The 57,671-nt window shown below is 31.3% G+C and carries 53 protein-coding genes and 11 tRNA genes (1 of these 64 only partly in view); 12 read left to right on the top strand and 52 right to left on the bottom strand.

All coding sequences use genetic code 11. The features are described from left to right. Nucleotides 1–220: 220 nt before the first annotated feature. From ACWJJ2_RS14890 to purR, 36 genes are all read right to left on the bottom strand, one after another. The gene (locus tag ACWJJ2_RS14890; RefSeq protein WP_216304366.1) at nt 221–1,039 is read right to left on the bottom strand and encodes a Rossmann-fold NAD(P)-binding domain-containing protein; all 819 of its coding nucleotides are present in this window, start codon (nt 1,037–1,039) and stop codon (nt 221–223) included. Nucleotides 1,040–1,116: 77 nt separating this feature from the next. Continuing rightward, a complete protein-coding gene (gene dusB, locus ACWJJ2_RS14885; protein ID WP_216304365.1) occupies nt 1,117–2,094 on the bottom strand; it encodes a tRNA dihydrouridine synthase DusB in 978 nt (325 codons plus the stop codon). Nucleotides 2,095–2,102: 8 nt separating this feature from the next. Next, complete coding sequence (locus ACWJJ2_RS14880; RefSeq protein ID WP_216304364.1) at nt 2,103–2,882, bottom strand: type III pantothenate kinase; 780 nt, start codon at nt 2,880–2,882, stop codon at nt 2,103–2,105. Between the two features lie 415 nt (nt 2,883–3,297). Next, the gene (ftsH, locus tag ACWJJ2_RS14875) at nt 3,298–5,133 is read right to left on the bottom strand and encodes an ATP-dependent zinc metalloprotease FtsH (protein WP_165412323.1); all 1,836 of its coding nucleotides are present in this window, start codon (nt 5,131–5,133) and stop codon (nt 3,298–3,300) included. A gap of 88 nt (nt 5,134–5,221) precedes the next feature. Further along, complete coding sequence (gene hpt, locus ACWJJ2_RS14870) at nt 5,222–5,758, bottom strand: hypoxanthine phosphoribosyltransferase (RefSeq protein WP_165412324.1); 537 nt, start codon at nt 5,756–5,758, stop codon at nt 5,222–5,224. A 2-nt stretch (nt 5,759–5,760) separates the two neighbouring features. After that, a complete protein-coding gene (gene tilS, locus ACWJJ2_RS14865) occupies nt 5,761–7,155 on the bottom strand; it encodes a tRNA lysidine(34) synthetase TilS (protein ID WP_462953445.1) in 1,395 nt (464 codons plus the stop codon). A 399-nt stretch (nt 7,156–7,554) separates the two neighbouring features. Continuing rightward, nucleotides 7,555–9,945 (bottom strand): stage II sporulation protein E, encoded by a 2,391-nt coding sequence (gene spoIIE / locus ACWJJ2_RS14860; protein ID WP_216304373.1) that lies wholly within the window; start codon nt 9,943–9,945, stop codon nt 7,555–7,557. A 321-nt stretch (nt 9,946–10,266) separates the two neighbouring features. Beyond that, a tRNA-Met gene (locus ACWJJ2_RS14855) sits at nt 10,267–10,343 on the bottom strand. Nucleotides 10,344–10,348: 5 nt separating this feature from the next. Then, nucleotides 10,349–10,424 (bottom strand) — tRNA-Met (locus tag ACWJJ2_RS14850). A 5-nt stretch (nt 10,425–10,429) separates the two neighbouring features. Then, nucleotides 10,430–10,518 (bottom strand) — tRNA-Leu (locus ACWJJ2_RS14845). A 68-nt stretch (nt 10,519–10,586) separates the two neighbouring features. Continuing rightward, nucleotides 10,587–10,662: transfer RNA gene (locus ACWJJ2_RS14840), tRNA-Met, on the bottom strand. Between the two features lie 5 nt (nt 10,663–10,667). Beyond that, nucleotides 10,668–10,756, bottom strand: a tRNA-Leu gene (locus tag ACWJJ2_RS14835). A gap of 83 nt (nt 10,757–10,839) precedes the next feature. Continuing rightward, nucleotides 10,840–10,915: transfer RNA gene (locus ACWJJ2_RS14830), tRNA-Met, on the bottom strand. Nucleotides 10,916–11,020: 105 nt separating this feature from the next. Further along, nucleotides 11,021–11,096, bottom strand: a tRNA-Met gene (locus ACWJJ2_RS14825). Nucleotides 11,097–11,308: 212 nt separating this feature from the next. Beyond that, nucleotides 11,309–11,385: transfer RNA gene (locus ACWJJ2_RS14820), tRNA-Met, on the bottom strand. Between the two features lie 5 nt (nt 11,386–11,390). Continuing rightward, nucleotides 11,391–11,466 (bottom strand) — tRNA-Met (locus ACWJJ2_RS14815). Nucleotides 11,467–11,471: 5 nt separating this feature from the next. Continuing rightward, nucleotides 11,472–11,560: transfer RNA gene (locus tag ACWJJ2_RS14810), tRNA-Leu, on the bottom strand. Between the two features lie 172 nt (nt 11,561–11,732). Further along, entirely contained in the window at nt 11,733–12,146 is a 414-nt protein-coding gene (locus ACWJJ2_RS14805) for a S1 domain-containing RNA-binding protein (RefSeq protein WP_165412325.1), read from the bottom strand. Nucleotides 12,147–12,226: 80 nt separating this feature from the next. Continuing rightward, nucleotides 12,227–12,499, bottom strand: a complete 273-nt coding sequence (locus ACWJJ2_RS14800; protein WP_165412326.1) for an FtsB family cell division protein — start codon at nt 12,497–12,499, stop codon at nt 12,227–12,229. A gap of 93 nt (nt 12,500–12,592) precedes the next feature. Then, the gene (gene yabQ / locus ACWJJ2_RS14795; protein ID WP_216304592.1) at nt 12,593–12,997 is read right to left on the bottom strand and encodes a spore cortex biosynthesis protein YabQ; all 405 of its coding nucleotides are present in this window, start codon (nt 12,995–12,997) and stop codon (nt 12,593–12,595) included. Nucleotides 12,998–13,004: 7 nt separating this feature from the next. Beyond that, a complete protein-coding gene (yabP, locus tag ACWJJ2_RS14790; protein ID WP_216304591.1) occupies nt 13,005–13,298 on the bottom strand; it encodes a sporulation protein YabP in 294 nt (97 codons plus the stop codon). 145 nt (nt 13,299–13,443) lie between these two features. Next, nucleotides 13,444–13,704: an RNA-binding S4 domain-containing protein gene (locus ACWJJ2_RS14785; protein WP_216304590.1), complete on the bottom strand. Its 261-nt coding sequence runs from the start codon at nt 13,702–13,704 to the stop codon at nt 13,444–13,446. 105 nt (nt 13,705–13,809) lie between these two features. After that, nucleotides 13,810–14,085: an HU family DNA-binding protein gene (locus tag ACWJJ2_RS14780; protein ID WP_216304589.1), complete on the bottom strand. Its 276-nt coding sequence runs from the start codon at nt 14,083–14,085 to the stop codon at nt 13,810–13,812. Nucleotides 14,086–14,203: 118 nt separating this feature from the next. After that, nucleotides 14,204–15,649 (bottom strand): bifunctional methyltransferase/pyrophosphohydrolase YabN, encoded by a 1,446-nt coding sequence (gene yabN / locus ACWJJ2_RS14775; RefSeq protein ID WP_220286283.1) that lies wholly within the window; start codon nt 15,647–15,649, stop codon nt 14,204–14,206. 14 nt (nt 15,650–15,663) lie between these two features. Next, nucleotides 15,664–17,202, bottom strand: coding sequence for a putative polysaccharide biosynthesis protein (locus tag ACWJJ2_RS14770; RefSeq protein WP_216304587.1), 1,539 nt, complete (start codon nt 17,200–17,202; stop codon nt 15,664–15,666). A gap of 156 nt (nt 17,203–17,358) precedes the next feature. Beyond that, nucleotides 17,359–17,910 (bottom strand): stage V sporulation protein T, encoded by a 552-nt coding sequence (gene spoVT / locus ACWJJ2_RS14765; protein ID WP_165412333.1) that lies wholly within the window; start codon nt 17,908–17,910, stop codon nt 17,359–17,361. A gap of 246 nt (nt 17,911–18,156) precedes the next feature. Continuing rightward, on the bottom strand, nt 18,157–19,152 hold the full coding sequence (locus ACWJJ2_RS14760; protein WP_220286282.1) for a peptidylprolyl isomerase: 996 nt from the start codon (nt 19,150–19,152) through the stop codon (nt 18,157–18,159). Between the two features lie 74 nt (nt 19,153–19,226). Further along, complete coding sequence (gene mfd, locus ACWJJ2_RS14755) at nt 19,227–22,748, bottom strand: transcription-repair coupling factor (RefSeq protein ID WP_462953444.1); 3,522 nt, start codon at nt 22,746–22,748, stop codon at nt 19,227–19,229. Between the two features lie 56 nt (nt 22,749–22,804). Next, nucleotides 22,805–23,368: an aminoacyl-tRNA hydrolase gene (gene pth / locus ACWJJ2_RS14750; RefSeq protein ID WP_165412336.1), complete on the bottom strand. Its 564-nt coding sequence runs from the start codon at nt 23,366–23,368 to the stop codon at nt 22,805–22,807. A gap of 227 nt (nt 23,369–23,595) precedes the next feature. Continuing rightward, a complete protein-coding gene (locus tag ACWJJ2_RS14745; protein ID WP_165412337.1) occupies nt 23,596–24,528 on the bottom strand; it encodes a S1C family serine protease in 933 nt (310 codons plus the stop codon). A 52-nt stretch (nt 24,529–24,580) separates the two neighbouring features. Next, entirely contained in the window at nt 24,581–26,002 is a 1,422-nt protein-coding gene (locus ACWJJ2_RS14740; RefSeq protein WP_165412338.1) for a HAMP domain-containing sensor histidine kinase, read from the bottom strand. Next, nucleotides 26,003–26,689: a response regulator transcription factor gene (locus tag ACWJJ2_RS14735; protein ID WP_165412339.1), complete on the bottom strand. Its 687-nt coding sequence runs from the start codon at nt 26,687–26,689 to the stop codon at nt 26,003–26,005. It abuts the gene before it with no gap. A 307-nt stretch (nt 26,690–26,996) separates the two neighbouring features. Then, complete coding sequence (locus ACWJJ2_RS14730) at nt 26,997–27,968, bottom strand: ribose-phosphate diphosphokinase (RefSeq protein WP_165412340.1); 972 nt, start codon at nt 27,966–27,968, stop codon at nt 26,997–26,999. 243 nt (nt 27,969–28,211) lie between these two features. Continuing rightward, nucleotides 28,212–29,582 carry a bifunctional UDP-N-acetylglucosamine diphosphorylase/glucosamine-1-phosphate N-acetyltransferase GlmU gene (glmU, locus tag ACWJJ2_RS14725; RefSeq protein ID WP_462953443.1) on the bottom strand — a complete coding sequence of 457 codons (1,371 nt, stop codon included), beginning with the start codon at nt 29,580–29,582 and terminating at the stop codon, nt 28,212–28,214. A gap of 166 nt (nt 29,583–29,748) precedes the next feature. Continuing rightward, nucleotides 29,749–30,045 carry a septation regulator SpoVG gene (spoVG, locus tag ACWJJ2_RS14720; RefSeq protein WP_165412342.1) on the bottom strand — a complete coding sequence of 99 codons (297 nt, stop codon included), beginning with the start codon at nt 30,043–30,045 and terminating at the stop codon, nt 29,749–29,751. Nucleotides 30,046–30,141: 96 nt separating this feature from the next. After that, nucleotides 30,142–30,963: a pur operon repressor gene (purR, locus tag ACWJJ2_RS14715; RefSeq protein ID WP_216303791.1), complete on the bottom strand. Its 822-nt coding sequence runs from the start codon at nt 30,961–30,963 to the stop codon at nt 30,142–30,144. A 336-nt stretch (nt 30,964–31,299) separates the two neighbouring features. Here purR and murC point away from each other — a divergent pair, with 336 nt between their 5' ends. Further along, nucleotides 31,300–32,679, top strand: coding sequence for a UDP-N-acetylmuramate--L-alanine ligase (gene murC / locus ACWJJ2_RS14710; RefSeq protein WP_462953441.1), 1,380 nt, complete (start codon nt 31,300–31,302; stop codon nt 32,677–32,679). A 184-nt stretch (nt 32,680–32,863) separates the two neighbouring features. Next, entirely contained in the window at nt 32,864–33,769 is a 906-nt protein-coding gene (locus tag ACWJJ2_RS14705) for a PhzF family phenazine biosynthesis protein (RefSeq protein WP_462953440.1), read from the top strand. 62 nt (nt 33,770–33,831) lie between these two features. Here the strand turns inward: ACWJJ2_RS14705 and ACWJJ2_RS14700 are convergent, their stop codons facing one another. Together ACWJJ2_RS14700 and ACWJJ2_RS14695 are read right to left on the bottom strand one after the other, a co-directional pair. Next, entirely contained in the window at nt 33,832–34,263 is a 432-nt protein-coding gene (locus tag ACWJJ2_RS14700) for a hypothetical protein (RefSeq protein WP_220286279.1), read from the bottom strand. Nucleotides 34,264–34,282: 19 nt separating this feature from the next. Further along, on the bottom strand, nt 34,283–34,627 hold the full coding sequence (locus ACWJJ2_RS14695; RefSeq protein ID WP_462953439.1) for a hypothetical protein: 345 nt from the start codon (nt 34,625–34,627) through the stop codon (nt 34,283–34,285). 330 nt (nt 34,628–34,957) lie between these two features. Between ACWJJ2_RS14695 and ACWJJ2_RS14690 the strand changes: the two genes are divergently transcribed. Next, nucleotides 34,958–35,281 carry a hypothetical protein gene (locus ACWJJ2_RS14690; protein WP_216303786.1) on the top strand — a complete coding sequence of 108 codons (324 nt, stop codon included), beginning with the start codon at nt 34,958–34,960 and terminating at the stop codon, nt 35,279–35,281. An 80-nt stretch (nt 35,282–35,361) separates the two neighbouring features. Here ACWJJ2_RS14690 and ACWJJ2_RS14685 read toward each other — a convergent pair whose 3' ends face one another. Then, a complete protein-coding gene (locus ACWJJ2_RS14685) occupies nt 35,362–35,982 on the bottom strand; it encodes a LysE/ArgO family amino acid transporter (RefSeq protein WP_165412349.1) in 621 nt (206 codons plus the stop codon). Nucleotides 35,983–36,321: 339 nt separating this feature from the next. Here ACWJJ2_RS14685 and ACWJJ2_RS14680 point away from each other — a divergent pair. The 6 genes from ACWJJ2_RS14680 (at nt 36,322) to ACWJJ2_RS14655 (ending at nt 40,856) form a co-directional block, all read left to right on the top strand. Continuing rightward, nucleotides 36,322–36,397, top strand: a tRNA-Pro gene (locus ACWJJ2_RS14680). Between the two features lie 169 nt (nt 36,398–36,566). After that, the gene (locus tag ACWJJ2_RS14675) at nt 36,567–37,913 is read left to right on the top strand and encodes a [Fe-Fe] hydrogenase large subunit C-terminal domain-containing protein (protein ID WP_216303784.1); all 1,347 of its coding nucleotides are present in this window, start codon (nt 36,567–36,569) and stop codon (nt 37,911–37,913) included. A gap of 86 nt (nt 37,914–37,999) precedes the next feature. Then, nucleotides 38,000–38,524, top strand: coding sequence for a phosphatase PAP2 family protein (locus ACWJJ2_RS14670; RefSeq protein WP_165412351.1), 525 nt, complete (start codon nt 38,000–38,002; stop codon nt 38,522–38,524). Nucleotides 38,525–38,584: 60 nt separating this feature from the next. Beyond that, complete coding sequence (locus ACWJJ2_RS14665) at nt 38,585–39,238, top strand: HAD family hydrolase (protein WP_220286277.1); 654 nt, start codon at nt 38,585–38,587, stop codon at nt 39,236–39,238. Between the two features lie 167 nt (nt 39,239–39,405). After that, nucleotides 39,406–39,843 (top strand): hypothetical protein, encoded by a 438-nt coding sequence (locus tag ACWJJ2_RS14660; RefSeq protein WP_220286276.1) that lies wholly within the window; start codon nt 39,406–39,408, stop codon nt 39,841–39,843. Nucleotides 39,844–39,992: 149 nt separating this feature from the next. Next, entirely contained in the window at nt 39,993–40,856 is an 864-nt protein-coding gene (locus ACWJJ2_RS14655) for a hypothetical protein (protein WP_220286275.1), read from the top strand. Nucleotides 40,857–40,903: 47 nt separating this feature from the next. Here the strand turns inward: ACWJJ2_RS14655 and ACWJJ2_RS14650 are convergent, their stop codons facing one another. After that, nucleotides 40,904–42,460, bottom strand: a complete 1,557-nt coding sequence (locus ACWJJ2_RS14650; RefSeq protein ID WP_165412355.1) for an ABC-F family ATP-binding cassette domain-containing protein — start codon at nt 42,458–42,460, stop codon at nt 40,904–40,906. Nucleotides 42,461–42,834: 374 nt separating this feature from the next. Here ACWJJ2_RS14650 and ACWJJ2_RS14645 point away from each other — a divergent pair, with 374 nt between their 5' ends. Beyond that, complete coding sequence (locus ACWJJ2_RS14645) at nt 42,835–44,010, top strand: class I SAM-dependent rRNA methyltransferase (RefSeq protein ID WP_216303780.1); 1,176 nt, start codon at nt 42,835–42,837, stop codon at nt 44,008–44,010. Nucleotides 44,011–44,171: 161 nt separating this feature from the next. Here the strand turns inward: ACWJJ2_RS14645 and ACWJJ2_RS14640 are convergent, their stop codons facing one another. From ACWJJ2_RS14640 to ACWJJ2_RS14595, 10 genes are all read right to left on the bottom strand, one after another. Beyond that, nucleotides 44,172–45,221 (bottom strand): TolB-like translocation protein, encoded by a 1,050-nt coding sequence (locus ACWJJ2_RS14640; protein ID WP_462954346.1) that lies wholly within the window; start codon nt 45,219–45,221, stop codon nt 44,172–44,174. A 36-nt stretch (nt 45,222–45,257) separates the two neighbouring features. Next, nucleotides 45,258–45,962: a 2-phosphosulfolactate phosphatase family protein gene (locus tag ACWJJ2_RS14635; RefSeq protein WP_220286273.1), complete on the bottom strand. Its 705-nt coding sequence runs from the start codon at nt 45,960–45,962 to the stop codon at nt 45,258–45,260. 221 nt (nt 45,963–46,183) lie between these two features. Next, entirely contained in the window at nt 46,184–46,711 is a 528-nt protein-coding gene (locus ACWJJ2_RS14630; RefSeq protein ID WP_462953438.1) for a VanZ family protein, read from the bottom strand. A 27-nt stretch (nt 46,712–46,738) separates the two neighbouring features. Next, entirely contained in the window at nt 46,739–47,023 is a 285-nt protein-coding gene (locus tag ACWJJ2_RS14625; RefSeq protein ID WP_442781443.1) for a ClbS/DfsB family four-helix bundle protein, read from the bottom strand. Between the two features lie 119 nt (nt 47,024–47,142). Next, nucleotides 47,143–48,048: a PhzF family phenazine biosynthesis protein gene (locus tag ACWJJ2_RS14620; protein ID WP_216303776.1), complete on the bottom strand. Its 906-nt coding sequence runs from the start codon at nt 48,046–48,048 to the stop codon at nt 47,143–47,145. A gap of 60 nt (nt 48,049–48,108) precedes the next feature. Next, a complete protein-coding gene (locus ACWJJ2_RS14615) occupies nt 48,109–49,104 on the bottom strand; it encodes a CPBP family intramembrane glutamic endopeptidase (RefSeq protein WP_216303775.1) in 996 nt (331 codons plus the stop codon). A 400-nt stretch (nt 49,105–49,504) separates the two neighbouring features. Further along, nucleotides 49,505–50,452 carry a PucR family transcriptional regulator gene (locus ACWJJ2_RS14610; RefSeq protein ID WP_216303774.1) on the bottom strand — a complete coding sequence of 316 codons (948 nt, stop codon included), beginning with the start codon at nt 50,450–50,452 and terminating at the stop codon, nt 49,505–49,507. Nucleotides 50,453–50,465: 13 nt separating this feature from the next. After that, nucleotides 50,466–51,575: an ABC transporter ATP-binding protein gene (locus ACWJJ2_RS14605; protein ID WP_216303773.1), complete on the bottom strand. Its 1,110-nt coding sequence runs from the start codon at nt 51,573–51,575 to the stop codon at nt 50,466–50,468. A gap of 277 nt (nt 51,576–51,852) precedes the next feature. Further along, nucleotides 51,853–52,791: a tRNA modification radical SAM protein MnmL/YtqA gene (mnmL, locus tag ACWJJ2_RS14600; protein WP_462953437.1), complete on the bottom strand. Its 939-nt coding sequence runs from the start codon at nt 52,789–52,791 to the stop codon at nt 51,853–51,855. Nucleotides 52,792–52,906: 115 nt separating this feature from the next. After that, nucleotides 52,907–53,983 (bottom strand): hypothetical protein, encoded by a 1,077-nt coding sequence (locus tag ACWJJ2_RS14595; RefSeq protein ID WP_216303771.1) that lies wholly within the window; start codon nt 53,981–53,983, stop codon nt 52,907–52,909. 267 nt (nt 53,984–54,250) lie between these two features. On the opposite strand from ACWJJ2_RS14595, the gene ACWJJ2_RS14590 reads away from it, so the two are divergent. Together ACWJJ2_RS14590 and ACWJJ2_RS14585 are read left to right on the top strand one after the other, a co-directional pair. Then, nucleotides 54,251–55,303 carry a YkvI family membrane protein gene (locus ACWJJ2_RS14590; protein WP_216303797.1) on the top strand — a complete coding sequence of 351 codons (1,053 nt, stop codon included), beginning with the start codon at nt 54,251–54,253 and terminating at the stop codon, nt 55,301–55,303. Nucleotides 55,304–55,373: 70 nt separating this feature from the next. Then, nucleotides 55,374–56,312 (top strand): radical SAM protein, encoded by a 939-nt coding sequence (locus tag ACWJJ2_RS14585; protein WP_462953436.1) that lies wholly within the window; start codon nt 55,374–55,376, stop codon nt 56,310–56,312. 153 nt (nt 56,313–56,465) lie between these two features. On the opposite strand, the gene ACWJJ2_RS14580 is transcribed toward ACWJJ2_RS14585, so the two are convergent. Together ACWJJ2_RS14580 and ACWJJ2_RS14575 are read right to left on the bottom strand one after the other, a co-directional pair. Further along, the gene (locus ACWJJ2_RS14580) at nt 56,466–57,155 is read right to left on the bottom strand and encodes a phosphatase PAP2 family protein (protein ID WP_216303770.1); all 690 of its coding nucleotides are present in this window, start codon (nt 57,153–57,155) and stop codon (nt 56,466–56,468) included. A gap of 37 nt (nt 57,156–57,192) precedes the next feature. Next, a protein-coding gene (locus ACWJJ2_RS14575; RefSeq protein ID WP_216303769.1) for a S24 family peptidase crosses the window boundary here: on the bottom strand, nt 57,193–57,671 show its 3' portion. It continues 187 nt past the right edge of the window; the window shows 479 of its 666 coding nt (coding positions 188–666); its start codon lies beyond the right edge, outside the window; the stop codon is at nt 57,193–57,195.

The following is a 57,671-nucleotide window of genomic DNA, read 5'->3' as shown; positions in this document are numbered from 1 at the left end:
TCACTATCAACTAACAATACCCTAGCATATTACACCCCAACTACAATACTGTTTTCCTCGAAATATAGCAATTTCATATAATTTATATAATATAAGACTATTAGTTCAAATTGATAAATTATCGATTCTAAGATTTATTCTTAGAATAACAATACATGTAACCATTTAGCCATTATAAATCAGAGCGTTACTATTGTCAATATGTTACGAGCAAAATAGTCTAATATATTACATTATTGTTGAATTTTATTTTTTTAAGATATATACCATTATACTTAAGAGCTTTTTCAATGTCACTTTCTTGCATTTGACATAATATCGATCCTAAAAGTTCGATAGAAAAATCTCCTTTAAAAGTTTTCCAAGGCACATTATAACTTACATCATTTACAGCTATAATATTTTTTGGCGTGCTTATACTATTATCTAAGAACCAGACTAATTTCCCATCACCGAATTCATAGTCTTTAGATGAAACAATAAAATCGGCTATTTTAACAGCATATAGTTCATCATCTGTAACAATAGGAGATACACCAAAATTAGCGATAATATAATCTGCAAGCTTTCTAGCTTTTACCAAATCAGGCGATAAAAATACAATATACTTGCAATGCTTTGCTAATTCCACAATAATATTATAGTTTATTATTTCTACAGCATCATATATAACAATGCAGCAATTTTTCAAACTTTTGTTTCTCATTCTAATCATAAGTTGTATACTTTTTATAACACTAAAAGCTAAGAATCGCTTTTGAAATTCATTAAAATAATTATAATCCATAGGCCTCAGTGTTTTTGGCGATAATTGCACTTCATTACATTTACATATTTTTTTAGCATAAGTTAAATTGTTTAAATATGCTTTTCTATTAAAATTAGGTGGCATCCTTACACTCGTAACTTTAATATCTAATTCTTTAATGTATTCATTACTTATTACTTTCATCTTTAGTTTATCTTTAATTTTACTTAAAAATCCAAATTCATTATATAAATTATCTATATTTGAAGTTATACATAAAATTGGCTTCATACATCTGCACCTTATACATTAATGTACTATTATCTTATTCAGTGTTAATTATATAAATTCCCGTTTTAATTTTTAAATTATGCTTCTATGGTCTTCAAATAATTTTTATAAACCAAAAGTACCTGCTTTACCTCATCATAAGTATTTTTAGTATTAATTTCATTCTTAATCTCAGCACAGTTGTTAAGCCCTTTGATATACCAGGCTGTATGTTTCCTCATTTCTCTAACAGCCTTAATTTCTTCATAATATTTTACAGCTAAATTTAAATGCCTTATACACATATCTATTTTTTCTTCAGGAGTAGGGTATATAACTTTTTCTCCGTTTATTGCCTGCTTAATCTCTCTAAAAATCCATGGGTTACCCCTAGACCCTCTTGCAATCATTATAGCATCACAATTAGTGATTTCCTTTATTTTGACAGCATCCTCTACGGAAAATATGTCCCCATTACCTATTACCGGCACTTTAACATTTTCTTTTACAGCCCTTATAATATCCCAATCAGCCTTGCCTTCATACATTTGTTCGCGAGTCCTGCCATGCACTGCAATAGCATCTATCCCCGCATCCTCCATATATTTAGCAAATTCTACAGCATTAACATTATTTGAATCAAATCCCTTTCTAAACTTCACTGTCACAGGCTTTGTTGAAACCTTTTTCATTTCTTTTATTATTTGCGCTGCTAGTTTAGGATTCTTCATCAAAGCTGATCCCTCTCCATTTTTCACTATTTTATGAACAGGGCACCCCATATTTACATCAACCATACATATATCGCTTCTTGCATTGAAAATTTCACAGGAACTAGCCATAATCTTAGGATCATTACCAAATATCTGAACGGCTACAGGTTTCTCTTGACCCGAAATTCGCATAAGAGATTCTGTATTGTCACTTCCATAATATAACCCTTTAGCACTTACCATTTCAGTATATAGTAGACCACACCCTAATTCTTTGCACAACCCTCTAAAAGCAATATCTGTAATTCCTGCCATAGGGGCCAAAAAAACATCGTTTTCAAAGTTAATATTTGATATTTTCATTAAATCACCTATTCCCTATTCTTCTCATAAATCATTCTAAGGCCTTCTAAGGTTAAATTCGGATGAAACTCATCAATAGCAGAAGACTCTTTGGTTATTAGTTTTGAAAGTCCACCTGTGGCTACTACAAAAGGCTCTTCTTCTCCCATACTAATCATTTCACTTTTCATTTTATTAACAATATAATCTACTTGACCAATATATCCATATATTATTCCAGACTGCATGCTTTCAACAGTATTTTTACATATAACTGTTTCTGGTTTTACAAGCTCTACCCGAGGTAGCTTTGCCGCTCTCTCAAATAGTGCTTCAGAAGCTATTTTAATACCAGGACATATAGTTCCACCTAAGTAATTAGCCTCTTTGCTTATAGCACAGAAGGTTGTAGCTGTACCAAAATCTATTAGTATTAATGATCTTTTATAAATTTCATGAGCTGAAACAGCATTAACAATTCTATCCGCACCTACTTCTTTAGGATTATCATATTTTACATTTATTCCAGTCTTAATCCCCGGGCCTACTACCATTGGTTTCAAATCGAAATATTTTCTTATCATATGTTCTAGTGAATACATACTATTGGGAACAACCGAGGAAATTATTACGCCTTTAATATGTTCTGTTCTTATGTTTCGCTGATTAAATAATTGCATTGCTTGAATTCCGTACTCGTCAGCGGTTTTTTTTGCATCAGTTGATATTCTCCACTCTACAATTAACTCCTTTTCCTTAAAAACTCCTAAAACAGTATTAGTATTTCCAACATCTAAAACTAAAATCACTTTATACACCACCTATATAATTTAAAACAACTTGCAAGTCGTTTTATATTTTTGCCATTATAAAAACACAAAATAATGTATCCAATATTATAAATATTAATTTCAACCGTTCCTAATTTAACAATTTAATTTTAACAATTTGAACAAATTTGTCAAGTTAAATCTTTATAAGAAGTTTTGTTTAATTAAATCATCTCCTAGGTCACTGCAATATTAACGGTTACAGTGAAAGTTACACCTATAACGCTAATTCTATATATTATACCACAATCCTCAACAAATGTTGGTATATAATTACAGTAAGTTTCTTAGTAAATCGCACTAATATAAAGTTTCTGTTAGAATGGACTCTCTTTACTGGTTAAATGATATAAAAAAAGACATACAGCTAACTCACTGTATGTCTTTTACCAAGTTAAATCTTTGTTAAATCAATCTCACCTGAATCTGTTTTAGCCATTATAGCCTCAAAATCCACGCCTTCGAGTTTTTCTTTTAACAACAGTTCTTGAGCTACTGCATGAAGTTTACTTGCATTTTCAGCAAGAATTTTTTCAGCTTTTCCATAGGCTTCATCAATAAGCATCTTAACTTCTGAATCTATTTTATTAGCTATTTCTTCACTAAAGTTTCTACTTTTGCCTAAATCTCTTCCAAGGAATACTTCATTATGATCATTACCAAAAGATATTGGTCCGAGTTCATCACTCATACCATATTCCATAACCATCTTTCTTGCAATAGCCGATGCTCTATCAATATCATTCTTAGCACCTGTGCTAATATCTTTTAATACTAATTTTTCAGCAACTCTACCGCCTAATAACCCGACCATTTCATCTTTAAGTTTTAGTTTTGAAGTATAAGCAGTATCCTCTTCAGGTAGATGCATTGTGTACCCACCTGCCATTCCTCTTGGTATAATACTTATTTGATGAATCGGATCAGATAATGGAGAATATTTCATTACTACAGCATGCCCTGCTTCATGATATGCTGTTAATTTTCTATCTTTTTCACTGATAACTTTACTCTTCTTTTCCGGTCCAGCAATAACTCTAGTTACTGCTTCATCAAGCTCTTTCATTTCTATAACTGTTTTTTTATTTCTAACTGTAAGCAGTGCAGCTTCGTTCATTAAATTCTCAAGGTCTGCACCAGTGAACCCAGGTGTCCTTTTAGCTAATACATCAAGTTTTACTTCTTCTGCTAAATGTTTACCTTTGGAATGTACCTTTAGAATTTCTTCTCTTCCTTTAACATCAGGCGCACCCACTAATATATGTCTATCAAATCTGCCTGGTCTCAAAAGAGCAGGATCAAGTATGTCTGGTCTATTTGTTGCGGCTATCATAATTATGCCTTCATTTACACCAAATCCATCCATCTCAACTAATAGCTGATTTAGAGTTTGCTCTCTTTCATCATGACCACCGCCAACGCCAGCTCCTCTTTGTCTACCTACTGCATCAATTTCATCAATAAATATTATACAAGGAGCACTTTTTTTCGCTTGTTCAAATAAATCTCTTACTCTTGAAGCCCCAACACCTACAAACATCTCTACAAATTCCGAACCTGATATACTATAGAATGGAACTCCTGCTTCTCCTGATACTGCTCTCGCAAGTAACGTCTTACCTGTACCCGGTGGTCCTATAAGAAGAATACCTTTAGGAATTCTTGCACCTGCTTCTAGGTATCTTTTAGGTTGTTTTAAGAAATCTACAACTTCTGCAAGTTCTTCCTTTTCTTCATCTTCACCAGCTACATCATCAAATGTAACTTTCTTCTTATCTGGCGTTGCTATTTTGGCTCTACTTTTACCAAAATTCATTACACCTCTATTACCGCCACCGCCGCCACCTTGCGATTGCTGCATATACATAAACCAAAAGGCCACTAACATTAAAATTATAAGGAGTGTTGGCAAGACATTTAACCACATTGGCATACTAGCTGGCTTTAAGTATGTTTCTGTAACGCTTGCATTTGGGTTTTGGTCCATAACTTGAAGCAATCTCGTCAATGGGACTATAGTTTCATATCGTGTTCCGTTCTTTAGTTCTCCTGATACTGTTTTATCTTCTTTTACCTGAACAGTTTTAATATCCTTTTTAATCCAATATTCTTGGAATTTATTAACGCTGATTTGACTAACATCTTTGCTACTATCAAGTACGGTTAGTGCTGCATAAATCACAAGTACAAACACTACGATCCAGATTGATGCACTAGAAATTTTCTTCATTAGAAACCCCCCTCTCTTTTTATTCACTTTAAAATTTTATCACATTAAAAAGCAGTTGACAATAATATATATATTATTTTATACACATTTACTTATAAATTTCTTCCTTAAGTATTCCTATAAATGGTAAATTTCTATATTTCTCTGCATAGTCCAGGCCAAATCCTACAAGGAAGTAATCTGGTACATCGTAACCTAAATATTTAACATCTATATTGGCCGTTCTTCTTTCTGGTTTATTCAGTAAGCATATAATTTCTAAACTATTAGGTTTCCTTGCAGATAGTAACTTCATTAGATATTTAAGTGTAACTCCAGAATCTATAATATCCTCTACTATCAATACATCCTTTCCCTCAATTTCAAAGTCTAAATCCTTTAAGATCTTTACAACTCCTGAAGTTTTAGTGGAATTCCCATAGCTTGTAACTGCCATAAAATCCATTTTACATGGAATTGTAATTTGCTTTACTAAATCTGACATAAATATGACTGATCCTTTTAAAATACCAATGAGTATAAGCTCTTTGCCTAAATAATCCTTACTTATTCTTGCGCCCATTTGCCTAATTTTATCTCTTAATTGATCTTCGCTGTATACTACCTCTTTAATATCATTGTTCATTCTTATTCCTCTCTTCCAATTCTAATCTGCAATATATTTTTAGTATCCTTTGTAACCTTGAATTTTTCGCTAACCCTATATCCAACTACCCAACCTATATCATCGCCAAAACATATTAACGGTATTGCATTTCTTTGAGCTTTAGGTATTTTTAAATCTATAAATAAATCCTTTATCTTTTTACTACCCTTCATACCTAGTGGAATGAATCTATCCCCATCTTTTCTATACCTAAATATTATTGGTTTCTTAATTTTATCATAGTCAAAATACTTAATACAATCATTTTCTTTAAATTCTGTAAATTGTAGCTTAGGATTAACATCAATTTTTACTACTTTATTTAAAGAATGAATAAAGTTTTCCTGATTTATATTTAGAGAGTACTGATTGTTATTAGCTTCAGTAGCTTTTACACAAATATATATATGTATATTCCCATAACAGTTTTCAACTATTATATTCTGAGGTAGCATTATACTTTTACCTGTTTCATGTCTTTGAAGTTCTATAATACTATATATATGAACTTTTTCAAAATTATATAAATTATGATTCACCGCAAGCAAAGCACTCCTAATAATCCTACTTAAAATTGCTTCATGCTCCGCAAAAGCCGCCTTATTTATTATAACCCTTTGCTGACCTATCTCACAATGTTTTTTATACTCTTTTTCAGAAATATTTTCCAAATAATGATTGTCTTTTTTTACAATATCTGATAATCGGTTTAATGTTTTAATTATATCTTTATTAAAATTTTGTTCCATATATGGAATCAATTCTAATCTTACCTTATTTCTCGCATAAATATTTTCTAAATTCGATTTATCTATTCTTGGATTGATATTATTATTTAAACAATATTTCTCTATTTTTTTTCTACTAAGACGAAGTATGGGTCTTACATATATTTTGTCGCGAACAGGTCTTATTCCTACTATTCCCTCGATACCCGTTCCTCTCATTATCCTCATTAAAATAGTTTCAGCTTGATCATTAGCATTATGTGCCAAAGCGACTTTATTAGCATTTAATTTAACCATAAGTTGCTCAAAAAATTCATATCTAGCTTCTCGTCCTGCCATTTCACAAGATAAATTCTTTTCCTTTGAAATTCTATGTACATCCACTTTTTCACTATAAAAATCTATATTCAAACTCTCACAAATTTCTTTTGCATATTCCTGATCTTTATCAGACTCATCTCCTCTAAGACAATGGTTTAGATGTGCACCAATAAGTGTAATCCCAAGTTCTTCCTTAAAGTTGTTTAAAATATAGAGCAAACACGTGGAGTCAGGTCCACCAGAAAATGCAACTATAACCTTATCTCCCTTATCAAACATTGAATTCTCTTTTATAAAGTCCATAACTGTTTCTGACAAAATTTTCACTTCCCAAATTTATTTTTAAAATGTTTTCTGTTTTTTGCAGGTTTATATTTTTTTAATACCATATCACTATATCATATTACTATATCATTTAGTAATATATATTTTCCATTTTTTTAGACACACCTTTAAATCATCTCTTGGGTCGCTGCAATATTAACGACTTAGAAGGAGATTTAAACTCCCACCGAAGTTTTCAATTTGTTAGGGCATGTAACTCCCACTTATAGAAATGAGAGACTTTCCTTCTGAAATGCCGTTAAAAATGGGAAAAATGAAGAATGTAAAAGAGGTTCTTACCCCCATAAATACTTTCTCCATTTTTTAATCTCTTTTATTATATATTCCCTGATTTTTCTCTCAATTTACAGGGCATTAAAATATTTCTTTTATAAAATACATTTAGTATAGACTATATATCTTTGAAACAAGAACTGTCATATCATCTTTTACTCTATTGCCACTTAATTTTTTTGCTTCTGAGAGCAACCCTTCAGCTAAATCCTTGGGATTGTTGCAATTATTTTTACCTAAATAATCAACTACCCAATCCACCCTCCCTACATTTTCATCATTGTAATCTAATACCCCATCACTAAGCATAACCATAATATCTCCATTTTTTAATTCCATTTGCTGTATATCTATATCTGCTTTATCTAAAACACCGATAGGAAGAGATTTTGATTTTATAATTTCTAAACTTTCACCTGATTTTAGAAAAGTTGCAACTGCCCCCACTTTTAAGAAATCAATTTCCCCAGTGTATAAGTCTATGCTGCTTAAATCTATAGTTGAAAATTTTTCTTCTTCGGAAAATCTCAATGTCATTATTGAATTCACAGTGTTTATAGCCGTAATTTTACTAAAACCTGCTGATGTAAACTTTTCTATTAATTCAACCGCAGCCTCGCTCTCTCTACCCGCTTGGGGTCCTGATCCCATGCCATCACTAATAACTGACATATAACTTCCATCAGGAAGCTTACCAAAGCTATAGCTATCTCCATTGGACTTTTCACCATCTTTACACTGCCTAGCCACATTAGATACCACATGAAACTTAGGTGTTTCTTCAATAGTTACCTTACATATATTGGTCTTCGGATTTATATTACACCCTTCCTCACTAACACACATGCACTTGCCTGTGACCCCATTTATAATCGGCAATAAATCCTTTACACACATTTGCCTTCCACTGCAAGCGTTAAGTGACAATTTAATACTCAATCGTCCGAGCTTATCATTCAAACACATAAGATCATTGTGCTTAACTCTATTTTTATCTAAGGCTCTACATATAAGTTTTTCCATAGAAGTATCTATTTGAATTTCAGAATTAAAATCTTCAACAATTTCTCCTACAGAACCCGCCATATTACTAATCTGATTTGCTAAAAGCTCTCTGCCTTCACTAAGCCTCGTTCTCCACATTTCATTTATAATGTGCTTATTAACAATATCTTCTGTATTTTTAAGTATGGCGGTTCTCTTTATACATTTTCTTTCAATTTCTTCCGGTACGCTATTATTCTTCCTCTCAAAATTTTGAATTAATTCTTCAAATGCTGCATATGTATAATGTAATTCCCTTTTCCAACACATAGACTTCATATTACAATTACTACACACCCTGTCCGCAAGATTTTCAACCAACGCGCTGCTTTTACCTTTCATCGCCAATTTTTCATTATCCACTAAGTTATTTAATATATCTGACATATTAGAAAGTACATCTGAAAAATTATTTAGCCTTCCTACAAATGTATCTTTAATTTTATTTATATACCCCTGTTCTACATTTTGCTTTTTTTTATCGGAATTAAATTCTGTGGATAATTCGCTATAAACTTTTTGTGGTATTAGCAAAAATATTACAGCAGCTACAAAAGCTTCAAATATCATAAAATCAGATCCCGTAATACAATATATTTTTATTATTGAAAAAGCCACTAAATAAGATGTTGCACTTAATATCTTTCCAGTTTCTTTAAAAACACCCGTTATTAAGCCACAAACACCATACATTCCTATAAACACAATCATATTTTCAGAAGACATTCCTACAATAATACCCATGGCAATTCCTGATGCAGCACCAGCTCCACTTCCGTTAATGTAAGCTATTATTATAACAAATGCCAGGCCTAAAATATTCGTAATTGATATGGCAAATATACTTAGTCCCCAAGTACCTGCTATAATTAAAGAGCTTATAATTGACATACTTATTATTTCTTCATTCGAAAATATATGTTTTGTTTTAATCTCCTTAAAGCATAAAAGACTATAGTCCAGAATAAAATATAATGGGAAGATACATAAAACTAGAAAAAATGAATTTAAAAAAGCCATTAACCCACTTACCCGGGTTATGAAGAAATTATAGGTAAACAACTCAAATATAATAATAGCAAACATGCTAGCTAAAACTTTAGTTTTTGATTTTATTTTGTTGAAAACATGACTCAAAAAAGCAATTGTAACTATTACTAGTAAATATGATGGTATATTCTTTGCACTACCATTTAAAGTAATATAACCTAAAAATGTACCACTGGCTGTAATTATTGAAATTCTATGATTATTTACAAATATTGTAGCTATTAAGAAAGCTATACCAAATGGGGCAGTATTATTAAGAAGCAAGACCCTACTTATTAATAAGCTTATAACAAAATAAACAATTCCTGTAATAATTAAATTAGTATTTAATGCATTTTTCTTTTTTACTTCATCTTTTATCTTTCTAAGTCTTTCATATGGAAATATATCAATCCCGTATTGCATATTAAAAATCACCCACCCTTTAATCATTAGGACTCCATTATAGCAACGTCTCTTGGAAATAAATGTCATAAGATGGGGCGCTCATATATTTTTTATGAGACAATAATTTGTATATTTTTTACATTAGATTTTTACAATTCCCTATAATATAAAAAAACCTACCATATTAATATAGTAGGTTTTAAAATATTAAATGAAGCATGTCACTTCATGGCATTGTATATTCGAGAAATTTATACTTATATGTTTTTGCACATTATAGTTTAAGTTTTATAGTTTTCCAGCAAATAAAAAATAACTCACAATATAAATTGTGAGTTATGGTAGCGGAAATAGGACTTGAACCTACGACCCTTCGGGTATGAACCGAATGCTCTAGCCAGCTGAGCTATTCCGCCATAGTTGGTTGCGGGAGTAGGACTTGAACCTACGACCTTCGGGTTATGAGCCCGACGAGCTACCAACTGCTCCATCCCGCGATATTTGGTGCTGAAGACCGGAATCGAACCGGTACGGTGTTTAACCACCGCAGGATTTTAAGTCCTGTGCGTCTGCCAGTTCCGCCACTCCAGCTTACTTACTTGTAGTATACTTGTTATGAAGTTTTATTTTACTTACGTTCTAAATAATCTAAAACTTATTGGTTGCGGGAGTAGGACTTGAACCTACGACCTTTGGGTTATGAGCCCAACGAGCTACCAACTGCTCCATCCCGCGATATTTGGTGCTGAAGACCGGAATCGAACCGGTACGGTGTTTAACCACCGCAGGATTTTAAGTCCTGTGCGTCTGCCAGTTCCGCCACTCCAGCTTACTTACTTGCAGTATACTTGCTTTTAACTTACCTATTATGAAATCTTATTTAACTTACGTATTAAGTAATTTAAAACTTATTGGTTGCGGGAGTAGGACTTGAACCTACGACCTTTGGGTTATGAGCCCAACGAGCTACCAACTGCTCCATCCCGCGATATTGTATTTAAGAATAAATTTGAATTAATACGGCACTTGTTTGCTTTTAGCTAATTATATTTAGAATCTTATTTAACTGAAATAATGAGTGATTTAAACTCATTGGTTGCGGGAGTAGGACTTGAACCTACGACCTTCGGGTTATGAGCCCGACGAGCTACCAACTGCTCCATCCCGCGATATTAATGCTAAAGCCTAAACTTTAATTGATACAATATTTAACTATCATATTATTTTAAGCTCTATGTGTCTATTTATTTTTTCATACCAGCTTACTATTACTGTTAAATAAGTTTCTTAAAATCATTTTAATGTTATACTAATTTGCTACATATGTCAATAGTTTTTTATAAAAAACATATTATGTTTTTAAACTCATCATATGCCAAAGTGGTAGCGGAAATAGGACTTGAACCTACGACCCTTCGGGTATGAACCGAATGCTCTAGCCAGCTGAGCTATTCCGCCATAGTTGGTTGCGGGAGTAGGACTTGAACCTACGACCTTCGGGTTATGAGCCCGACGAGCTACCAACTGCTCCATCCCGCGATATTTGGTGCTGAAGACCGGAATCGAACCGGTACGGTGTTTAACCACCGCAGGATTTTAAGTCCTGTGCGTCTGCCAGTTCCGCCACTCCAGCTTACTTACTTGCAGTATACTTACTTGCAGTATACTTACTTGCAGTATACTTACTTGTAGCTTAGAAAATGCTACCTCTTGGCAACATGTTTTATTATATATGATGTATAAACCGTTGTCAATAACTTTTTTTTGTTAAAATAGGAACTAAATACTTAGTTCCTACAGATTTACTAATAGCTTGAAGTTTTTTTACTATAACCTCTTCCTTTTCCTTCTTGATGTTTTTTAACATCTTGAAATCTTTCTTCACTATCTTTTAGAAATTTAGTCATTATATCTTCAAATCCACTTGCATTTGCTTTGCTTTTTTCCTTTTCCCAATCTATTTCCATAGGTTTAATAGATTTTTTAGGCGCTCCAGCTTGTTTTATTGATAAACTGATTTTCCCATTATCATCTACAGAGATTACTTTAACTTTTACTATATCATTTTCTTTTAGATGATCATTAACATTTTTAACGAATGTATCTGAAACCTCAGATATATGCACTAATCCTGTCTTACCCTCCACTTCTACAAACGCACCAAAATTGGTGATATTTACTACTTTACCTTCTACAATACTTCCAGCCATTAAGGTCATATTAAAAATACTCCTCCTTAAAAATTATGTTTTTATTTTATATATTAATTTAATAATAAGCGTAACAATAATTATAGCATTTAGTTTTTATTATCCATAACAGGAGTTTCACCTTCTTTAACAAGACCTAATATTTCTCTTGCTAATTTTTCTATATATTTGTCAGTTTTAGATAACTCTACTTCATCCTGTAATACTTTTTTTTGTTCTTTTTTCTTTTGTAATTCAACATTATACTTTTGCAGCTCTTTCTTTTGTCTGCTCATAATTGATTGTTGCTGAATTAAAAGATAACATACATACATCATAGCAAAAACTAATACGGCACTTTTAATACTAAATTTTTTTTTCATATCCCATACCCTTTTCCTTTCAATGGAATGAGTATTGTTTACGCTTCATAAACCTATTCTAATTTGTATTCCACATTTCTTCAAGCTATTTCTTTATAATTTATCTTTTTTTTTTATTTTGAGCTTATAAACTAACAAATTTGCTGGGTATAAAATAGCATTCCATACAACCCTAAATACTTTCCCATTGAATATTATTAATTTATATTGTACCCTTATAAATACTCCACTTAATAGTTTCAAATATAAGTATACTCCTAATATTAAACATACATACACATAAAAGTTTATGTACCCTTTATTAGTATACATCAAAAATATAAAAACCACTATAGAAGTTAATGTCCAAAATAACAAATCCTGTATTATAGTCAGCACCTTGTTAGGATTTTCAAATCCCCTTATCAATCTATATATATCAAAAAATACTCCAGTTATTATTCCTGCTAGCAAACTGAAAATTATAAGATTAACTTGGCCTATCAAAGAAATTATCATAATTCTTCTACCTAAACAATCTTGATATTATGCTATCTTTTTTTTCTTTACTTTTGTCGCTAGTATACACAAAAGAATCCACTTGCCCAGTTATTATAACATCCCCATTTTGAACATCTAACTTGTTCATCTTTAATTCTCGTCCTTTTACTATCATTGTTCCAACATCTGTATTCAATAATATTTGGCTTTCATTAAAATTTATAACCTCTACAACTCCGTTAACAGTTAATTTTTTTCTGTTTTCAAGCATTAAACTGCTTTTCTTATCTTCTATTTTTATTTCTTTCTTCACTTCCATAATATCCCCCTTATTAGTTTTGCTCTAAAAAATTGGGAATTAAGAAGCTAATCTTATTCTCAATTCTTAATTAATGACATACAATTGTATTCCTATAAAATATATATGCTTATTAAACTTAATTAAGAATTGTATTTAGCAACATTTATTCTTTGTCTTCTCTTCCTGAAATTATTTCATACATTTCTTTTGCACTCTCTTTTGTCACATGCTCTGCAATATTTATAATTTTAGCTTTTAAAATTTGATTTGCAAATTTAATTTCTATAATATCACTCTCGCCTACTACAGTTCCTGCTTTTGCCACTTTATCATTTATAGAAACTCTGCCACTCTCGCAAGCTTCTTTTGCAATGGTTCTTCTCTTTATAATTCTTGACACTTTTAAATATTTATCTAATCTCATTTATACTTCCCCTTTTTAATGTTCTTTACCCATTCAATAATTCAACCAAAGTTTTTAAAATAAAAAACCTAGATATACATCCAGGTTTTTCACATCATAATAATATTATTTGTTAACTATATCTTTAAATTCTTTACCAGCTTTAAATACTGGAACCGTTGATGCTGCAATTTGAATTTCTTCCTTTGTTCTTGGGTTTCTACCCATTCTAGCTGCTCTTGCTCTTGTTTCAAAAGTTCCGAATCCAACCAATTGGACTTTTTCACCTTTTTCTAATGTTTCTTCAATACTTTCTATAATACCTTTTAGAGCTGCTTCTGCATCTTTTTTTGTTAAATTAGATTTTTCTGATATGCTTGTTATTAATTCTGATTTATTCACTTTTGTTGCCTCCTTGTTATTGAGTACATTACTTAGTAGTGATTATACTATTAAATAGCATATTCTTCACTGATTTTGAAATTCCTTCTTTTAGTCTAATTTTTATTTACAAATAAATTTATCGTCTTTTAGATTCGTTCCATAATTCGTCCATCGCAGTAAGTGTCATGTTCTTTAAATCTAAATCCTTATTCCTTGCACTTTCTTCTATGTACGCAAAGCGATTGATAAATTTATCTATAGTATAATTTACTGCAAATTCAGGGTCTATGTCAAGTAGTCTAGCAACATTTACAGTAGAAAACACCAAATCTCCCACTTCTTCTACTATTTTTACCCTATTATTACCTTTATATACATCTCTCACTTCCTGTAATTCTTCTAGAATCTTTCCCATAGCAAGTTCAACGCAGTCAAAGTCAAAACCTACTTTTGCTGCTTTTTGTTGAACCTTCTCTGCTCTCATTAACCCTGGCAGGTTTTTCGGAACATGCTTTAGCGTATCCGTATAACTCTTAAACCCTTTTTCTTCACTCTTAATATTTTCCCAACTTTCTAAAACTTCGTTACTATTTTTACCTTCTGAAACTTTAAAAATATGAGGATGCCTGTTTATCATCTTATTTGTGATGCCGCAAATAACATCATTTATATTAAAATATCCCTCTTCTTTTCCTATTTGTGCATGAAGTACAACCTGTAGTAATACATCACCTAGTTCCTCAATAATATTATCTTCATCATTGTCTTCTATGGCTTCTATAACCTCATAACATTCCTCAATAAGATATTTTTTCAAAGATTCATGCGTTTGCTGTCTATCCCATGCACATCCATTTTCAGCTCTCAATGTGTCCATAACTTGAATTAAATCGTGAAAATCTTTTGTAGCCTCTAATTCTTTTGGTATATAAATTGAGGTTAGATAGTCTATATCCTTTTGTCTATCTAATTCATATAAGTTAATTTTCCTTATACTTTCTAACCCTTTTATACCTGCAGCTCTAACAAAACAAATCTCCATATCATCTTTGTAATACTCAAGCAAAGCAAGTTTTACGTCCGAAGCTATAGAAACGTTATAAACTTGAGTTATTAAAAGTCCTACCCTTTTATCTAAAACTTGATTTTTTATATCAAAGGCATCTATTATTTTTAGTCCTTCAATAGGATCTAGTTTTAAGCTTTGAATCACTGCATCTATAAAGCTAACCGCGGGAAGAATTTCTATATCTATTTTGTTTTTTTCACAAAGCTTTATTAAAAGTTTAACAGAAGTTTCTGCCACAAGCGGGTGACCTGGAACTCCATATACGATGTCCCCATATATTTCGTGTTTCTTAATAAGATCTTCTGCAATAGCCCTATACACATCATCAAAACTATTATATTTTTCATATCTATCATCATAGGTTTCAAATTTTATACATATCGATTTTAGGTAATCCACAGTAGGGTGCTTTTCTGTTCTTAAATAAATCTTTTTACCACCTTTAAGAATTTCAAGTGTTCCTACAGTTAGTGATTCTACTGACCCAGGACCCAATCCCACTATTTTAATCATTAGCTTCCACTCCTTTATTTTTGCTTTAAAACTTTCTTTTTAATTTCCTCATATTCAAATATTCTAAGCAAAAAAATAAATATTAAATAAACAATAACGCCTATTAATATGGATATTAAACAAGATAATCCACTGCTCCTTGTATAATTATAGACATTAGCGTTACTAAATACAACTGCAACTATCATTATAATAGCAGCAATAGCTGGTTTTACAAAAGAGTCTACACTGTTGATTTTTATATTTAAATTTCTCTTTAGATCGTGCATATTTAATAAACAACTTGTAACATATCCTAAAATGGTTCCTATAACTGCCCCATAGATATTTACAAATGGAAGCGAGACTAATACGTACGTTATAATAACCTTTACGATGCACCCTAATGCCAAATTGTATACAGGCTTCATATAATTGCCTACGCCTTGAAGTATCGCAGTGCTGGTTTGCGTTAAAATTACAAAAGGTATGCATATTGATATATATTGTAGTATTTCATATCCGGCCGCATCTTTCATAAAAACCAAATTCATTATAGGATAAGCCATAAAAAACATCCCTAAAGAAGACGGCAGCGAGATAACATTAGACAATTTCACAGCCATATCTACTCTTTTAATAAGTTCCCCACTTCTTCCTAAATAAAACGCTTCAGCAATTATAGGCACTAGAGATGTGCACAGAGCCATTGAAAGAGCCAAAGGTACATTCATCAATGTAAATACCTTCCCAGTCAGCTGACCATACATTACGGCGGATTGTGTTTGCGAAAATCCAGCTTTTAGAAGTTGCTGCGGTACTAACATAGAATCTATCAGTGCCATAACCGTACCCACTGCAGCACCCAAAGATATTGGTAATGCAGCCTTACTTAAATCAGCTAAAATATGCTTGTGCTTTGTTTTTTTCCTTACTGACTGCCCTTTTTTCATTTTAGTATAAGTTAAAAATAAGTATATACTTCCCATAATTGCACCAACAAGGGTTCCAAGGGCCGCTCCTGCAGCCGCATATTCAATCCCCTTTGGAAACAATAAATATGCAAATAAAACTCCAGCGACAACTCTTCCAAACTGTTCTACTATTTGCGAAACAGCAGTAGGTCTAACATTTTGTAGCCCTTGAAAGAAGCCTTTAAAAGTACACATAACGGAAACAAAAATTGGAGCTATAGCAATTACCAAAAAAGAGTAATATGATTTAGGATCCCATTTAAGCATTGATATAATAGGCCTTGCAAACATTAACATAAGTGTAGTAGCTGCTCCGCCTAATATAATCATTAAAACAAGTGTTTGTCTTAAGACTTGGTGCGCTCCCTCCTGATCATTTTTAGCGGTCATCTCCGCAATAATCTTAGACATAGCAATGGGCACACCTGAAGCTACTGCTACAAACATCATATACAATGGATAAGACATCTGGTAGTATCCCATCCCCTCATCTTTTATAAGTGCTTGTATTGGAATTCTAAAAAACAACCCTAAAAATCTAGCAAATATTCCTGCCATCCCAAGTATAATAGTCCCCTTTATCAATGAATGTTTCTTCATAATAACCTCCTTATATTCCCGTGGTGTATGTAAGAATTACATTCTCTAATTATGAATATTTGATTTAAGGGCTTATTATTACTAATACTTCAAAAAACAAAAGTATATATTACCGCAAATATGTTTCACTTCGCTGAGTAATATATACTTTTAGGTTTATTGTTCCATTTGTTTTCCTAGAAAAGAGGCTGCAGTTTCAGCTAGCTTTAATTCTAAATTTCCAAATTTAGCTTCTAGCTCTGTAGATATTATTATTACTGCTCCAATTGCGTCCCCTTCTGCTATTATAGGCGCAATTACTTGAGCATGGTATTTATTTTCCATTTCATCATCATACAGTGATATAACTTTTTCTGAACCTTCACCTAATACAGCAGCCTTTCTATTTTCCATTACTTTTTCTAATTCATTACTAATTTTTTTATCTACATACTCTTTTTTAGGACAACCACTTACAGATATTATGTTGTCTTTATCGCATATAATTATTATGTTTCCTATATTTTGTTGTAATGAATCAGCATATTCTCTAGAAAATTCACTTAATTCACCTATAGGTGAATATTTCTTTAAAATAACTCCACCTTCTCTATCAGTAAATATTTCTAGTGGGTCTCCTTCTCGTATTCTCAGTGTTCTTCTTATTTCTTTAGGTATAACAACCCTTCCCAAATCATCTATACGTCTTACTATTCCGGTTGCTTTCATTTAAATAATTCCCTCCTTATATAAAGTTTTATATAATATACTAGCTTTATTATTATCTTTCTAAACTTGAATTTTTATGCACATTTGCAAATGTTTAAATAAAAATAAAGAATACCTCCATATTAAAGGTATTCTTTATACATTAAATCGTCTCCTGCGGAGCTGCAATTTTAACGACTCCAGAAGTAGATTTATACTCCCACTTATAGAAGTGGGGGACTTTCCTTCTGAAATGTCATTAAAATGCTATAGATTTTTCGGATATTGCTTTATATTCGCTTCTTTTTTCCATTTTGTCATAGCCTCTGTCCATGCACTTTCTTTTCCCTGTGTTATAAGCGTTTTTTCTACTTCTGCCTTAACAGCTGTAAATTTCTTTACAGGGTATTCTTTTTTTTCTATAGTCTTTATTATATGCCATCCATATTGAGTTTTAACAGGTGCTGAGATTTTACCTTTTGGCAAAGCAATAGCTGCTGCCATAAAGGTTTTATCCATTTGAGCATCATTATACTCTACATCTCCTAAATCTCCACCATTGTCCTTAGTTCCATCTGTACCTTTTTCTTTTGCGACTTTCGCAAAATCTTCACCAGCGTCTAAACGTTTCTTAATGGCTATAGCTTCCGGTTCTGTTGCTACTAAAATATGAGCTGCATGAATTGTATTCGGTTTTTCTGTAAACTGGTTTGGATTAGCATCGTAATATGCTTTTTCCTGTGCCTCAGTAACTTTAACATTTTTTGTAACTTCAGTGAATAGTGCATCTTGAATAATACTTGGCTTTATTCTTGCTTTTAGAGATTCTTCTGTAAGGCTTGTTTGTGCTAAAGCCTCTTTATATTTCGCATCTGTTCCCAAACTTTTCTTAATTTCTGCTAATTGCTTATTTGTTTCTTCATTTAATTTAGCTTCGGTAGGCATTAATTTTAACTCTTCCGCCTTATAATCCACAATTTTTTCAGTAATCATACCTTCTACTACTTGCTGTTTTTGCTTTGTTAATTCTGCCATAGCCTCAGCATTAGTTTTATAATTTGCTCCATACTGCGTTTCAAATTGTTTAATAACACCTACTAATTGTTCGTCAACCTGTCCTTTAGTTATTTTAGCATCGAAAGCCTTCGCAACTACACTTTTAGCAATGCCCTTAGGTGTTTTTTCAATCATATTACAACCATTTAATGATGTAGCTAATATAGTTATTAAAGCCGCGCCAATTATTTTTTTTACGTTTTTCATTATATTTCCCCCATTCTATATGTAATATCGCCGTGTAAAGCTCTGTTACGATACCCATTAATTTTAACACAATTTTACTTTATTTCAACTATACTTTTTATATGATTCACAATCTCTATGAGATTTGCAATCACCTCTTCTTTGTTTAAATTTTTAATCTTGTATGCAAAGGCAGGCTTATTCCCTAATTTAAATACAATACTTCTATTATATTTACTAATCAAGGCTTTAACTAATTTTTGATTTATTCTTTCGCTACTATCAAATTGTAATATTATCTCCTCCTTTACCTCTTTGATTTCTATTATCCCCACCTTGCTTGATATACACCTAAGATAAGCGATATTCATAAGACTTACAACACTTGATGGTATGTCTGAAAACCTATCTTCTATTTCCTCTTGTATATCTACCATATCCTCGTTACAATCAATAGCCGCAATTTTCTTGTAAATTTCAATTTTCTGCGACTCATCTTCAATATAAGTACTAGGAATATACGCATCTATTTTAATTTCAACAGAAGTTTCAATAGGCTCCATTTCTATATCGCCTCTTATTTTTTTCACTGTGTCTTCGAGCATCCTACAGTATAAATCATAGCCTACCGCAGCCATATGACCATGTTGGGCACCGCCCATCATATTTCCAGCACCCCGAATTTCGAGATCTCTCATTGCGATTTTAAAACCTGACCCTAGCTCCGTAAAATCCTTAATTGCTTTAAGTCTTTTTTCAGCAACCTCTGTTAACACCTTATCTTTTTTATAAGCAAGATATGCATAAGCTATTCTATTTGATCGACCAACCCTACCTCTTAATTGGTAAAGCTGAGAAAGTCCCATCTTATCTGCGTCGTAAATTATAATTGTATTTGTATTTTGAATATCTATTCCCGTCTCAATAATAGTTGTACACATCAATATATCATACTTGTTCTCCATAAAATCTATCATAATAGATTCTAATTCTCTTTCTGTCATTTGCCCATGCGCAATACACACTCTAGCTTCAGGAACTAGCTTTCCTATAAATGCTGCCATTTCTTTGATAGTTTCTACTCTATTGTACACAAAGAAAACTTGCCCCTTTCTATTTAGTTCTCGCAGCATCGCATCCCTTATTAATTGATCGTTAAATTCTACCACATAGGTTTGTATTGGATACCGCTCCTCTGGTGGCGTTTCAATTACACTTATGTCGCGCACTCCAGTAAGCGACATATGCAATGTTCTTGGAATTGGAGTAGCTGTTAGCGTAATCACGTCTATATTTTTTCTTAGACTTTTTATTTTTTCCTTATGAGTAACCCCAAATCGTTGTTCCTCATCTATAATCAATACCCCTAGGTCTTTAAATTTTACATCTTGCTGAATTATTCTGTGCGTTCCTATTAATATATCTACGTTTCCTTCTTTTGTCGCCTTAATGACAACTTTTTGCTCAGCAGGTGTCCTAAATCTACTTACCATTTCAACCTTTACTGGAAAGTCTGAAAATCTTTTGGTAAGATTTTTATAATGTTGCTCAGCGAGTATTGTAGTTGGTACTAAGAACGCTACTTGCTTTCCATCCATAACCGCTTTAAATGCCGCTCTAACGGCTACTTCTGTTTTTCCATACCCAACGTCACCACATATCAATCTATCCATTGGTTTATCCGACTCCATATCTTTTTTGATTTCTTCAATTGCTATTATTTGATCTGGAGTTTCTTCAAATGGGAATTCTTCTTCAAACTGTTTTTGCCATACAGTATCCTTGCTATATCTGTGGCCCTTAAGTGTAGCCCTTGCTGCATAAAGTTTTACCAAATCCTCTGCAATATCTGCAATAGAGTTTTTAACTTTATTCTTAGCCTTAACCCATTCTAGCCCACCTAATTTGCTAATCTTTGGAGCTTTGCCTTCACTTCCAATATATTTTTGTACTAAATCTAATTGTTCTACCGGAACATAGAGGTTATCACAACCATTATAACTCAGTTGCAAGTAATCTCTTTTATGTCCATGAACTTCCAATTGCTTAATTCCTTTGTATACGCCTATTCCATGATTTACGTGAACAACGTAGTCTCCCAATTTAAGTTCTGTAAAGCTTTTAAGTTTACTTACTCCCTTTTTACTAGAACGACTAGTAGCTTTTCTTTTTGATCCACCAAAAACCTCTTTATCGGAAATAACACATAATTTCAGCTGCGGATACTCAAAGCCCTTTAATTGATTACCAAAGGTTACAACCACTTCTCCAAACTCAATTTGAGAAATGCTGTCTTTATAGACACTTTCAATGCCTCTATCCCTAAGTATATCTATTAATTTCTCCCCTCTAGTTCTTGTACCAGAAAGAATTACGATCTTGTATCCTTTACTTTTTTTGTCCTTTATATCCTCAATAAGCATGTCTAATTGGCCATGGTAATCATAATTGGTAATTTGAGAAAAAGATACTATGTCCCTTGGCTTAAGCACTGTTGTGCTTTTAGCAATAGCGTTTATTGTAATAACTTCTACGTTCTCTAACTCTTCATATATATATTGCTTATCAATTAAAATTTCTGCTTGTTTAGGCAGTATACTTCCTCGTCTTAAAAAATTCTCGTAATTTTCTTCAAATTCGAAATACACGCTATCTAGTTTACCTAGGCACCTTTGTGAATCATCAACCACTATAAATGATCCCTTCATATAATCTAAAAAAGAAGATACATTATCATAAAAGTAAGGCATATAGCTATCAACATCTTTAAAACTCCACGTTTCTTTAAGTGATTCCAAATTAATATCAACTAATGAAGTTATTTTTTTTATAATTTCTTTATCTTTTTTCTTGTTAAAGCTACCTACCACATTGATTAGGTCTTCCTTTATTTTGTTATATCCTTTTCCCCTAATTTCCTGGGTTAATATCATTTCCTTTGCTGGAAATATATCTATTTCGGATACCTTATCAATACTCCTCTGAGTTTCACTATTGAATGTCCTTATAGAATCTATTTCGTCGTCATAGAGTTCTATCCTAAAAGGTAACGCAGAAATAGGGGGATATAAATCTATAATTCCTCCCCTTATTGAAAATTGACCTTTTGTGTCTACTCTTTCTACCCTTTCATACCCACATTCAATTAATTCTTCTGAAAATGCATTTAAATTTAAATTGCCCCCTACAGCTAATTTGAAAATATATTTTCGGAGCAAATCTATAGGCATATAAGTCGCTGCCAAAGCCTCAATACAAGTAATTATTATTTTTTTACCGCTTTCAGTAATTTTTTTCATTACTTTAAGTCTTTCCCATCTCAAGTCGCCAGATACAGCATCCGCATTATAAAATCCCATTTCTCTAGTTGGAAAATAGTACACATCATTTACATAAAAAGATAAGTCTTCGTAAATATTTTTAGCCTCTACATCACTATGCGTTAAAATCAATATAGATTTATCTAATTGCTCGTACACACCATTCACTAAATAGTTCTTAGCTGATTCCGAAAGTCCATATACGCCAATTGGATATATTTTCTCTTCTATATTGCTTAGTATACTTTTAAATTGATTACTCTCTTTCAAAGGCTTCATAAGCCCACTCAGTCTCATGTTAACACCTCTCACTCACTCCATAAATATAGATAATCTTCCAATAATATTTTTATTTAAGCATTAAATCCATTAAACTGATTCATAGCCTCCGTATATCCTTTTGCTATTATCGTTTGAACAGCTTTTATACTAGCCTCAAAAGTCTTTTCTACAAGCACCCGGTCTTCTTTAGAAAATCGCCCTAAAACATGAGGTATTAGCGCCTTTTCCGGTTGTCCTACCCCTATTTTTATTCTTAGAAATATGTCGGACGACATGTTAGCTATAATACTTTTTATCCCGTTATGTCCACCAGCACTACCCTTACTTCGTATTCTTAATTTACCTGCATCCAAACTAATATCATCATACATTATGATGATATTTTCATTTGGAATCTTATAAAAAGAAGCTGCTTCGCGCACACTTTCTCCACTTAAATTCATATATGTACTAGGTTTTAAAAGAATAACTTTTTCCCCTGATATGATAATTTCTCCACATACTCCTTTAAATTTTATCCTATTAATTGAAGTATTATACTTCTCTGCCATTAAATTTATTACATCAAATCCTACATTATGTCTTGTATACCTATATTCATTTCCTGGGTTTCCTAGTCCAACTACCAAATACATTATTACCCCCAAATATTATTATGTTTAAACCTTATGTCTACCACATAATTATTTTTTCATATGCCTTATTTATAATATTATACTAAAAAAGTATTTTAATCCACAACTTTACATAAAAATTACCATATAATTTATTCTTTTGTTATGATTTATCTTTAAAAATAACTAGTAGTCTGCTATGCCTAACCTATATAACTGCTAAGATTATATTATTAACCTTAATTAAGCTATTTTAGTGGTCTAATAACTTTACCATGAGTCATCAAATCATTAATAACTTCTTTAGCTTCATTTATATTAATAGCAAACCCCATTCCGTAAGTTTCACTGGATGAATCAATTTTCAAACTATTTATACCAATAACTTCTCCATAGATATTGCATAACGCTCCACCACTATTCCCTGGATTTATATCTGCATCAGTTTGTATTACTTTATAGATAGTTTGTTCACCTGTTTTTTTATCAACAATATTAATTCTTTTATCCAATGCGCTTATAATACCCGCAGTAACCGTTCCTAAAAACTGTTTTCCTAGTGGATTACCAATCGCAATAGCTATATCACCAATTTTAACCTTTGATGAATCGCCAAATTTTGCAATAGGCAAGTTACTAGCTTCAACTTTTATAACCGCCAAATCAGATATAACATCCGTGCCTACAACTGTTGCTTTCAAAATATTATCATTGCTCAGTTTCACTTTTATTTTTGTCGCACCTTTAATTACATGATAATTAGTAATAATATATCCATCACTTTTAAATATAATCCCTGAACCATTGCCTTCTGGTGTATCCCACAATTCTTCTGCTTTACTACTAATGCCAACTACTGATGGTGCTACCTTTTGTGCAACTTGTGAAATAGGATTATCATCTGCCTCTTGAATATTATCGTTTTCTCTTACACCTGAATTTAAATTGCTACTAGTCACTTTTGGTACTTTCCCCTTATTAATTATATACTGGGCTGTAATCCCCCCAGATAGGGCTGCTATCAGCATAAAACTAATTACTTTTAAAAATGTCTTGAAATAATTTTTCTTGTTGTTTTTTCTAAATTTAATTTCGCTAAAGATGTCCTTGCCAAAATCTGCATTCTTCCACAAAGCATCTCTTACTTCATTACAAGATTCATAGTTATCCTTATTATCCATAGCATCATCCCCTCCCTACTGGTCATATCTATATTATATAAATTTTATTTCATTATAAATTATTCACTTTCGTTAATGTAAAAGTAAAATAAACACCATTGTCCTTATTTTCAACCCATATATCACCCTGTAATTGAGTTATTATATTTCTAACTATAGATAATCCAAGTCCAGTACTATCTTTTGCTGTTCTTGATTTATCCGCTTTATAAAATCTATCCCAAATATGCAATAAATCTTCCTCAGCTATTTGCGGACCAGCATTGAACACAGATATTAATGCATTTCTTCCTTTAGATTTTGAACTAATCTTTATTTTCCCACCATCACTTACATATTTTATTGCATTGTCCAATAGATTTGTAATCACTTGTACTAATCTATCTTTGTCTCCTGCTACAAATAAATTATCTTCATCAAAGCATACATCTACAGAGACCTTTTTCTCTTTAATTTTTGTTTCATTTTTTATAACTGTAAGTCTAATGATTTCATTAATATCCACTTCCATAATCTTCAAACTAAACTCCCCAGCTTCAATTGCAGACATATCTAATAAGTCATTTACAAGCCTTGTTAGTCTTTGAATTTCCTCATAGGCAATAGATAAGTAGTATTTTTCCTTTTCCTCTGGAATTACCCCATCTAGTATCCCACCAATAAACCCCTTAATTGATGTTATAGGAGATCTAATCTCGTGCGATACATTGGATATGAATTCGCGTCTATTTTTCTCGTTTTTTTCTACAGAATCAGCCATAAAATTAAATGATTGAGCGAGTTCTCCTATTTCATCATTAGATTTTAAATAAACCCTCTTATAAACATCCCCATTAGATATCTTCTTAGCTACTGAATTAATCTCTGCTAAAGGCTTTATAATTATTTTTTGAGAAAAATAATATATAACTATACAAGAGAATATTATTGCAAAAATTGCAGATATCCAAATTATTTCATAAACACGTTTTAAAGATTGGCTTAATTCTTCAATTGAGTTGCATAATATTATAGCTCCCTTAAAAGTGCCCGCCTCAGTTCTTATTGGCGTACCGTAAACTCTTACCGTGTTATCAAATATTCCAGCATAAGGGCCTGTAATCTCAAACGTATGCCCAAGCCTAAGCTGATCTAGTTGCTCAGCAAAAACCTGTTTTCCCATAAACTCCTTATGCTCTTTATTAGATACCAAATAAACACAACCGTAGCTATCTGTAAGCCAAATATCGGATTTTATATACTCAGCAATGATTGTCATTACGTCATTTAATTTTTCCGAAGTAGCATCCCCAGCCATATATTTCATAGCAAGCCCTTGTATCATATATGACTTATCCAAAAATTGTTCTTTTCTTTGCTCGAAAAAATAATTTTGGAACCAATAAGACAAAAAAGAGGCAATAATTATTAAACTCATTGAAATTATAATAGTATAGGTGGCTAACATCTTAAAAAACAGCCCTCTTTTAAACATCTATTTCACCTCAAATTTGTATCCCACTCCCCAAACAGTCTCAATTTGCCAATTTGGACCTCCTTGAAGCTTTTCTCTTACCCTTTTAACATGCACATCCACTGTTCTAGAGTCTCCTGGATAATCGTATCCCCAAACCTCACATAAGAGTTGTTGCCTTGTGAAAACTCTATTCTTATTAAGAGCTAAATAATGTACTAGTTCAAATTCTTTAGGTGGCATTTTTACCTCTGAGCCTTTATATGTAACATTATAAGAATTAATATCAATTTCTAGATCCTCAAAATTTAAAACCTCTTTACCACCTTTATCTAAGTTATAACGCCTAAGCACAGCTTTCACTCTTGCAATTATTTCTTTTGGCTCAAAAGGCTTAACTACATAGTCATCCGCTCCAAGTTCTAGCCCCAATACCTTATCAAATGTTTCCCCTTTGGCAGTAAGCATAATAACCGGTGTTTCGTTCTCTTTTCTTATCCATTTCAAAACATCGATTCCATCAATATACGGTAACATTATGTCTAAAAGCACCAAATCTGGTTTATAACTTAGAAATGCTTCCTGTGCAGCCCTGCCATCATATGCTACTTTTGTTGCATATCCTGAATTCTCAAGATACATTTTAATTACCTCAGCAATATTTTTATCATCATCAACTATTAGTATTTTCCCTATAGTTCCTTCCATATCAGTACCTCCAAATTATTTCCTCTATTTTTTCCCTCTATTTTTTTCTATCATTCATCTTTGAAAAATAACTAGTCAACATGCTAATTTATCTTATTAATAATTTATCATACTTTAATGATAAGTTATTAGTTTTTATTAAATGTTACAAATTATTCACCACTTCCGATAATAATTTAAACATTCTACATAAGTACTGAGTCTATATAGTATACTTACTATCCCATTATTATGTAAATCCAGATTATAAAAAAATAGCGATGCCCAATTATAAAAATAATAGAGCATCACTATTTTAAAATATGTATTATAAACTGGAATCTTCCTCGAATAATTTACTTACCGAAACATCCTCATATATTCGCTTTATAGCCTCCGCCAAAATTGGCGCTACAGATAATGTAGTGAATTTTTCGCATTGTTTACCTTCTGGCATATCAATTGTATTTAATATTATCAATTCTTTTATTACCGAATCATTTATTCTTTGAATAGCAGGCCCTGATAATACGCCATGACTGCAACAAGCATAAACATCTTTTGCTCCGAGTTTAACTAAAGCATTCGCTCCATTAGTTATTGTTCCCGCAGTGTCTATCATGTCATCCATCATGATACAAGTTTTCCCCTTAATATCACCTATAACATTCATAATTTCTGCAACATTAGCTTTTGGTCTTCTCTTATCAATTATCGCTATTGATGCATGTAGCTTATCTGCAAATTTTCTTGACCTAGCAACGCTTCCAAGATCTGGTGCAACTACAACTACATCGTCCCTATCTTTAAATCCGTTCTTGATGTAGTATTTTGCAAGTATAGGTGTCCCAGTCATATTATCAACAGGAATATTAAAATATCCTTGTATTTGAGCTGCGTGTAAATCCATAGTCAGTACTCTATCTGCTCCTGCGGTTGTTATAATATCTGCCACAAGTTTTGCTGTAATTGGATCTCTAGCTTTTGCTTTTCTATCCTGCCTTGCATACCCATAATATGGTATAACCGCAGTTATTCTTCCTGCTGAAGCTCTCTTAAATGCATCAATCATAATAAGTAATTCCATTAAATTATCGTTTACTGGTGCATTAGTCGATTGAACAACAAATACATCTGCGCCCCTGACAGTTTCATGTATATTAACAGATATTTCTCCATCACTAAAAGTTCCTACTTCTGAAGCTCCAATTGGTAATCCTAGTATGTCAGCTATATCTGCGGCTAATTTAGGATTTGAGTTGCCCGTAAAAATTTTAATATTCTTTCCGTGGTTTATCATATGTAGTTCTGATTCCTAAAATCATAACAAATCATATTTTAATACAATTCATATAAATTTTCATTCTATACACTAAATAGAACGTCAGCATCACGAGACTCAACTACTAGGGTTAATACTCTCACATTAAAATCTTACATACCATTCAATGCGCGTTTAGTAGTTTTTATATACACATTCTGCTGAAAAAATCAGTTTTACACCTCCCTTTATAATTTACTTATTGATTGTATGCTTGTTATTTTATTTGCTGTGTCCTGATTTCACTACCCAATTTTCAATATTTTTTTGCCTTGCTCTAGCTATTGCCAAAGCATTTTTAGGCACCTCATTTGTAATTGTAGAACCAGCCGCAATGTACGCGTTATCATTAACCTTTACAGGTGCTACTAGGTTAGTGTTGCATCCTATAAACGTATTATTGCCTATTATAGTTTTGTATTTTGCTTTTCCATCATAATTTACAACTACAGTTCCGCAGCCAAAATTACATCCACTTCCTACCTCTGCATCACCAATATAAGTAAGATGAGATACCTTTGTATTATCTCCAATAGTTGATTTTTTAATTTCAACAAAATCTCCTATTCTAGCATGTTTACCTATATTGCTTTCTGGTCTAATGTACGCAAAAGGTCCAACAGTAGTTTGATCGCCTATCTGGCTTTCAATTACAACAGAACTTTGAACTGAAACTCCGTTTCCTATAATGCTATCCGCAATTCTATTATTAGGGTAAAGAACACACTCTTCTTTAAGAATAGTCTTACCCTGCAAAATATTCCCTGGATATATAGTAGTATCTTTTCCTATTATAACTTCTGAATCTATGTATGTATTATTAGGGTCAATTATTGTAACTCCATTTTCCATATGTTTTCTATTTATTCTTTTTCTCATAATGGCCTCTGCATCTGCAAGCTCTACCTTTGAATTAACTGCAGTAATTTCTTCAACTGGCACATCAAAAGCTCCAACCTTAAACCCTTGCTCCTTTAATATACTAATAACATCTGTTAAATAGTATTCCTCTTGAGCATTATTATTATTTAATCTATCTAAACTATTAAGTAATTCTTTTATGCTAAAGCAATACATTCCAGAATTTACTTCTTTAACTAATACTTCTTCTTTTGTACAATCTTTAAACTCAACAATTTTTTTAACCTCACCATTTTCATCCCTAATTATTCTACCATACTTTGCAGGCTCAGCCATACTTGAAGTTAATATAGTCGCTTTAAAATCACCTTTTTCATGATAATCTAATAGTCTCCTAACTGTACATTCAGTAATTAGTGGACCATCTCCAACAAATATTGCTACCGTACCTTCATTCCCACTTAGGAACTCTTTAGCACACATTACTGCATGTCCTGTGCCTAACTGATCTTCTTGGACGGAGTAATTAATATTTCTATCTTCTGATACTTTTTTAACCTGCGCGGCTCCTTTTCCAATTACCACATCAACCATTTCAATATCTGCCTTTCTCATAATGTCAATAACATGGTTTATCATTTCTTTACCACAAACCTTATGTACAACCTTAGGCATATTAGAATTCATTCTTTTTCCTTGACCTGCAGCTAATATTATAGCGCATTTATACAAATTAAACACCTCTTTATATATTAATTCGACATATTCACACATTTTATTTTATCTTTTCTTCAATTAAAACACTTCTTATATTATATTTTATATAACATTTAATTGCAACCAACCTTGGCCGTTTTTAATATTTTCTTTATAAAATAAAAAGGGGTAACCCCCTTTTTTATACTTCTAAATTTTCTTCTACCTCTTCTACTGGTTTTTCATTTTTTACTTTTTCATACTCATCCAATATAGCTGATTGAATCTTCTCTCTTGTTTGAGTATTTATTGGGTGTGCTATGTCCTTGAATTCCCCATCTGGAGTTTTCCTACTTGGCATAGCAATAAAAAGTCCACTTTGCCCTTCTATCACTTTAATATCATGAACAACAAATTCATTGTCAAAAGTTATTGATATAATCGCCTTCATTTTCCCCTCTGTAGCTATTTTCCTAATTCTAACGTCTGTGATTTCCATACACTCCACCTCCAAGTTGCGTTATAGTTATACTATTTCTCTATAACTTGGGTTTTTCCTTCTTAAATTGTAAATAAAAATTAAATCTTTTGAATATTACACTTTTTCAAAGTTTTTTGATGGAGTTAACTCAGAGTTACCTTCCTCGTTTATTCCTTTAAACTGAATAATCGATATGTATTCTGCTATTAATTTATGACCGCTTTGAATATTATCAACAAGAACTCCAATACCTAAAAGTTTACTTTCGAATTCTTTAAGCAAATTAATTATACCTGTTGCAGTTCCTCCAGCTTTCATAAAGTCATCTATAAAAATACATTTGCTCTGTTTTTTTATAGACTTTCTTGAAAGAGACATAGTTTGAATTCTGTTACTAGATCCAGATACATAGTTGATACTAACAGTACTGCCCTCAGTAACCTTCGGATCATGCCTTACAATAACTAATTGAACGCCAAGCATTTTTGCCACTTCATACGCAAGTGGTATCCCTTTAGTCTCGACTGTTACAACATAGTCTATGTCTAACTCACTAAAAGCAGATGCAAGGATTACTCCTGCTTTGTGCACTATTTCTGGATTATACATAATATCAGTCATATATATAAAATTTCCTGGTATCACCCTGTCCTTCTGTGTTAAAATTTCACATAATTTTTCTGCAAATGTTATACCTTCTTGCCTTGAGACCCCGCAAATATATTTCACTCCACCAGCTGCGCCTGCCACCGATTCCACTCTTCCCATAGATAACTCACTTAAAGTTTCACGGACAATAACAATATCTTCGCTAATTGTGGATTTAGCTGCATTAAATAATTCCGTAAACATCTTTAGATTAATTGTCTTATTAGGATTTTCTGTTAATATTTTAGTAATACCTGTAACTCTTTGATTTCTACTATATTTATTCATAATATCTCACCCATATCTTTATTTTACGAATTTTACTTTGTAAAATTCTTACTATCATTCGTATTTTAATTGTAAATCTTTTTTATCTTTATTACAATGCCTAATAGCTAATTTCAAGAGATTTAGTTACTTTACGTGCAAAAACTTGTTGACAGCTTTTAAGCTTTATAATTTGATGCAAGGCATTTTGAAAAAATATTATTCTATAATGTGTTTAGTTTTTTTGTATTTTTGTATATAATTAAGACGTACATATATACATTTATTTGTTATAATCAATACTAATGCAATTTGCATATACTAAATAGTCATAATCATTTTTAAGGAGTTGATATAATGTCTTTTGATTTTATAAGAGATAAAAACAAAAAAGTTCATTTCATAGGAATCGGTGGTATAAGTATGAGTGGTCTTGCTGAAATACTCATAAAAAATAACTATACAGTCTCTGGGTCTGATATGAATTCATCACATATCACAAACAAACTTAAAGAAAAAGGTGTTCAAATTTATATAGGCCATAATGGTGATAACATAAATACTGCAGACTTAGTAGTTTACACTGCTGCTATTTCTCCTGAAAATCCAGAATACATTAAGGCTAAAGAGTTAAACATTCCTTTAATAGATAGGGCTGAATTTTTAGGTCAAATTATGAAAGGTCACAAATATAATGTTGCAGTAGCGGGTACACATGGTAAGACTACTACCACTTCAATGCTTGCCCACATCATTTTAAAAGAGGATGTAGACCCTACAATACTCGTGGGTGGAGAATTAGATGCTATCGGAGGTAATGTTTTAGCTGGAAATAGCGACTATTTTATTACAGAAGCCTGTGAGTATAAAGCATCATTCTTAAAGTTTTTTCCCTATATAGGAACAATATTAAACATAGATGCGGATCACCTAGATTACTATAAAGACATAAATCACATTAAAGATACCTTCATAAAATTCATTAATATTATACCAAAAGAAGGCTATTTAGTTGCGAATGTGGAAGATGAAAATGTTAAAACTATCCTCCATAATCATAATTACAACTGCAGCATACTTACTTACGGAATAAATAACGGAATGCTTAAGGCAAAAGATATTAGTTATAATGAATTAGGTTGTGCCACCTTTGATGTATACAAAGAGGGTCACAGACTATTTCAAATAAATCTTAATGTACCCGGGCAGCATAATGTTCTAAATGCTCTTGCAAGTATAGGCACCGCACTAATCCTTAATTTTTCTGAAAACTCAATTACGCGCGGCCTTTCTAGTTTCAAGGGTACACATAGGAGATTTGAGTTAAAGGGGATTAAAAATGGCGTAACTGTTATTGACGATTATGCCCACCATCCTACAGAAATTAAAGCAACTTTAAGTGCTACAAAAAATTATCCTCATAATAAAATTTATTGTGTTTTCCAACCCCATACTTATTCAAGAACATTAAGCTTATTTGAAGATTTTTCAGATTCTTTTTATGATATGGATAATTTAATACTAGCAGATATTTATGCTGCCAGGGAAAAAGATACTGGAGTAATAAGTTCAAATATGCTTGGAGATAGAATAAGAGAGAAAAGTGTAAATTGCATAAATCTTCATAGCTTTGATGAAATTGTTGATCATCTTAACAATAATTTAAAAGAAGGAGATATTCTTCTTACAATGGGTGCAGGAGACATCGTTAAAATAGGAGAAATGTACTTAAAATAATTGTTTATATTTATCTAAAGTATTTTTATGAAATTATAAAATAATCCATAATACTTAAGGCTTAAGTCTACGTCTTTCAGATGTAGGCTTATTTTTTATTTATGTGTTTGTCTACAACCACTATATTAGGAGTGTAATCCTGAAAATTTATTTAAAATTAACCTTAGAAAGGAATGTGTTCTTTATGAAAAAAGTTATTTACCAAGTAAATGCCTTCTCAGATCTGCCCTTCGGTGGTAATCCAGCCGGTGTAGTACCTAACGCTATTGGATTAAATTATACCGATATGTTAAATATCGCCCGAGAAATGAATTTATCGGAAACTGCCTTTGTTTTTCCTATGAAAGATGAGGAAGCAGATTATGAGGTAAGATTTTTTACACCTACCCAAGAAGTAGACTTATGTGGTCATGCTACAATTGGTTCTTTTTTTTCTTTAGCTTCAAAAGGTATTATTACTGGAACTGATAATGTTAAAATTGTAAAACAAAAAACAAAGGCCGGTATTTTACCAGTTGAACTTTATTTTAAAGATAATAAAATCGATAGTGTAATGATGACTCAAGCTAAACCCAAATTTGTTTTTGATGTTGCAAATACATATGAACTTGCACAAATCATGGGTATCAATGCACGTGATATAGGAATATCCGGGTATAGCCTCATTCCTCAAGCTGTATCTACCGGCCTTACAGACATTATGCTTCCGGTCAAAAGTTTGTCTGCATTAAAATCCCTAAATCCAAACTATACTAGATTAACTGAATATAGTAATAATCTAAATATTATTGGGGTACATGCCTTTACGCTTGAAACTGAAGAAGACTCCTCCACTCTATCTTGTAGAAACTTTGGTCCCGCTGCTGGCATAAATGAAGAATCTGCCACAGGAACTTCTAATGGGGCACTTGGTGCCTATCTAGTAAAAAACGATGTGCTTAAATTTGAAGATAATATAACTATAATCTGTGAACAAGGCTACTATATGAATAGACCTAGTAAAATAATCGTAAGATTAGAAGGAAGCAAAGTAAACTTAACAGTAAAGGTTGGGGGTAAATCGGTCATTGTTATGGAGGGGCTTATTTAATCTACATAAATTAAAAAAATTAAAGCTCATATCCTTATACTAAAATAAGGATATGAGCTTTTTTACTTTCTATTATATCTCATGAAAAGTTGTTCTACTGCCTTAACGCTTTCAGGTTCAATATGTTGAAGAAGGATATTATATGGCTTTTTACCTACTTTTATTGCAATATATTTTTTTGTTATTGCAACCTTACTTATATCATTAAACATAATAGTCTTCCCCTTTGACGCAAAGTTACTATTAAGTTCAAATCTATCCTTTTCAAATTTTAAATAATTTAAATTTTCTAGTTTTCTAAGTTTTATAATAAAAGATATTGAAAATCCTATAGATACAAATGTCACCATTAGAAATATTCCCGCAATTCCAGTTCTTCCACGAACAAATGATCCTATGACTCCTATTAATAATGCAAAGCTCATTAAAATGCTGAATGCACCTTGCTTCATAGCCATTTTTTTTGTTACTCTACTAAATTTAATTTCTTTCAATTGCTTCCCTCCTAAGATACTATTTGTGTATTTTCAGCTCCACGAAAAATTCTTTATCTGTTACTTCAATATATACTTCACTATAATCTATTTCAAAATTTGCCATAGTGGAATGGATTCCACTATCACTTAAAAAATGCACTGTACATATATTATTATCTTCTATATTACAAAATCTAATAAATATACTTTTAACAGATGGAAATTGTATTCTAGACTTTATGTACTTAGGCAGATTTTCAAAATATAAATTTACGCACCGATACTCCACTTCGATTATTAAATCAACGTTATATTCATCCTTTTGTATTTCCTTTACTGCGAAATCGCCTATTATTTTCAAATTGCTTTTTTCATAAATCATATGGCACCTCCAATAAAAGATATTAGTATTAGGCTATTTCATAAGTATCTTTATCAATTATATATTCTCTACCGGTCACAATATTACCTTTATCTAATAATCCTAAAACCATCTATATATTTCAAAAAACTATTTCTGTAATTTTCAACATAATATCCCTCATTGTATTTTTCATTTTTTTACATTTTAAAGCAACTAAATTTTGTACTACCAAAATTATCTACTAATGTAAACACTCATATTTAAATTTCAATATTTATAATTATATTGCGTATAAACATTAGTCTTTGGTAACACTAGATATGAAAAAATGTTTTGGAGGTATATATAATGAAAAATTTTCTAGTTTCAGCTATAGTAGATGTCGTAATAATCTTTGCTTCATATTTTCTATTTAGAAGTATTATAAGTGGGCCAACTCGTCACCGATTGTATGAGAAATTCATGAGTTCTTTCGCAAAATTCGTAATTATTATTTTTGTATCTACCGCACTAGTAACATCTCTCATAGCTCTAGTTTTATACAAAACACGATATATAGTATATATTAACATACTAGCTCCTGCCTTATTATCAATCCTTGTAGGTTTTGTTATGTCTACTGTACCTACTAGAGGCGCCGGTGATAAAGAAAAGAATGGCAAAAATAAATAAATAAATAAATATAAAGCAGCTTTTAGGATAATATTGTTTTTATATCATCCTAAAAGCCGCTCTCTTCTTTTACACATTCCCTAAATAATTAATTTAACAAAAGAATATGCTAATTTAAATCCATATAATATTATGACTATACCACATACTAAGTTTATTATTTTAATAACTTTAATGTTAAACTTCCCTTTAAATAGCGAAATAATAGTTGCTAATGAGGTAAACCAAATGAAGGACGCTAAGCATACTCCTATAATAAAGTAGCTTGACATGTTTACTGGAAGTGAAGCTCTCATCCCACCCAATAATAAGGAACCATCAACTAGAGCCTGGGGATTTAGCCAGGTTACTGCAAAACATGTCCATACTATTTTTATAAATGATTTATTCACATCCACAGTTTCTCCCGATTCAACTTCTGGTACTTGTCTCACGAGACCTACTCCAATGTAGATTACTGCTACACTACCTAGTAAAAGAATAAGTATCTTTAAAAGTTTAAACCTTTCCATAAGCGCCCCTACACCTAAAAAGCATGAAAGCGCAAGTGATATATCAAAAAATATAGTAATAAATGCAACTTGATATGCCCTTAGTCTACTTTTGCGTATAGCCGTATTTATTACAAATATGTTTTGTGTACCAATGGGTGCTACGTATGCGAAACCTAATAGTAAGCCTTGTATTATATATTTATACATTCCGGTCCCCCTAACTCATATATATCCTTATCACTTAAAAATTACCTCTTTATCTGCACCTCTATTTATGTGAGATTATTAATTTTTATAGATTACAATTTGAACTTAATTGTAATCTATAAAAATTTTAAATGCAATAATGTTTTCAGAAAATTGTGGCAAGATCCAGTTATATAAAACAAAAATAAACTGTTGACATTTATGCATTTGTTTTATATAATAACTAGTGTTGTCAGCAAGTAGAATTTATAACTTACATATTTCATGTTTTATATTTTCAAAAATATTTACCAATTTTGTTGACATTTATGCATTTGTTTTGTATAATTAAGTTGTCTTCGGGGTGTAGCGCAGCTGGGAGCGCGCGTGGTTTGGGACCATGAGGTCGCAGGTTCAATCCCTGTCACCCCGACCAAAAAGAGTTGTCTAATGACAACTCTTTTTTTATTATAAATTTTTATTCGTTAGTATGTATAAAACTCGTCATTTTTGACAAAATAGATAATAGCCTACTATTTTATTATTTTTTGTAGATAATATGCTAAAGTCATTACATATCTAATAACAACTTAGGAGTGATTATTTTGAATAAAATGTATAATGAAATTTTTAAATCCCTAGCCAAATCCTATTATGAAGATAATTTTGAAAACAAAGTACAGGAATTACTGTCTAAGGATAATATTAATAAAACTGAGTTAAGCTCCGTAATTTCCTCACTTTGCGGAGTTGAAGTAGACTTTTCTCATAATTACATAGATGATTTAAATAAAGCTATCCTTTCTTATGAATCAAATTATAAAATTGTAAATAAAATCAAAGGCTGCACTATGGATTGTACAGATAAGCCTGGAAAGACAAAATGTCAAGCTTCCTGCCCTTTTGATGCCATATTAATAGATAATAAAAGTAATACTACTTATATTGACAATGATAAATGCACAGACTGTGGTTTTTGCGTAGAAGCATGTCCGAATGGTGCCTTAATGGACAAGGTAGAGTTTATTCCTCTTTTAAATTTATTAAGAGGAGATTCGAAAGTAATAGCAGCTGTAGCCCCTGCCATTACTGGTCAATTTGGAGAAAATGTTAATATAAATAATCTTAGAACCGCTTTTAAAAAAATGGGGTTTACAGATATGGTTGAAGTTGCTTTTTTTGCGGATATGCTTACATTGAAAGAATCCGTAGAATTTGATGAGCACATTAAAACAAAAGAAGATTTAATGATCACCTCCTGCTGTTGTCCTATGTGGGTAGGGATGGTAAAAAAGATTTACCACGATTTAGTGAAGTATGTATCTCCCTCTGTATCTCCTATGATTGCCTGCGGTAGAATTTTGAAGAAATTAAACCCTAACTGCAAAGTAGTCTTTATAGGTCCCTGCATTGCAAAAAAGGGTGAAGCTAAGGAAAAAGACCTTTTAGGTGATATTGATTTTGTTCTTACATTCTCAGAACTTAAGGATATTTTTGATATATTAAACATCGACCCAGAAAAACTTCCACAAGCTGTATCCAGTGAGTATGCTTCCAGAGGCGGCAGGCTTTACGCTAGGACAGGAGGAGTATCTATAGCAATTGGAGACGTTATAGAAAAATTATTTCCTGAAAAATATCATTTATTAAATGCTATTCAAGGAAACGGTGTAAAAGAATGTAAAAAACTACTTACTAAAGCTCAAAATGTAGAGGTTAATGCAAATTTTATAGAAGGTATGGGTTGTGTTGGTGGTTGTGTTGGAGGGCCTAAAGCTTTGATTGACGCAAGCTGCGGAAAACGTAGAGTGGATAAGTTTGCAGAAAGTTCAAAAATTAAAACTTCCTTAGATAGTGATTGTATGAACGAAATTCTAAGTAGAATTGGAATTAATACTGTTGATGATTTTAAAGATAAAAACAAAACCAAAATATTCAACAGAGAATTTTAGATAATATTTTGCAATATAAATGCAAATTAAAATATGGTATAATACTCAGTAATTAATATATTTTTTTGCATTCAAAGGGGGGTTTTATGAAAGGATTACTTGAATATATAAGCGATAAAGATATTAGCCTGCTTAGAATTATAAATAATTCTTGGAAGTGTAGGTTTTTAGATATTATAATGCCAATTATGACTTACTTAGGTTCTTTTTCTTTTATGTTTATATTCTGTACCCTTGCTTTTCTATTTAATAGTACTATTGTTCACACCATAGCTATTAAAGCTATGATTTCTATAACAATCAGCACTGGCATTGGTAAGATTCTCAAAGTAAGCGTTACTAGATTAAGACCTTTTATAACAGTTCCAAACTTGAACATAAAAAAAATAGGCATAGATAAATACTCCTTTCCGTCAGGTCATACTACTGGTGCATTTTCATTAGCTATAATAATAGCTTTATATTTCCCTATATTTGGGTTTATAACTATACCCATAGCTTGTTGTGTAGGAATTTCTAGAATTTACATAGGCGTTCATTATCCTACCGATGTTATTATGGGTATTTTTATCGGAAGTACTTGTTCTTTTCTTACTTACAGATTTTTTTAATTTTAAATCCTAGTATTTAATTACATTTCGACCTGTTATACTTATATAAGAGGTGATTAAATGCTAAAAAATATTAAAGCTGCAATTTTCGATTTAGACGGAACCCTAATAGACTCTATGTGGGTTTGGGATAGAATAGATAAAAATTATTTTAGAAGCAGAAATATAGATTTACCTAAAAATCTAAAAACCCAAATAGAGCACCTTAGCTTCAATGAGACTGCGGCATATTTTAAAAATAATTTCGGTATATTAGATACTATAGACGAAATTAAAAATGAATGGAACGATTATGCCCATGAGGAGTATCTTAATAATGTAAAACTAAAGCCCGGTGTAGTTGAGTTTTTATCTTTACTTAAAACCCTGAATATAAAAATCGGTCTCGCTACAAGTAATAGTAAATTTTTGTTAGAAGCTGCACTACATTCTAATAATATATACCATTATTTTGACTGCATAACTCTAACTGATGAAGTATCTCGCGGGAAAGACTTTCCCGATGTATATTTACTTGCCGCTGAAAAATTAGGCGTAATCCCAGAGGAATGCATTGTATTTGAAGATATACTTCCTGCAGTTAAAGGTGCAAAATCCGCCGGAATGAGAGTAGTCGGTGTCTATGATGATTTCTCCAAAGAACAAAGGGACGATATTGTTAATCATGCAGATATGTATATAATAGGATATAACGAGTTAACTACAGCGATTTAAGACTCATGTGTATACATGAGTTTTTTTGTGAATGTTTTTGTTTTCTATCGAATAGAATATACTAAGAATAAATATAACTATTTAACATATGCACAAACTTGCCGATTAAACTCTATCATATTAATATATCATTATCTAAAAGAAGTAATTTACAAGGAGAGATACTATTGCTCATTTTTCTTTTTTCTATTCTTTTGATATGCTTTGGTATTTATTGTTATATTATGGACCAAAAATTATCAACTCAAAAAACCCAGCTAAAGATTATCTCTAGGCAAAATAGAGAACTCAAATCAAAAATTGAAACTTCACGTTGTGCTGAGGGTCCTATTGTAATAAAATACAAACTACCTCTTTTTAAAAGCGGAACTATAAAAGAGAGTTGTAGTTTGTATTTAAGTCCTATTGAAATTTCACCTGTTCTATCTAATATAGTTAAAAGTACGACCGTAGAGATTCAAGATTCCGCTGATATTTTTGATATTTCATGGTATGAAGTATCTATAAACTCTCAGACCACCATTAATAATAAAGGATGGATAAAAAAAGATAACATAATTACCCTGGACGACACTGTTAGTCACCAAGAGGAGATTCCTACTTAAAAAACAAAAGGCATATATCCATAAAATATATGCCTTTTAAAATTAATCTTTATTTCCATCAGTAATTAGTTTTTTCATTTTCAGAATGCTAATTATGTTATAATTTATAAATCAAACTAACAATCTTGTTAGAACTAAAGGGGTTTAATATGAGAATAATATCTAAAAGCAACCTATGTACAAATAGACCATATATAAATTTAAAAAAACTTTCAATAAAAAGTTCATTGAGAGTTGGTGAAATTACTGAAGCTGGGTTTAAAAGTACTTATATAATAAATCAACATACACAAAGCTTATCTACTAATGAGAATTACATTCTACAATTTAGTAAAGGAATTCAGAAAATGACACTTGATACAGAGCTACTCCATGAACTCTTATTAGTTGAAGTTAATTATTCATCTAAAAGTAGTAATAAATCTGCTAAATTCAAGGTCTACCTTGTCTTAGATAATATAAAATATTCCTTACCATTTAGTTCATTTCAAGATATTTATGATAACTGTATGGATATCCTAGCTAGAGAACTTGATGGAAAAGAAGAATTAACTTACATAAAAGAAAGCTTTAACAATTTAGAAAATGATGAAATCTCAGTAGATATAGAGTTGAATTTAGAAAGATTACAAGAATTTAAAAATAAGGTAAACTACAAACGAAATATTTATTACTTTGTTATAAATAACATTGCTTCAACTACTTCAAAGTATGATATTAACACTAAACCTAAAGAGATACTAATAAGTGATACTTTAAAAGTTCTAAGATACAACCCTTCTACAAGGCTTTATATCATACTAGAACCTATTGATGAAACAACTAAAATAAAATTAAACGAAAGTGATATTATTTGTAACCTCGGTGAAATTGATTTTCCTACTGTTAGCATATGCACGGGTTATGGGCTTGGAAAATTATTAGATGTTAAAAATAATGTTATTCCAAATACTAATACATTATCATTATTTGCAAATATTCTAGACCTAGGATTAGAAGTTTTAAAAAAGTGATATATATAAAAAGAGCTAGAAATTATTCTAGCTCTTTTTGTTGTAAATTATACGATTTTAGTTGTCCATTCTTCACAGTTCCATACATCTGTTACTACGTCTTGATAGAATTCTGGTTCATGACAAACTATAAGTATACTTCCTGTATATTCTTTTAGAGCCCTCTTGAGCTCTTCTTTAGCATCTACATCTAAATGATTGGTAGGCTCATCTAAGATCAATATATTAGTTTCCCTGTTTAGGAGTTTCGCAAGTCTTACCTTTGCTTGCTCTCCACCACTAAGCACAGTAATTCTACTTTCAATATGCTTTGTAGTAAGTCCACACTTAGCAAGCGCAGATCTTACCTGACCCTGAGTGAAGCTAGGGAATTCTTGCCAAAATTCTTCAATACAATTATTTCGATTGACTCCCTTTATTTCTTGCTCATAGTATCCTATATATTGATAATCTCCTACGTTTGTATGCCCTGAAACAGCTTTTATATCACCCATAAGACTCTTCAACAATGTTGTTTTTCCAACACCATTAGCCCCAACTAAAGCAATCTTTTGTCCTCTTTCCATATATAAATTTAATGGTTTGGATAATGGACTATCATATCCAGTAACTAAATCCACAGTTTTAAATAATATCTTCCCTGAAGCTCTTGCAGATTTAAAATCAAATTGCGGCTTTGGTTTATCTTTTGTAATTTCCATTTTATCAATTTTATCTAATTTCTTTTGTCTTGATTTTGCCATACCACTTGTAGATGCCCTTGATTTATTTTTAGCAACAAAAATCTCTAGTTTGGTAATTTCTTTTTGTTGTCTTTCATAATCAGCTTCCATTTGCTTCTTTTTAGCATCATGAACTCTCAAAAATTCGTTATATGAACCTATATATCTAGTTAGTTTTTTATTTTCCACATGATATATTATATTAATTACGCCGTCTAGAAATTCAATATCATGAGATATTAAGATAAATGCATTTTCATAATTTTGAAGATATCTCTTAAGCCACTCTACATGCTGCTCATCCAAAAAGTTAGTAGGCTCATCCAGTAGTAGAACATCTGGAGCTTCTAATAAAAGTTTTGCAAGAAGAATTTTCGTCCTTTGTCCTCCGCTTAAATCTGCAACATCATTTTCAAGGCCAACATCTTTAAGTCCAATTCCTACAGCTACCTCATCTATCTTAGAATCAATACCATAAAATCCATTATTATCGAGCTGATCTTGTATTGTTCCCATTCTATCTAGTAACTTTTCTAGTTCCTCAGGTGATGCCTCGCCCATTTTTTCTGTTACACTAAGCATTTCATCTTCTAAGTCAAAAAGATATTTAAAAGCATCCCTTAAAACTTCTCTAATAGTTCTTCCCTTTTCCAAAACCGTATGCTGATCCATGTATCCCACTCTTACGCTACTTGACCATTCAACATCGCCCTCATCTGGCATAAGCGAACCTGTAATAATATTCATAAATGTTGATTTACCCTCTCCGTTAGCACCTATAAGTGCTATGTGCTCCCCTTTAAGTAATCTAAAAGATACATCTTCAAATATTACTCTATCACCAAATCCATGGCTCATATTTTTTACTACCAATCTACTCATTTGTATTTCTCCTTACTATAGTATGATTTTATATATTTATAATTTTAAAACTATTTCTAGTTATATATCTATTTGTTCTTAATAATTAGATGTTGTATATAGATTCCCATGCAAAGAAAATACGTCCAATTTTATCTAAATATGCTTAATTCGAGTGTGCATTGAAAAATGACACATATACTAGTGTAATTTATAATTGTCTTTATGTCAAAACAATTTTATGGATCTTATATTACAAATTAATTCAGTGTGGTATACTACTATAGATAAATAGCTTAATATTTTATTAAAGATTGTTTTAACTATAAAAAATATAAGAGACATAATAATTATAAATTGTTATGTCTCCTTAAATAACACAGGAGGAATTTAAAATGGCTTGCAAATTTTACTTATATAAAGGTAAAGGCAGAAATTCAGAAAATGGACACCTTTGGATATATGCAAATGAAATCGAAAACTTTGATGGTGAATATGAAAATGGAGATATAATTGAGGTGTACAATTTTAGACAGGAGTTTATAGGGAAAGGTTTCATAAATGACGTTTCTAAAATTGCCATAAGAATAATGACAAGAGATATTCACGAAGAAATAGATGAAGAGTTTTTCAGAAAAAAACTTGCCGCTGCATGGAAATATAGACAAACCGTTATAGATACTTCTAGCTGTAGATTCTTGTTTGGAGAAGCAGATTTTGTACCTGGAATGATTATAGATAAGTATGAAGACTATTATGTTATTCAATCTTTAGCACTAGGAATCGACAAATATAAAGATATAGTTGTTAAGTTACTAATGCAGGAATACAGTGCAAAGGGTGTCTATGAAAGAAGTGACGCTAGAGTTCGCGAGCTTGAAGGAATGGAGAAAACAACAGGATTCTTAACCGAACCCTTCGATACCGATATAGAAATTATTGAAAATGGAGTTAAGTATTATGTAGATATTGCAAATGGTCAAAAAACCGGATTTTTCCTAGATCAAAAGGAAAACAGAGCAGCTATCCACAGATTATGCAAAGATGCTGATGTTTTGGATTGTTTTACCCACACAGGTTCCTTTGCGCTTAATGCAGGTATAGCTGGGGCTAAAAGTGTACTTGGAGTAGATATTTCTGAATATGCAGTAGATTGTTGCAGAAAAAATGCAGAGCTTAACGGACTTTCAGGTACTGTTAAATTTGAATGCCATAATGCCTTTGATGTATTAAGAGAATGGTCAAGAGAAAAAAGACAATATGACGTAGTAATACTTGATCCCCCAGCCTTTTCAAAGTCACGTTCTACTATAGACGGCGCAACACGCGGATATAAGGAAATTAACCTACGTGGTATTAAATTGGTTAAACCGGGCGGATATTTTGTAACTTGCTCTTGCTCTCATTTTATGTACCCTGATATATTTAGAGATACAATAGCCGATGCAGCATTAGATGCTAAAAGAACACTTAGACAAGTTGAGTTTAGAACTCAAGCATCAGACCATCCAATACTATGGAATTCTGATGAATCCTACTACTTGAAATTCTACATATTCCAAGTAGTTTAAAAAAATAAGAGTTTGCCCTATGAACTTTCTCCTGCGTGGCTTGCAATATGAGCTTGAAACATGAAATTTCATTAAGAAATTCTAATCTTTTCTGCTCTTCTTATTGCAAAGCACCCTGGTGCAAGGCACCCTGGTGCAAGGTCACTATGGAGAAATCCATACTAATATTTAATATTCATATCAAAAATAAAACTTGAAACTTTAGGATTAAATATGTTTTTTAACTCTTTGGAATTTATATTATAACTAAATATAGCCGTTGGATAGCAGAGTATTTCACTTATCATTACTTCTTTGCTATTTTTAGGCACTCCAGTAAAATATACAAGGCTGTCATCTTTGGACATTTCTACTAAAGCAGGATATGCAATTTTACTTACAATTGAATTGTTATCATTCGCTAAAGTGCTATCTGTTAATATAGTAGTTAAATGCCCTGTATCTAAAGACAACTCATATATACCAACCCCAGGATTTTCATTTATATCAGAACCACCGATAAGAACCTTTTTATAATTAGAATTATATGAAAGCGAATCTACTAGTGAAGCTTTTATCGTAGCAATTTTGCTTAATTTATTTCCATTTGAATTTACTTTAAAAATAGTATGAATCAATGGTTTTAGTTGTCCTTCATTTTTTTTCCAACTATTTAATCTTAAGCTATTCGAACAGGTTGATATAAGCAAATTATTATGTTTAATGCTAAAAGTATCTACTTCTCTATCTGAATCAGTATTGTCAATTATGTCATATGATTTTGTTTCAATTTTTATTTTAGCAACCTTAACTATTCCATGAGGAGCATTTAAAAAAAATATTGAATTATCATCCGAAACTCTGGGATGAGCTTTTCCAGACTTATTATCTGTAACTTGGAAATTTTTATTATCCTTTAAATTATGCAAATAAATTTGCCAAGGATCATAATCATTTAAAGCATCTACATAGACTATTTTAGAACTATCCTTATATAAATCACCAGTAATACATACCTGTCTATCAGTTATAAGATATTTCTCAATTTTACTTTTAACATCCAACGATAATATACTACCTTTATTATCCATGGAAAAAGCAGATATAATTAGTTTATCTTGTGATGATTCACATGGCTCATTTTTTTTAGCAGTAATTTTATTGATTAGAATATATCCAACTAACATAACTACCAATAAACTAAAAATCACAATTTTATAACTATTTTTCACCAACCAATTGCCCCCTAAATTCTTGATAACATTTTCTTAAACTATAATCCCATCCTTATATTCTGGAACAATATCTATAATATCTTTTTTGCAACAGTATTCTAAATCTGCTTCTAATCCTAACTGTGTGATCCTTTTATAATGACTTGCATATTTTATAAAACCATGAATATCTTCATTATTCTTATAAATATAATGTGAAGTTACAGCAATATCCGAAAGTTCTACTTCTATTTCTTTTAACACACAATCAATTATGTACCCACTGCATAAAAAATCATCTATAGAAAATTCACCGTAAGTTCCAGCATTGACTATTACTACATCATTATTTAAAGATACTATTCTATTTGCAGTAGCCTTAGCATTAATCATTGCCCCTATTAAGATGTTGCTTGCACCCACGCAGCCTTTTATAGCTTTAGTACCATTAGTTGTAGTCATAACAAGAGTTTTGCCTTCTATAGTGTCTCTAGTGTATTCTAATGGAGAATTTGAATAGTGAAATCCTTCTATTTTCAATGCGTTCCTCTCTCCACCAAGCATAAACTCTTCTTTGCTATTTCTCACAATCTCAGCTGCCGCGTCAACTGTTAAAACAGGAATTACGCCTTTGCATCCGTTGTTCATCGCAGTAGTTATTACACTAGTTGCCCTAAGCATATCTATTACTACCACTGTTTTATTTGCTATTTTCTCTTTTTTTATATCATCCGCAGAAATTATTATATCTATTTTCATATGTTTTTCCTCCTCTAATAATTCTTTTTGTCTTATGTGTCGCTAATATAATTATAGTACATATTACTATTTTATATAACAGTTTAGGATTAAGTAACCGTATAAAGTTCATTTATGTGCGTTATAAATAAAAACGTCATAACTCTTTATTATTTGTGACATCTAATACGAACCCTACGTACTAAAGATTATACGCATAGTCTCCACAACGATAATCATTTTTATTTCTTTTGTCTTTGCTTGAATTTTGACAACCAAAACCATATTTCATACCCTATGAATGTTCCGACTGTATTCATTAGTACATCATCTAATTCCACAAAACGGCCAGTAAAAGTTTGGAGAAATTCGATCATTACTGAGAATGTGAGACCTATTAAAACTCCATAAATCCATTTATCCCTAAATTTTTTGAAAACAATCGCTGAAAAGAACCCAAAAGGGATAAATAGTATTATATTTAACAAAATTTCCGGAGATAATCCTTCTTCAAATAAGACAAAACTGAACTGTACATTTCCATCAGATATTGAGGTTGTTCCGAAATTACCACCGATAATACCAGTGATGTTCAAAATCACAAGAACTGTAAGAATCCATGCGAACTCGCATAACATGCCAAGTGGTTTAAATTCAAGCTTTCTTTTAACTAAGGATTTTATACCATTAAATACACAGAAAACAATTAATGCTATACGTATGGAATAATGAAATGCAAATATCCCATTTTGTAAATAAGTATGTAACATATTTATTTCTCCCTTCTTGATTACAGATTATATGAATAATCTTTTGTTCACCTTACATATTTTCCACTTTCGTATTTCTGTTCTGAAGGACTTGAACGGTGCAACAGTATTGATGTGAACCCATTTCCACATTGACCGATTATATGGAGTTGATGAGGACCACTTTCTTTCGCTTTGCTGAAATAATTCGACATCTGTATAACTGTTAATCATTTCAATAATTTGCTGTTCTGCCTTTATAAACATAGTGCATAACTCTTTGAGAGTATATCCCTTGTATTGTTTATAAAAACTTTCATATAACCCACCCAAATCATTCCATTTATAGTTCGGAGTTGGCGTGATAACAATATGTTAATCTCTATAAATATATCACTATTATTTCCCATTAAATTATATGCCTTGATAATCATAAGTAATATCTCAATAACTTAGATATTACTTACAATAAAATCACCTTTAATTATTACTTTACCTGTACCTCCAACTCTCACCATAATATCATCATTCTCTCTATAGGCATATATATCAATTGCGCACGGAACTTTTACTATATATCCCTGTTCAGCTTTTATTGATATACTTCTTCTATCAGTATAATGATTCTTTAACAAATACGCACCCACTGCTGCATTTCCAATGCCGCATGCCGCATCTTCAATCCCCTCTCTTGGACATATATTTCTTGTATGAATATTAAATGAGTCATCTTTAGTTTCAAAACAAAACACTTGCACCTCTCTTACACCAATAAAATTACATAGATCTTTTAATTGACTTATGTTCCTTTTAACATTCATTAATCCATCTAAAGATTTTATTGGTACAACTAAGTGGCCTAATCCAGTATTTATACATTGTAGTGGTAAATTATCCATTATGTCATCATCATTAATTCCTAAAACTTTAGCTATTTTATACTTTTCCTCAATAATTAGCCCAAATTCAACAGTTTCTTGTTTCAATTTAACAACCATGTCATTATACTGCTCTTCAATATTAACTTCTTTTATTCCATCTTTTGTCTTGATTAAATATTTTTCTTTTATTATTGGACTTAATTTTCCTGCTTTTTCAAGTGCAATAAATGCAGCTACCGTAGGGTGACCTGCAATTTTGACTTCATTATCTGGAGTAAAATATCTAATATCAAAATCTATTCCATCTTCATCACTTTCGGTAATATACACCGTTTCGACTAAATTAAGTTGACGAGCAATATTTTGCATAACATAATCTTCTAACCCACCTTGATGAATAAATACAGCTGCGGCATTCCCACCTCGTCCATTATATGTAAAGCTATTTATGACGCAAAATTTTTTTATTACATCCATTTATGTTTTACCCCCCTACTCTTAATCAACTTAATGTTTTAGAATACCTAGATTTAATCGTTATCCCTCACTCATCTTACCCTTATACTCTTTAGTAAATAGAAATGGTAGGAATACAATAGCACAAAATATTAAACCTAATACTAAATATTTTGCTGTTATTACTGTGTCATAGGCACTACTCTCATTAATAATCATACTATTATTAATTAAATGAATAATTATAACTGACCAAATGTTTCTAGTTTTCATATAGACAAACCCAAGGAAAATACCAAGAAGAATACAATAGAAAATATGAGATATTACACAGTAAATAGGGGTTGATGGGCTATATAACATAAAGCAAAGTGGTAAATGCCATATTCCCCATATAAATCCTAATATAATAACGCCAAGTTTTTTACCAAATAAAACTTGAAGTTTTGGCTGTAAGTATTCTCTCCATCCCAGTTCTTCTCCAAAAAATATTATAAAAGATGAAACAACACCAATTGGTACAATAATAGTAAGTAAAGCAATACGCATCATAGTCTTTTTTAGTATTTCAGATAAATTACCATCAACAAGTCCACCAAACATAACTATAATTAATTTAAGTACAATATACAATAAACCTAATAGTATAACAGTCTTGAAGTTCTTTTTAAAAACCATACTAATTTTTTCAAAACGATTATCTTTGTTAATCATTATTATAGTAAAAGCAAATATACTAGCTATAATTACTAGTGTATTTATAACAATTGATACATGTCCCGGAAAAGCAAAAACTCCAACAACTAAAATAATGATACATAAAACACTAAAAATAATATAGAACGTAAAGAAATCCATCAATCCCTTAGAAATACTATTTTTTTCATAATAAATTCTTATCCCAATAGCCGCTAACGCAGGATAAAGCATCTGTACTATAGCAAATGCTTGGACACCACTCGCATCAATATGTTTATAAACAAAAAACATTATTAGACCCATACCAAATGTAATTGAAAAAGTAGCTAATAAGAATGCTAATATTTCATTTTTAATTTTAGTCAAATTTGTGTCCATAAAATCTCCCCCTTCAATAAACTATTTTTAAATAATTAGCTTTTATTCCCACCAAACTGCTACAAACATTATACCACTATTTACCATAGCAAAAAAAAGAAAACTTCAGTGGAGTATAAATCTCCTTCTGAAGTCTTTATATGATAATTTAATCTTTCTTTTAAAACTTATAATTACAGCGCTTTTGCTCTTTTTGAGATAAGCTCTTTTTTCTTAGAAAATGCTAACGAAAGTATATATTACGCAGAATGCGTTTGAACAGGCCTTAGTAATTCACAATTTATTTTATTTTTAGCATATGCAAATAAAATAAATTTTAGAAGTACTTAGCGATGTGAACGCATTCCAGTAATATATACTTTTCGTTATAGCATACTCTAAGAAAAAAATTCCCCATGCCCTATTCCTTATTTTCTTTCCATATTAAAAAGGCTATAAGAAATACAGATGCATCTTTAAAGTTCCTAATATCAAAATTTGTTTCTTTCTTAATCTTATCCAATCTATAGATCAGGGTATTCCTATGAACATATAGTTTCCTAGCAGCATCACTAATATTAAGACCACAATTTACAAATTGCTCAATAGTTGATATCATTTCACCATCGAAAGCATCGAATTTGTCTTTTAACATATATAAAAGTTCCTGCTTAATTTTTATGTCTATGTTATAGACGATTTTCTCAAACAACATTTTATTATAACTAAATATATGATCTTTTATATCAAATTTTTTCCCTAGCTGCATACATTGAACAGCATCATTATAAGCTTTTTTAAACTCGTTTATATCATAAGCTCTATCTCCATAACTTAGATAACATTTACAATACAAATCTGATGATATGGATTCCTTTATACTTTCTGTATGTTCTTGTATTTCAGCAAAGTCACCAATTACAATAATACTATCATTATATATTAAACTTACAACTGGTTCTTTATCATATATTTGTTTTATTATGTTGAGAGATTCATAATTACTTCCATCTGAACTTATTAATATGATATAACACCCATCTTTGAGAAAAGGTAAATTGTAATTAATATTATCAATAGAAATTTCTCTATTCTCTAAAATATCAATAACTGCTTGTTCTTTAGTTAAAAAATGCTGGGTATATTTATTTTCAATAACATATTTAAGTAAGAATGTACAATTTTCATACTTCTTCTCTAAACTTATTATGCCTTTAACTCGTCCAAGCATAATAGTAAAGTTAGTTATATTTGAATTTTCAATATTTAAGTCACTAATATATAAAGCAATCCCATCTTCGGTAACTATATCAAATGGTATGTTTGAAGAGTGACTTAAATCCTTCAGGAATTCAGTAAAATTGTACATAGTACGTTTCCCCCTATATTATCGTGTTCTCCGTTTCTTTATCAAATATATGAATTTTATTAGTATCTAAAGCAATCTTAATTTTTTCTCCAACTATAGCTTTGGACGATCCATTTACTCTAGCTACAATACTTGTATTTCCTTTTGACAAATAAATATTAGTCTCCGCACCCATAAGCTCCGTAACGTCAACTTTGGCTTCTATAACTGAATTTTTATTTTTTTCAATAAAGTCAATACCGTCATCAATATCTTCTGGTCTAATTCCCATTATAACAATTTTGCCTATATAGTCTTTTTCTTTTACAGCTTCTGCCTTATCCTTCGGTAATATTATAGTTTCATTATCGAAAGAAAGCACAACTTCACCATCTTTTTCTAAAACCTTAGCTTCCATAAAGTTCATTTGAGGACTTCCTATAAACCCAGCAACAAACATATTAACTGGATGTTCATATATGTTATGAGGAGTATCTACTTGTTGCACTAATCCATCTTTCATTACAACTATTCTTGTCCCCATAGTCATAGCTTCTGTTTGATCATGCGTTACGTATACAAAAGTTGTTTGAAGTTTATGATGGAGTTTTGCTATTTCTGTTCTCATTTGAACTCTAAGTTTAGCATCTAAATTCGATAGTGGCTCGTCCATTAAGAATACCTTTGGACTTCTTACTATAGCTCGTCCAAGCGCTACTCTTTGCCTTTGTCCACCTGACAATGCCTTTGGTTTTCTATCAAGCAAATGTTCTATATCAAGGGTTTTAGCTACATCAGTAACCTTTTGTTTTATTTGATCCTTTGGCATTTTTCTTAATTTTAATCCAAATGCCATGTTATCATATACAGTCATATGAGGGTACAATGCATAGTTTTGGAAAACCATTGCTATATCTCTATCTTTGGGTGCCACATCATTTACTAATTTATCTCCAATATATATTTCCCCTTGTGATATTTCTTCAAGACCTGCTATCATTCTCAAAGTTGTTGATTTACCACAACCAGATGGTCCTACAAAAACTATAAATTCTTTATCTTCTATTTCAAGATTAAAATCTTTAACCGCTGTTACATTCCCTGTATAAACCTTGTATATGTGTCTTAATGATAAATTTGACATAATATATACCCCCCCTATATGTTTCTATATATATATATTAAACCTTTAAAAGCTATTTATCTATTTGCAAAACACACAAAAATTGTAAAGTTAATTTGTAGAAAGACACAACTGACCCTTTATTAAATTATCACCTGCGGTGCTGCAACATCTTCACAGAAGATACATTGACGACTTCAGAAGGAGATTTATACTCCCACTGAAGTTTCTCTTTGTTATTGTATGTAACTCCCACTCATAAAAGTGGGAGACTTTCCTTCTGAAATGTCGTCAAAACCTAATCCTTAAAATTTTTCCCTTGATATAAATCTAATTCCTTTAATCTGTTATCTATTCCATTTAAAACTTCCCATTTTTTCAAACTCCACATAGGGCCTATTAGTAACTCCCTTGGTGCGTCGCCTGTTAATCTATGAATAACCATATTAGGTGGAAGCATAGTAATTGACGTACAAATTATATCTATATACTCATCTTGCTGCAAAAACTTCAGCTTTTCTTGTTTGTAAAGGCTAACCATAGGGGTATCTTCCATAAGATGAAGTAGATGCATTTTTATACCCTTTATATTTTTATGTGCCACGTAGTCTATGGTTTTTAGCATGTCCTCCCTACTCTCTCCAGGAAGTCCAAAAATGGTATGCACCACCACATCAATGTTTCTCTTATTAAGCTCACTTAGAGCCTCCTCAAATCTCACTAATTTATATCCCCGATTAATAATTTTTGCGCTTTCATCACTACTAGTTTGAAGCCCTAGTTCTACCCATGTGTATACTCTATTAGAATATTCCTCTATAAGATCTAATACCGCATCGTCTAAACAATCAGGCCTTGTAGCTATAGCAAGAGCCACCACTCCTTCTTGTGATACTGCCTCCTCATATTTTTCTCTTAATACATCGATATTTGCATAAGTATTTGTATAAGCCTGAAAATAAGCAATGTATTTCCCTGTTTTCCATTTTTTATTCATCATAACCTTTATATCTTCAAATTGCTTTGTAATAGAAAAATCCCTATTCCCAGCAAAATCTCCTGAGCCCCTTTCGCTACAAAACAAACACCCTCCACTACTAATAGTCCCATCTCTATTTGGACAAGAAAATCCAGCGTCCAAAGCAATTTTAAAAACCTTATTACCGAACTTGTCCCTTAAAAAATAATTTAAACTGTGATATCTTTTGTCACTCCATATTTTCTGCACTAATATCATCCTTTCTTTATTTAAAGACCATTTAAATAAACTAACTAGTCGTAAGACTAGTTAGTTATTTGAAGATTCAAACCCTATATCAATTATACCTTATAGTCTGTGAACAGTGCATTATTTATAATTTATCTACGGTAAAAGTCTTTAAATCAAGTTTCCATTTACCAATTATATCTGCTTCCGAACTGTTAACATTTGGTTTAGGCATTACTTCATAAGTCATAGTATCCTCACCAAAAGAAGAAAATACAATTTGAACTTTTTCTACAGGATAGTCTTTTTCAAAATTAACAGGAATCATATCTCCATTATCTACATTATAAACCCTAATATATTTGCCCGTTTTTTCCTTATTATACTGTACAAGCAAAAATTTTTCATCTAAGGAGAAGGTCATAAATTCTACTTTACAATCAAGCAATAAATCTATTGAAATTAATTCCTTTCCAATTGGTTTTTCCTTAGCTACTTCACCCGATCCTCCACCTTGCGGGGACTCCTCAGTTGGATTTGTAGCACTTCCCTGAACTGCTAGAGATTGATCAATGTTAACAATACCAATAAATGAGTTTTTGTTATAAGTACTAACTGCAAGTTTATCTCCTTCATAACTAAAATTTATAGAGCTGAATTCTTTTGTAGGCACCACTACTTTATATAATCGCGCTCCATCATCTTTCGAATATACATATTTAGGAAACCCCGCTTTATCAATAATTAAATTGGTTTTTACATTTTTTTTATCTCTAAATCTAATACCCATGTCCTCCACAAAAGCTTCATTTTGTGGTGTATTGGTTATTTCGCTTATTTTATATTCAGCCCCATCTTTAATAATTCTGATAGAATATTCATCAAGGCATGACTGAGAGCTATCCATCGATGTTCTTGTAACTCTAACCTTAAAAACCCCACTTCTACCAACTTCATTACTTTCTGTAACTTTATAACCTTTTATCTTCATATCACTAATTGGCATATTAGAAACTTTTTCAGATAATTCCTTACTATATAGTTTTTTACCATTTTCATAATCTTCCTTCATTATAAAATTCATATAGCTCTCAACTACATTAGTTGCAGTTTTAATTTCAAAAGCATTAACTTTTGGCTTTTCTTTATTCTCTTTTTTTGAACATGATGTAAAAGACAAAATACAACACGCTATTAATAAACAACTTAAAATTTTTTTCAATTTTTCACTCCCTTTAATCCAATTTTAATTTAATTATGGAAATTATAATTACTTTTATACTTAGGATTTATAAAATCAAATTCATTATGCTAATTATAGTTTCCCTCTAAATAAATTTTTAATTTATAAAATCATCATTTATTATTAAAATCATCATTTATTATTAAACAATGCACATATATTTAGAAAGACAAGCATCTTATTTAAGTATGACTATTAATTTAATAATTTTGTGGGGGAGATTTTTTGAAAAAAACAATTGGTCAAATGTTTCAAATTTCAGCTGTATTTATCGGAACAATAGTCGGTGCAGGCCTTGCTTCCGGTCAGGAAATAACTCAATTTTTCAGTACTTATGGGTATATGAGCTTCTGGGGAATCCTCATATGTGGTTTAATCTATATTTTAATAAGTTCTATTATAATTTCTATTAGCCTAAAACATAAATTAAGCTCCTATACTGAGCTTATAACCCTTATAAGCCCCGGTTTTTTTGGTGTAATTACCGATGTTTTTACAAGTTTTTTCTTAATTAGTGGAGCCTCCATAATATTAGCTGGAAGTGGTGCGCTTCTTCATCAATATTTTGGTGTTTCAAAATGGGTAGGAATTTTACTTATGTCTGTAATCTCTTTATATACCTTACTTAAAGATACCAAAGGATTAATAACAATAAATTCCTTTATAGTACCTGCTCTTACTACAATCATTGTAACTATATTTGTATTGTATTTAGTATTCTACAAAGATATAGTGAGCGCTTCCTATATAAAACAAATCCCCTCTTATAAAACCCAAATTGTCCCTGTCCAATGGTTTTTTTCAGCCGTGCTCTATGCCAGTTATAACATGCTATCCTGTAGTGGTGTTCTAGTCCCAATAAGTCAAGAAATAAAGCATAAACGTATTCTTATTCCCGGAGTTATAATAGGCGCTATAGTTTTAACCATATTATGCTATTTTGTTAATGTGATGCTTTTATTAAACATTCCTCAAATTTTTAAATATGAAATTCCACTTCTATATATTACAAACCGTTTTGGCACACTAATGCAGATTCTTCTGCTTTGTGTAATTTTTTGTGAAATGTTTTCAACTGAAGTTTCTAATATATATAGCGTAGGCAAGACCCTTGAGAAAAAGTTTAATATTTCTTATAAAAAAGCGGTCATATTAATACTTATTATATCTTTGCCTATTTCTCAAATTGGCTTTAAAAATTTAATTAAAGTCCTTTATCCTGGCTTCGGTGCAATAAGTTTTATTTTTTTGATTCAATGTATTCTATTTTATAGAAAAACTTCTAAAAATCAGAATTGACATTATATATATTGCGCTGTACAGTTCTTATATATTCTAAAGATTTAAATTATAAAACAAGGAGATAAAGATGATTAATAAAGGCACTAGAGAATTAGATAGTTCATATTTTTTGAAATTGTTAAAAAAATGCAATTTATGTCCTAGGAAATGTTTTGTTAATAGATTAGGTGGAGAATTAGGCTTTTGTAGAGCTTCTAAGGATGTAAAAATAGCTAAAGCTTCCCTGCATCACTGGGAAGAGCCCTGTATTTCTGGCGTAGATGGCTCTGGAACTGTATTCTTTTCCAATTGTAATCTGAAATGTGTATTTTGTCAGAATAATAAGATAAGCCATGAAGATGCTGGGAAAACGGTATCTATCTATCGCCTTAGTGAAATTTTTTTGGAGCAGCAGGAAAGAGGGGCCCTTAATATAAATTTAGTTACCCCTACTCACTATGTACCCCAAATAATAGAAGCCTTGAAACTTGCTAAAAATAAAGGCCTTAATATTCCTATTCTCTATAATTCAAGTGGCTATGAAAATATAGATACCATTAAAATGCTTCGAGGGTTTATTGATGTTTATTTACCAGACTTAAAATATTGTAGCAATAAATATGCTATTAAATATTCAAAAGCGCCTAATTATTTTATTGTAGCTTCTGCCGCTATTACTGAAATGGTTTCGCAAGTAGGAGAAGTCAAATTTGATGCTGATGGTATAATTCAAAAGGGAGTAATCATTAGGCACCTTATGCTACCAGGCTTATTATTTGATTCTAAGAAAATAATAGATTTTATATATAACACCTTTAATGATTCAGTATATATCAGCTTAATGAATCAATATACCCCTATGCAAGTCGCAATTAATTATCCTGAAATAAACAAGAAAGTAAACCCTAATCATTATGATGCTCTAATTGAGTACTGCTTAAACCTAGGCATCACCAAGTGCTTTATTCAAGAAAGCGAAAGCTCATCTTCGACTTTCGTACCTGACTTTGATTTAAGCGGAGTATAATGCTAAAAGGTCCCCATGATTTTAATCATGGGGACCTTTTAGCATATAATCATTCCATATAGGTTGCGCTTTGATCTTTATGAATCATCTCCTGCGGAGCTGGATTAATGACTTCAGAAGGAGATTTATACTCCCACTGAAGTTCTTTCTTTATTACAGTATAGGACTCCCCCCTATAGAAGTGGGAGACTTTCCTTCTGAAATGTCATTAAAATCAAACTTTATATTCTTAAAAGAAAAATACAATACACAAGCGAATATTATGCCTGCAAGCACATCTACAAAATAATGTTGCTTTATAAACATAGTAGATAGAATTATAAAAACAGCTGCAGTAACACAGATCATTTTAATAGATTTACAAACCTTTTCCGATTCATAAATATATAAAGCTACTAACACTGAATTTAAAACATGAATGCTTGGGAAACAGTTATAAGGATTATCAGCCATGTATAAGCTTAAAACCAAATTACTGAAGAAATCCGTTCCTGTTATCATGGGCCTTGGAACACAGGTTGGATAAAAATAATATATTATATAACATGTAATCATACCTATATTTAAAGTTATAAGTAGCTTTAGATACCTTCCTTTATCTACTATACATAGGATAGTCGCAAAAATTGCTATAAATATATACCAAGATATATAAGGTAATATAAAAAATTTATTAAAGGGGATGAGCTTATCTACAAAAGTAAATAGGTCGTTAGTATCTCCTCTATATTGATTTAACATTGGATATGTCATACTTATTAATGGTATACTTAGTCCCAGTAGGCCTCTTTTAATAATATCCTTCCATTCTTGTAGCGCTACCTTCTTTTGTAGTTGTTCCATTTTATCTCCTCCTTCCCTCCTTAATAAAAGCTATATTTTATACCTTAAACTCTACTCTATCTAACCTTGCAATTATCTTTATATCATTATGTTTAACTGTATCAGTTCTTAATGAAACTCTATTGCTTATTAACAATATTTTATTACTATCTAATTTTTTTATTTGTCTTAACACTCTTTCTCCATTGTAATCCACTAGCGAAATAGCATTATTTTCTATTTCATGTGTCAAATGAGCAAAAGCAATGTCCCCACTACAAATTCTAAACCCAAGCATATCGTCATTCTCTATTTCTAAAAACAATACTTTATCTTGAGCATATCCTTCTACTTTATTTGATATTATTGGCATTTGTTTTACACCTATTGCTTTAGCTAAATCATATTTATAAATAGAAACATCTTTTAACACTGAGCTAAACGCATCATTCCATACCTCGTTTACTTTTCCCACGCTAGGTCTTTCGAGCTTTGGTTTTCTTTCTTCTACATACTCAGCGGCTTGAAATGATACAG

It is taken from the genome of Clostridium sp. CM039, assembly GCF_055081075.1.
This window is presented reverse-complemented; position numbering and strand designations above follow the sequence as displayed.

Coding starts and splice junctions, on each gene's coding strand:
- ACWJJ2_RS14890 (WP_216304366.1), bottom strand. CDS start 1,039: ATGAAGCCAATTTTATGTATAACTTCAAATATAGATAATTTATATAAT.
- dusB (WP_216304365.1), bottom strand. CDS start 2,094: ATGAAAATATCAAATATTAACTTTGAAAACGATGTTTTTTTGGCCCCT.
- ftsH (WP_165412323.1), bottom strand. CDS start 5,133: ATGAAGAAAATTTCTAGTGCATCAATCTGGATCGTAGTGTTTGTACTT.
- hpt (WP_165412324.1), bottom strand. CDS start 5,758: ATGAACAATGATATTAAAGAGGTAGTATACAGCGAAGATCAATTAAGA.
- spoIIE (WP_216304373.1), bottom strand. CDS start 9,945: ATGCAATACGGGATTGATATATTTCCATATGAAAGACTTAGAAAGATA.
- ACWJJ2_RS14805 (WP_165412325.1), bottom strand. CDS start 12,146: ATGACCTTAATGGCTGGAAGTATTGTAGAAGGTAAAGTAGTAAATATC.
- ACWJJ2_RS14800 (WP_165412326.1), bottom strand. CDS start 12,499: ATGAAAAAAAAATTTAGTATTAAAAGTGCCGTATTAGTTTTTGCTATG.
- yabQ (WP_216304592.1), bottom strand. CDS start 12,997: ATGATAATTTCTTTGATAGGCCAAGTTAATCTTATAATTTTCAGTTTG.
- yabP (WP_216304591.1), bottom strand. CDS start 13,298: ATGGAAGTGAAGAAAGAAATAAAAATAGAAGATAAGAAAAGCAGTTTA.
- ACWJJ2_RS14785 (WP_216304590.1), bottom strand. CDS start 13,704: ATGAGATTAGATAAATATTTAAAAGTGTCAAGAATTATAAAGAGAAGA.
- yabN (WP_220286283.1), bottom strand. CDS start 15,649: ATGATTAAAATAGTGGGATTGGGTCCTGGGTCAGTAGAATCACTAACT.
- ACWJJ2_RS14770 (WP_216304587.1), bottom strand. CDS start 17,202: ATGAAGAAACATTCATTGATAAAGGGGACTATTATACTTGGGATGGCA.
- spoVT (WP_165412333.1), bottom strand. CDS start 17,910: ATGAAAGCAACCGGAATAGTAAGACGTATAGATGATTTGGGAAGGGTT.
- ACWJJ2_RS14760 (WP_220286282.1), bottom strand. CDS start 19,152: ATGAAAAACGTAAAAAAAATAATTGGCGCGGCTTTAATAACTATATTA.
- mfd (WP_462953444.1), bottom strand. CDS start 22,748: ATGAGACTGAGTGGGCTTATGAAGCCTTTGAAAGAGAGTAATCAATTT.
- pth (WP_165412336.1), bottom strand. CDS start 23,368: ATGTATTTGGTAGTTGGACTAGGAAACCCAGGAAATGAATATAGGTAT.
- ACWJJ2_RS14745 (WP_165412337.1), bottom strand. CDS start 24,528: ATGGATAATAAGGATAACTATGAATCTTGTAATGAAGTAAGAGATGCT.
- ACWJJ2_RS14740 (WP_165412338.1), bottom strand. CDS start 26,002: ATGTTTAAAAGAGGGCTGTTTTTTAAGATGTTAGCCACCTATACTATT.
- ACWJJ2_RS14735 (WP_165412339.1), bottom strand. CDS start 26,689: ATGGAAGGAACTATAGGGAAAATACTAATAGTTGATGATGATAAAAAT.
- ACWJJ2_RS14730 (WP_165412340.1), bottom strand. CDS start 27,968: ATGATAAACCACGGAAAGAATATTAAAATTTTTACGGGCAACTCAAAT.
- spoVG (WP_165412342.1), bottom strand. CDS start 30,045: ATGGAAATCACAGACGTTAGAATTAGGAAAATAGCTACAGAGGGGAAA.
- purR (WP_216303791.1), bottom strand. CDS start 30,963: ATGAATAAATATAGTAGAAATCAAAGAGTTACAGGTATTACTAAAATA.
- murC (WP_462953441.1), top strand. CDS start 31,300: ATGTCTTTTGATTTTATAAGAGATAAAAACAAAAAAGTTCATTTCATA.
- ACWJJ2_RS14705 (WP_462953440.1), top strand. CDS start 32,864: ATGAAAAAAGTTATTTACCAAGTAAATGCCTTCTCAGATCTGCCCTTC.
- ACWJJ2_RS14695 (WP_462953439.1), bottom strand. CDS start 34,627: ATGATTTATGAAAAAAGCAATTTGAAAATAATAGGCGATTTCGCAGTA.
- ACWJJ2_RS14690 (WP_216303786.1), top strand. CDS start 34,958: ATGAAAAATTTTCTAGTTTCAGCTATAGTAGATGTCGTAATAATCTTT.
- ACWJJ2_RS14685 (WP_165412349.1), bottom strand. CDS start 35,982: ATGTATAAATATATAATACAAGGCTTACTATTAGGTTTCGCATACGTA.
- ACWJJ2_RS14670 (WP_165412351.1), top strand. CDS start 38,000: ATGAAAGGATTACTTGAATATATAAGCGATAAAGATATTAGCCTGCTT.
- ACWJJ2_RS14665 (WP_220286277.1), top strand. CDS start 38,585: ATGCTAAAAAATATTAAAGCTGCAATTTTCGATTTAGACGGAACCCTA.
- ACWJJ2_RS14655 (WP_220286275.1), top strand. CDS start 39,993: ATGAGAATAATATCTAAAAGCAACCTATGTACAAATAGACCATATATA.
- ACWJJ2_RS14650 (WP_165412355.1), bottom strand. CDS start 42,460: ATGAGTAGATTGGTAGTAAAAAATATGAGCCATGGATTTGGTGATAGA.
- ACWJJ2_RS14645 (WP_216303780.1), top strand. CDS start 42,835: ATGGCTTGCAAATTTTACTTATATAAAGGTAAAGGCAGAAATTCAGAA.
- ACWJJ2_RS14635 (WP_220286273.1), bottom strand. CDS start 45,962: ATGAAAATAGATATAATAATTTCTGCGGATGATATAAAAAAAGAGAAA.
- ACWJJ2_RS14630 (WP_462953438.1), bottom strand. CDS start 46,711: ATGTTACATACTTATTTACAAAATGGGATATTTGCATTTCATTATTCC.
- ACWJJ2_RS14620 (WP_216303776.1), bottom strand. CDS start 48,048: ATGGATGTAATAAAAAAATTTTGCGTCATAAATAGCTTTACATATAAT.
- ACWJJ2_RS14615 (WP_216303775.1), bottom strand. CDS start 49,104: ATGGACACAAATTTGACTAAAATTAAAAATGAAATATTAGCATTCTTA.
- ACWJJ2_RS14610 (WP_216303774.1), bottom strand. CDS start 50,452: ATGTACAATTTTACTGAATTCCTGAAGGATTTAAGTCACTCTTCAAAC.
- ACWJJ2_RS14605 (WP_216303773.1), bottom strand. CDS start 51,575: ATGTCAAATTTATCATTAAGACACATATACAAGGTTTATACAGGGAAT.
- mnmL (WP_462953437.1), bottom strand. CDS start 52,791: ATGATATTAGTGCAGAAAATATGGAGTGACAAAAGATATCACAGTTTA.
- ACWJJ2_RS14590 (WP_216303797.1), top strand. CDS start 54,251: ATGTTTCAAATTTCAGCTGTATTTATCGGAACAATAGTCGGTGCAGGC.
- ACWJJ2_RS14585 (WP_462953436.1), top strand. CDS start 55,374: ATGATTAATAAAGGCACTAGAGAATTAGATAGTTCATATTTTTTGAAA.
- ACWJJ2_RS14580 (WP_216303770.1), bottom strand. CDS start 57,155: ATGGAACAACTACAAAAGAAGGTAGCGCTACAAGAATGGAAGGATATT.